We start from the raw sequence: 54,963 nt of genomic DNA, 5'->3' as shown, positions 1-54,963 counted from the left end.
CATCAGGATCTTGGGCGAATTGATCGACGATGCGGCGACGATCACCTCACGTCGTGCCTTAACGACCTGAATCTGTTTGTGAGCTTCGATCTCGACTCCGACGGCACGCTGATTCTCGATGATCACCCGGCGGGCGAAGCCTCTGATCACGCTGACATTTTGCCGCTTGAGCGCCGGCTTCAGATAGGCCGACGCAGCCGACCAGCGGCGGCCGCCGCGAATGGTTTGCTCCATCGGTCCGAAGCCTTCCTGCTTCCAGCCATTGTAGTCGTCGGTCAGTTCGAACCCGGCTTGGCGGCCGGCCTCGACAAAGGCGCCGTAGAGCGGATTCTTGCGCGGGCCACGCTGGACGTGCAGCGGGCCGCCGTGGCCGCGCCAGCCGTCCTCGCCGCCGTCACTGTCCTCCATGCGCTTGAAATAGGGCAGCACGTCGGCGAAGCCCCAGCCGGCCGCCCCCTGTTCGGCCCAGTGGTCGAAGTCGCGTGCGTGGCCCCTGACATAGACCATGCCGTTGATCGAGGACGAGCCGCCGATCACCTTGCCGCGTGGCGTCGCCAGCACGCGGCCGCCGAGATGCGGCTCCGGTTCGCTGGCAAAGCCCCAGTCGTAAAGGCTCATGTTGAGCGGGATCGACAGCGCCGACGGCATCTGGATCAGCGGCCCGATATCGGTGCCGCCGAACTCGATGACGATGACCGAATGCTTGCCGTCTTCCGACAGCCGGTAGGCCATGGCCGAGCCGGCCGAGCCGGAGCCGATGATGACGAAGTCTGCTTCAAGCATGGTTCACATGCGCCCATCGTTCATATGCGAAATAAAATCGGCGAGAGAGACATTGCCGCCGGTAGCCACAACCAGGACGGTTTTACCCGCCACATCCACCTTGCCGCCGAGCAGCGCCGCCAGCGACGCTGCGCCTGACGGCTCAAGCACCAGCTTCATCCGCTCGAAGGCGGTCTTCATCGCTCGCCTAACCGATTGGTCGTCGACGGTGATGCCGCGCACGCCAGCGGTCTTGACCGCCGCGAACGGCGCGTCGCCCGGCCGCCGCGACATCAGCCCGTCGCAGATCGATTTCGGCGCGATCGGCATGGTCTCGATGGCGCCATGCGCTAGCGATGCACCCATGCCGTTGAAGCCTTCCGGCTCGACGCCGATGATCTCGGTTGCCGGCGACAGATAGTGGAAGGCGAGCGAGATGCCGCCGATCAGTCCGCCGCCGCCGACCGAGCAGAACAGAAGGTCGGCACTGGCGTCCTTTGCCTCGAATTGTTCGAGCGCTTCGAGCCCGGCGCCGGCCTGGCCGGCAACGATCTCCGGATCGTCGAATGGATGCAGCAACGCCAGCCCTTCGGTCTCGGCAATCTCGCGGGCCTTGGCGGCTGCGACCTCTTCACGGGCGCGCTCGCCATGATCGGTCAGCACGACGCGCGCGCCATAGCCTGTGGTCGCATCGCGCTTGGCGGCCGGCGCGTCGATCGGCATGACGATGGTGACGGGAATGCCGAGCGCCTGGCCGGCAGCCGCCAACCCTTGCGCGAAATTGCCGGAGGAGTAGGCGACGACGCCTTTTATGGCCTCATCCGGCGACAGCCGCTTCAACCGCCAATAGGCCCCGCGCACCTTGAACGAGCCGGCCCATTGCAGTGATTCCGGCTTGATAAAGACGCGGGCCGCACCCGTCTCCTTGGCCAAGGCTGTCGATTCCAGCAAAGGCGTGATCTGCGTCGCCTTCGACGTCACGGCATAGGCCTGTCTGAGGTGCTCGAGGGAGGGGACAATTGTCATCATTCGCCTCGCGGAAAGCGTTTCTGTTCCTCGAGATTGTCGAGGTTCATGTGGTTGCGCATGTAGCGTTCCGACGCCTTCTGCAGCGGTTGGAACTCCCAGGGGTAATGCGTGCCGTTGCGTAGCGCCGGATAGACCACCCAGCGCCGCGCCTGGCTGGTACGCACGGCGGCGTCGAAGGCGGCCATGTCCCAGCGCGCTCGTACGGCTCCCGTGAAGGCCGCCACCAGATCGGCATGCGTCGGATCGGTGGCAAGATTGGTGAGTTCTTGCGGATCGGCTTCGAGATCGAACAGAAGCGGCGGATCGATCTCGCAATGGATGAATTTATAGCGGCCGTCGCGGATCGCCACCAACGGCGCGTTGGAGCCTTCGGCGGCATACTCCATCAGAACTGGAGCATCGCGTTTCGTGCCCTCGAGCAGCGGCAGCAGCGACTGGCCGTCGGTCCACGGCGCGATCGCCGAGATGTCGATGCCGGCGAGATCGCACAATGTCGGCGTCACGTCGAGATTGGAAACCGGCGCGTCGATCAGCCCCGCGGCAACGCCCTTGCCGGCGATCATCAGCGGCACCCGTGCCGAGCCCTCGAAAAAGTTCATCTTGAACCACAGGCCGCGCTCGCCAAGCATATCGCCATGGTCGGAGCAGAACAGGATGACCGTGTCGTCCAGCATGCGCGTACGTTCCAGCACTGACATCAACTCGCCGACCTTGTCGTCGAGATAGGAGATGTTGGCGTAGTAGCCGCGCCGCGAGCGGCGGATCTGCTCCGGCGTGATGTTGAAACTGTCGTAGTCGCTGGCGCGGTAAAGCCGCTGCGAATGCGGGTCCTGATCGGCATAGGGGATGAATCCCACCTCCGGTTCGAGCGCCGGACAATCTTCATAGAGATCCCAATATTGCCGCCGTGCGACATAGGGGTCGTGCGGGTGGGTGAAGGAAACCGTCAGGCACCAGGGCCGGCTGGCCGCATCGTCGGAGGTGCGGGCAAGGTCGTAGAGTTTTTGCACCGCGTGGAAGGCGACCTCGTCGTCATACTCCATCTGGTTGGTGATCTCGGCGACGCCGGCGCCGGTCACCGAGCCCAGATTGTGATACCACCAGTCGATGCGTTCGCCGGGCTTGCGGTAGTCCGGCGTCCAGCCGAAATCGGCGGGATAGATATCGGTGGTCAACCGCTCTTCGAAACCATGCAACTGGTCGGGGCCGACGAAATGCATCTTGCCCGACAGGCAGGTGTAATAGCCGGCGGCGCGCAGATGGTGAGCATAGGTCGGAATTGAGGAGGCGAACTCAGCGGCGTTGTCGTAGACTTGGGTGCGCGACGGCAATTGGCCGCTCATGAAGGCGGCGCGCCCCGGCGCGCAAAGCGGCGAGGGCGTATAATTGTTCCGGAAACGTGCCGCGCGCGCGGCCAGCTCCTTGAGATGCGGCGCGTGCAGGAAGTCCGCCGGTCCGTTCGGAAACAGCGTGCCGTTGAGCTGATCGACCATGACGATCAGGATGTTGGGTCGTCTTTGTGTCACTGAGGCTGTCACTGTGTCTGTCGCCCGCCGAGTTTGATTTCGAGATAATCTTCGACCAGCGCGATCGCGGTTTGAGCATCCGGCACGCCGTCCTTCAGCGCGCGCCTGATGTACAGCCCGTCGATCATCGCCGCGACCGCTTCCGCCGCGCGGTCGGCCTCGTTGCGCGGCAGTATGCCGGTCAGTCCGCTCATCAGGTTCGAGTGCAGCCGCCGCGCATAGACCCTGAGCAGCCTGCGCAGGGCCGATGATTTCTGTGCCTCGACATAAAAGGCGAGCCAGGCCGCGATGGTTTCCGGCCGGAACTGGATGTCGGAGAAGTTGACGGCGACCACCGCCGAGACGCGTTCGCGCGGCGAGCCGGTGGATTGCAGGGCGCGCCGCATGTCGATGGTCAGCTCGGCCAGTATGTGCCGCATCGTCGCCAGCAGCAGTTCGTCCTTGGCGCCGAAATAGTGGTGGGCAAGGGCCGACGACACGCCCGCCCGTCCGGCGATCTCCGACATAGTCACATCAAGCGAGCCGCGCTCGCCGATCGCCGAGATCGTCGCGTCGATGAGCGCCTTGCGGCGCAACGGTTCCATTCCGACTTTCGGCATTGGGGAGATCCAGATCAAAACCGAGATTATTTTTTATTGACGGATCAATCAATAAAAAACTCGCGCTCGGATCAACCGATCGTGTCGCTCTGGCCCATCCCTTGGACTGGAAAACGGTTCACTGTTGAACAATATTAGAGGCTGATGCCGCGCTATGACATGTTAGGCTTGCGGCGAACGGAGGTTGCCATGACCGCATGCATCGTCGGCTGGGCGCATTCGCGCTTCGGCAAGCTTGAAGCCGAGACGCTCGAGGGCCTGATCACAAAGGTCGCGGTCGACGCGCTCGACCATGCCGGCATTGGCCCGGACGAGGTCGACGAGATCGTGCTCGGCCATTTCAACGCCGGCTTCTCCCCTCAGGATTTTACCGCCAGCCTGGTGCTGCAGGCCGATGACCGGCTGCGCTTCAAGCCGGCGACGCGGGTCGAGAACGCCTGCGCCACGGGTTCGGCAGCGGTCCGCCAAGGCATCCGCGCCATCGACGCCAATGCCGCCCGCATCGTGCTGGTGGTCGGTGCCGAGCAGATGACGACGACCCCCGGCCCCGAGATCGGCAAGAACCTGCTCAAGGCTTCCTATCTGCCGGAGGAGGGCGACACGCCGGCCGGTTTCGCCGGCGTCTTCGGCAAGATCGCGCAGGCCTATTTCCAGCGTTATGGCGACCAGTCGGACGCGCTGGCGATGATCGCCGCCAAGAACCACAAGAACGGCGTCGACAATCCGTACGCGCAGATCCGCAAGGATTTCGGTTACGAATTCTGCCGCCAGGAAAGCGAGAAGAACCCCTTCGTCGCCGGTCCGCTGAAGCGCACCGATTGCTCCCTGGTTTCCGATGGCGCCGCCGCTCTTGTGCTCACCGACACCTCGACGGCGCTGAAGATGCGCCGCGCCGTCGCCTTCCGCGCCAACGAGCATGTCCAGGATTTCCTGCCGATGTCGAAGCGTGACATCCTGTCTTTCGAAGGCTGCGAGCAGGCCTGGAACCAGGCTTTGAAGAAGGCCGGCGTGACGCTCGACGACCTCTCCTTCGTCGAGACGCATGACTGCTTCACCATTGCCGAACTCATCGAATATGAGGCGATGGGCCTGGCCAAGCCGGGCGAGGGCGCCAGGCTGGCGCTGGACGGCACGACGGCAAAAGACGGCAGGCTCCCGGTCAATCCTTCGGGCGGGCTGAAGGCCAAGGGCCATCCGATCGGCGCCACCGGTGTGTCGATGCATGTGCTGACCGCCATGCAGTTGACCGGCGAAGCAGACGGCATCCAGGTGCCGGACGCAAAGCTTGGCGGCATCTTCAACATGGGTGGCGCTGCCGTCGCCAACTACGTTTCCATCGTCGACCGGATCAGGTAGAAGCGGCCCGTATATTTCGGGGTGGTGATGACAAATCCGGTTCTGGTCGAAGTCTTGCGCGGCGCGATCGTCGAGAGCGCCCATCGCGGCGCTGTCGCAATCTTCGACGGTGACGGCAAGCCTGTCCTGGAGATCGGCGATACGGCGCGGCCGGTGTTTCCTCGCTCGGCGGTCAAGGCGATCCAGGCGCTGCCGCTGGTTGAAACGGGTGCTGCCGATGCGTACGGCTTGGGCGACCGCGAACTGGCGCTGGCCTGCGCTTCGCATTCGGGCGAACCCGCGCATGTCGAACTGGCGCAGGCGATGCTGGCCAAGGCCGGGCTCGACAAGTCGGCGCTGGAATGCGGCGCGCATTGGCCGTCGAGCCACGACGCGACGATCGCACTGGCCCGCACAGGCGTCTCGCCGAACGCACTGCACAATAATTGCTCGGGCAAGCATTCCGGATTTCTCTGCACCTGCGTGCACTCAGGGATTGCCCACCAAGGCTACGTCAAGGCAGGCCATGGTTTGCAGGAGATGGTGCGCGACGCCATGCAGGCGGTGACCGGCGCTGCCCACGATGCGGATCACCGGGCAACCGATGGCTGCTCGATCCCCACCTATGCCGTGCCGCTGAAAAGTTTTGCCCTTGGCTTTGCCCGCATGGCGACGGGCAGGAGCTTTGGCCCTGAGCGCGCCAAGGCGGCCAAACGCCTGCTGTCTGCCTGTATGGCCGAGCCTTTCCTGGTCGCCGGCACCGGCAAAGTGGATGTGGCGCTGATGCAGGCCGCGCCCGGCCGCATATTCGTCAAGACGGGCGCCGAGGGTGTCTATTGCGCTGCCGTTCCGGAGCTTGGCCTCGGCATCGCGCTAAAATGTGATGACGGCGCCGGCCGCGCCGCCGAGGTGATGATTGCCACTGTGCTGGCAAAACTTCTCAGCGCCGACGGCGCACTGGCGGCGAACCTTCTGGAGCGGGCCAATCCGCCGATCGAAAGCCGCATCGGCGCCAAGGTCGGCTCGCTGCGGCCGACGACGGCGCTCAGCTGACCCTGTTTCGCTCGACCGTCAGATGCGCATAGCCGCTTACGCTTGACCGCGCGAGGTCGCCGGTCGCCGGTTCGGCCCAGCGCTGGCCGATGATGGCGCCGTTCTTGGCGCCGTCGATGACGTTGTCGGAAATGATGGCGTTTCCAGCGCCTTCTACCACAGTGACGGCGATGCCGGTTCCGGCCTGACGGATGATGTTTCCCGTCGCCACAACATTGCGCATATAAGCGCCCCAGCCGATCTGCATGCCGTAGAGCGGCGCGTTCTCGATGACATTGCCCGAGACGGTGGTGTCGGCCTCGACGCTGATACCGACGCCGAAGCCCGGCGCGTCGGCGGGGTAGGGGCCGGTGGTCGAGAGGTTGCGCACGATGTTGTTTGAGCAGACACCCATACGGCCGCCGTCGTTGAAATTGACGATCGAGATGCCGTTAGCGGCACCATCGACGATGTTGTTGCCGATGATGGCGCCTTCGAAGGAGAATTCGGAATAGAGCGCGGTTTCGCCCGACCGCGAGCAGGTGTTGCCGGTCATCTGCAGATTGCTGGAACTGTTGGCGCGGATCGCCGAGAAGGCGCAGTCCGAGACGATGTTGCCGGTGACCGAGACATTGCCGGCACGGAAGGCGTTGATGCCATTGCCGTTCTGCCCGGTGCCGCCGCCGCGCGCGCCGATCCGCTGCACGCGGTTGCCGCTGACGATCGTGCCGTCCTCGGCCTGCTGCCAGCGATGCACAAGAATGCCGCCATTGCCACAGTCGGATACGGTGTTGTCGGATATCGCCAGGCCAGCGGCCTCGACGGAGTAGATGCCGGCGTCCGCAGCCCCCGAAATCTCGGACCGCTCGATGCGGCCCGACGCATGCTCCAGCGCCAGCCCATGCTTGCCGCTGCCGGTGATCGTGCAATTGTCGATGACGAGATGGGCGACGCGGCGCAGGTCGAGCAGGCCTTGCGCATCGTCGGCCAACCCGCCGTTGGCGCCGTCGAAGACCAATGCGGTGAACTCTATATGCTCGGCCTGTTCGGCCGTCAGCAAATGGCCATTGCCGCCATAGAGGATGCGCGAGGCGCCCGGCACGCCCGAAAGCCTGACGCGGGCGGGCAGAGTCAGGTTGGACACGACATAGGTGCCCGGCGGCAGGAACACCGGCGCATTGCGCTGGCTTGCCTCGGCTAGCATCGTGGCGAAGGCCTTGCTCTGGTCGTCCGGTGCGTCCGGCTCCACGCCAAGCTCGGCGGCATTGATCGAGCCAAGCGCTGCCGTCTTCGCCAAGGCGTTGTCCAGCGAAACGCCGAGCACCGCAAAGCCGACAGTCCCCTTGAGAAGCGTTCGTCTGTTCAACATCGGCACAGATCCCTGCGATGAAATGGTTCTTCGCAGGAATTGGGCCAGCCGCATAGGTCTCCGCTCGGCGATAGTCCGGCCAATGACCGGGTCCGGCAAGTGGCTTGTACAGTCGCCGAAGCGGGCCTAAGTTTATCCGATGAGCAGGGCTTTTACCCGCGAGGAAGACAGCGAAAACGCCATTGCCGGCATCGGCGAGCGGCCGATCAGCCAACACCGCAATCTGGTGACGGAGCGCGGCCTGGCGATGATCGAGGACAATCTGGCCGATCTGCGCGACATTTTGGCGAAAGCCGAGCGAAAAGCCGATCGCGAGCGCATTGCCGTCGTCTCGCGCGACCTGCGCTACTGGACAGCGCGCCGCGAAAGCGCCGAGCTTTCCGTGCCGGAACCGGGCAGCGACCAGGTGCGCTTCGGCATGGGTGTCACGCTGGAAAGCGATGACCGCAAGAAAGTGCACTGGAAGATCGTCGGCGAGGACGAGGCCGACCCCTCAAAGGGCAGCATCTCACACGTCTCGCCAATGGCCGTGGCGCTGTTCGGCAAGAAGGTCGGCGACGTCGCAAGCGTCAACGGCAAGGAATGGGAAATCGTCAAGCTGTCGGACGCCTGACGCCAGCTCACCCTATTTGCACAGCCAGCTTTCGCAACCCGGGCTCATACTTGTCCATGACATCGCGAGCAGCACGCATTTGCCGTTCGACGTCGTCACACGGCACCGGCCTTAGGATGATGCCGTCGTCGGTTTCGATGATCTGGAGTTCATCGCCCACTTGCAGGCTCAAGCTGTCGAGCGTTTCCCGCGGCAGGATTACAACGCCCGATCCGTCCTCAAGTCCGTGAATGATGGTGTTCATAGCTATACCATAGGTTGCGCCCGATACTGTAACGCAACTTTGATAAGCAGTGCAACTGTTTTCCATCAGCTCGCCAGCAGCCGGTCCAGCAACCGATCCGCAGCCTCCGGAATAACCGTGCCTGGCGGGAAGATCTCCGCGGCGCCAGCTTCCAGCACCGCGTCATAGTCCTGCGGCGGGATGACGCCGCCGGCGACGATCAGTATGTCGGCGTGGCCGAGTTTCTTCAGCGCATCACGCAATTCGGGGATCAGTGTCAGGTGCCCCGCCGCCAGGGACGAGGCGCCGATGATATGGACGTCCTGCGCCACCGCCAGCCTGGCGATCTCCTCGGGTGTCTGGAACATCGCGCCGACCGTCACGTCGAAGCCGAGATCGGCGAAGGCCGTGGCGATCACCTTCTGGCCACGGTCGTGGCCGTCCTGTCCCATCTTTGCGACCAGGATGCGCGGCTTGCCGCCGGACTTCTTCTCGAAAGCTTCGAGCTTCTCCAGCAATCGGTCGACCGTCAGATTGTCGCCGAGCGCATTGCGATAAACGCCGGAGATCGTTTGCACCGAGGCGACGTGACGGCCAAAGACTTTTTCGAGCGCCAGCGAGATCTCGCCGACCGTGGCATTGGCGCGCGCGGCGCGGATGGCAAATTCCAGCAGGTTTTCGTTACCCTGCGCAGCGCGGGTCAGCGCATCGAGCGCGCTCTCGACCGCGCCGACATTGCGCGTGCCTTTCAGGTTCTGCAGCTTCGACAATTGCCGGGCCTTGACCTCGGCATTGTCGATCTTCAGCACGTCGACGTCGATGTCGTTCTCGGGGCGATGCGCGTTTACGCCAACCAGTATCTGCTCGCCGGAATCGATACGCGCCTGCGTGCGCGCCGCCGCTTCCTCGATGCGAAGTTTTGGAATGCCCTGTTCGGTTGCTGCCGCCATGCCGCCAAGCGCCTCGACCTCTTCGATATGGGCGAGCGCACGCGCCGCCAGATCGTGCGTCAGCCGTTCGATATAGGCCGAGCCGCCCCACGGATCGATGATGCGGGTGGTGCCGGATTCCTTCTGCAGGATCAACTGCGTGTTGCGGGCGATGCGCGCCGAGTGGTCGGTCGGCAGCGCCATCGCCTCGTCGAAGGAGTTGGTGTGCAGCGACTGGGTATGTCCCTGCGTCGCCGCCATCGCCTCGATCATGGTGCGGGTGATGTTGTTGTAGGGGTCCTGCGCCGTCAGCGACCAGCCGGAGGTCTGGCAATGGGTGCGCAGCGACAGCGAGCGTTCGTCGTTCGGTGCAAAATTCTTCTGCATCAGGGTCGCCCACAACAGGCGCGCCGCGCGGAGCTTGGCGATCTCCATGAAGAAGTTCATGCCGATCGCCCAGAAGAAGGAAAGCCGCGGGGCGAAACGGTCGATGTCGAGCCCGGCGGCGACGCCGGCGCGGGCATATTCGATGCCGTCGGCGATGGTGTAGGCGAGCTCCAGGTCCGCGGTCGCGCCGGCCTCCTGCATGTGATAGCCGGAGATCGAGATCGAATTGAACTTCGGCATGTGCTGGGAGGTATAGGAGAAGATGTCCGACACGATCCGCATCGAGGGCTTCGGCGGATAGATGTAGGTGTTGCGGACCATGAACTCCTTCAGAATGTCGTTCTGAATGGTGCCGGCGAGATCCTTCTGAGCAACGCCCTGTTCTTCGGCCGCGACGATATAGAGCGCCATGATCGGCAGCACCGCGCCGTTCATGGTCATCGACACCGTCATCTCGCCCAGCGGAATGCCGTCGAACAATTGCCGCATGTCGAGGATGGAATCGATGGCCACGCCCGCCATGCCGACATCGCCGGCAACGCGCGGATGGTCGCTGTCATAGCCGCGATGGGTGGGCAGATCGAAAGCGACCGAAAGGCCCTTTTGGCCGGCGGCGAGATTGCGCCGGTAGAAGGCGTTGGATTCCTCGGCCGTCGAGAAGCCGGCATATTGCCGGATCGTCCACGGCTGCTGGACATACATGGTCGGGTAGGGACCGCGCACGAAGGGCGGCATTCCCGGATAGGTGTCGAGATGCGGCAGCCCCTTGAGATCGCCCTGGCTGTAGAGATGCTTGACGGCAATACCTTCCGGCGTCAGCCGCTGGCCCTTGACCTCGACCGGCGCGCGCCGTGGCGCCGACCAGCCAATGTGGCTGAAATCCGGGATCACTGTGCGGCTCCGATTGCCTGGTCGATGCGGACCGGAAACAGCGCCTCGCACACCGCCACGCCCTCTGTGAAAGGCGGCCGCCGCTCAGCCGCCAGCGTCTCGACCGGGGCATCGTTTTTCAGCGGGTAAAGCGTGGTGCCGATGATTGCCCGTTCACCCGACCGGTAGGCCTCGGCGCGGCGCTCGGATGCTGCCTTGACGCGCTTCTGGATATGCCCTTGCTGCAGGCTTGCCAGAACGCCGCCTTCCGCTTCGATCCGCTGGAACTCTTCCCACGCCGCTTCGCACAGGCCCAGGGTCAGCGCCTCGACTGCGCCCGACCCAAATGCTGGGTCGGCGACATGGTCGATATGGCTTTCATTGGCCATGATCAACTGCGCATTGCGGGCGATGCGGCGGGCAAAGCCGGCCGGCAGCCCGAGGGCGATGGTGTGTGGCAGGATGGAGATCGAGTCCGCGCCGCCTGCTGCCGCTGCAAAGCTGGCGATGGTGGTGCGCAGGATGTTGGTTTCGGGATCCGCCGCCGTCATCATGCGGAACGACGTCTCGGCATGGATGTTGGCTGTCGATGCCGGGATGGAACAGGTTTCCTGGATGCGCGCCCACAGCCTGCGCAAGGCCCGGACCTTGGCCATCGACAGGAACTGGTCCTGGTCGACGCTCAGCGCAAAGCCGATATGGGGAGCGGCATAGACAAGCGGCTGGCGCGCATCCTCGAACATCCTGAGGTATGACACGGCGGAAGCGAGCATGGTGCCGAGTTCCTGCGCTTCCGTGGCGCCGGCATTGTGGAACACCCGCCCGTCGGCCTCCAGCAGCACACCCGGCACGCCCAGCGAGAAGAAATGCGCCAGCGATTGCGGCATCGATGCCTGCAACGCCTCGATCGACATGCGCAGCCGGCCGGTTCCGGCAAAGATTGCCGCCGGGTCGATGCCGAAGGAGAGGTTCAGCTTTGCCGGGTCGGAGCGGCGCTTGCTCAGGAACGCCACCAGCCAGTCGGCGACGGCACGGCTCCAGGGATGGGCGTCGATGCGGATCTGCGTGCGGTTGAGCGGTACGCCATCCAGCACCGTTTCCAGCGCCTGCGCCGTCCTTGGCAGGCCATAGCCGAACGCATTCGGAGCACCCTCGAAGACAAGCGACAATCCCGTCGCGCCTTGTGCCACATCGTCCAGGGCCTGCGCCTTGGCGCGGCCGATATCGGGATCGTCAATGCGCTGGCTGACGATCCAGGGCAATTTGGGGTTGGCGCGCACAAGCGGCTCGGCGCCGGCGGCGCGATCGTAGAGCGGTTCGATGCGAATCTGATCGTCGGTATGCGAGACCAGTTTTTCCTCGAAGGAGGCGCCGGCGAGCGCCTTTTCGGCCAAGGCCAGCCAACGCTGGCGCTCGACGTCAGCGGGTTCGATGCTCCTGGTCAAGGCTCCGGCGCCCATCCATGTTCCTCGTTTTTATGCGGCCGCACCAGCGTCAGCCGTCCAGTCTACGGTTCCCTGCCAGATATCGCAATGCAATGCGCTTGCGCGGTTGGGATTCGCTTCCCTGACATAGGGCAGCCTGCGTGGACGAACCATGGAACGATTGCCAAACAGCGGCAAAATCCGCAAGTTCCAAAAACCGATTTGGAGGATTGGTTCAATTTAGACGATTGGCCCAATCTGGATGAATAGCCAACTGGATGGATAGCCCAATTGGAGAATAGCATTGTCGCTGCGCAATGGCCTGACTATACCCTGCGGCACGGCCACAGGCTTTTAACACATCAGTTTGCGGAGACATGGTCATATGGCTGACGACACCAGCATTTTCCTCGGCGCCAGCCGCAAGCCCGACGACAGCTATCAGCGCGCCGAACAGCTCTTGCTGCAATATGGGAACCGCCATGGCCTGATCACCGGCGCCACCGGCACCGGCAAGACAGTCAGCCTGCAGATCCTGGCCGAGGGGTTTTCCAATGCCGGCGTGCCTGTGTTCTGCGCCGATATCAAGGGCGACCTGTCCGGCATTGCCATGATGGGCAAGGCGCAGGATTTCCTGGTCAAGCGGGCCGAGCAGGTCAAGCTCGACCCTTACGACTTCCAGGAATTCCCGGTCATCTTCTGGGACCTGTTCGGCGAGCAGGGCCATCCGATCCGCGCCACCGTCTCGGAAATGGGGCCGCTGCTTCTGTCGCGGCTGATGAACCTCTCCGAAGCGCAGGAAGGCATCATGAACATCGCCTTCCGCATCGCCGATGAGGATGGCCTGCTGCTGCTCGACATGAAGGATCTGCAAGCACTGCTGGCCAACATCGCAGCGCGCGCCGACGAGATCAGCTCGCGCTACGGCAATGTCACCAAGCCGTCGGTCGGCGCAATCCAGCGCACGCTTCTGGTGCTGGAACAGCAGGGCGCGGCGCATTTCTTCGGCGAACCGGCTTTGCGCATCGCCGACATCATGCGCACCACCCGCGACGGCCGCGGCGCCATCAGCGTGCTCGCTGCCGACAGATTGATGATGAACCCCAGGCTCTACGCCACCTTCCTGCTCTGGCTGATGTCGGAGCTGTTCGAGGAATTGCCCGAGGTCGGCGATCCCGAAAGGCCGAAGCTGGTGTTCTTCTTCGACGAGGCGCATCTGCTTTTCGACGAGGCGCCGAAGGTGCTGATCGACCGCGTCGAGCAGGTGGTTCGCTTGATCCGTTCGAAAGGCGTCGGTGTCTATTTCGTCACGCAGAACCCTTTGGACATCCCTGAAAAGGTTCTCGCCCAGCTCGGCAACCGTGTGCAGCACGCGCTGCGCGCCTATACGCCGCGTGAGCAGCAGGCGGTCAAGACCGCCGCCGACACCTTCCGGCCCAATCCCGATTTCGACTGCGCCACTGCCATCACCCAGCTCGGCACCGGCGAGGCGCTGGTCTCGACGCTGGAGGTCAAGGGCGTGCCGTCCATGGTGCAGCGGACATTGATCCGGCCGCCATCGTCTAGGCTTGGCCCGATCACAGCGGACGAGCGCCGCAAGCTGATCGACCAGAGCCCGGTCGCCGGCCAGTACGACCAGACCATCGACCGCGAATCGGCCTTCGAGATGCTGCAGAAGAAAGCCAGGGATGCGCAGGACGAGCAGGCGCAGCAGGCCGACAGCGGGCGCTCGCGCTGGACCATTCCGGGCTTCGGCAATGACGATCCGCCGCCGCAGCAATCAGGCGGTCGCCGCGCCCCGGCGCCGCGCCCGTCCAACCGCCAGACGGTGGCCGAAGCCGCGATCAAAGCGGTGGTGCGCTCGGTCGGCTCGTCGGTCGGCCGCGCGATCGTGCGCGGGATTCTGGGCAGCCTGTCCAGGGGGCGGTGAAAAGTGTCAGCCAGCCCGCCTCGGACATGATCAGCGGCCAAAATATCGCTATCGACGGCGGTTGGTGAGGGGTGGCCGGCCTCCTGGAACTGCGCGACGACCGCGCCCGTCTGGTCCTGGCGCCGCAAAAGGGCGCGGCGATCGCCCGCTTCGACGCACTGGTCTGCGGCGCAACGGTGCCGCTGCTCCGCCCCGACGATGGCACCGGCGCCTCCGGCTGCCAGCTTCTGGTTCCCTGGTCGAACCGCATCTCGGGCGGCGGTTTCGCCTTCGACGGCCGCTTCCATGCGGTCGAGCCGAATGTGCCGGGGGAGGCCTTTCCAATCCATGGCGACGGCTTCCAGAGGGAGTGGCGGATTGCCAGCCATAGCGCCACCGAGGCTGAACTGGTCCTCGACGCCGGTGAAATCGGCCCCTACCGATATACGGCGCGGGTCGCCTATGCGCTGCATGACGGAGCCCTGCATGCCACGCTCACCGTGGAGAATCGCACCGGCATTCGCCTGCCTTACGGACTCGGTTTTCATCCCTGGTTCCCGCGCAGCGCCGGAACGACGCTCGAGGCGAAGGCGGCGCGGGTCTGGCTGGAGGACAAGCATCATCTGCCGGTCGGCCTGGCGCCGGTGGCCGATTACCCCGCGTGGAATTTCTCGAACGCCTCCCTGCTGCCGCGAAGCTGGGTCAACAACGCCTTCGACGGCTGGGACCGCCGCGCCAGGATCACCCGGCCCGAGGACAGGATCGCCATCTCGCTCACGGCCTCGCCGCCGCTCGACGTCTTTATCCTCTATTCGCCGTCGATTGATGCGGATTTCTTCTGCTTCGAGCCGGTGTCGCATACCGTCGATGCGCATCACGGCGAAGGGCTGACCCCGCTTGAGCACGGCGCTACGCTGAGTGCAAACATGCGCCTCGATTGGCATTCCACCACTTCGCTCTGATGCGTCATGTGCACACCCACTCGCGGATCTTGCATTTCTGTCCGCTCCGCTCGCACGCCTGCAGTGTCAGGTCTTCGGCATCCCGGCGTGTTTGCGCCGTCTCGGCGCCCCAACTGGTCAGCCGCCCTTCCGGCTTCTCGCCTACGGCGAGGGCGCCGCAATGCTTGTAGGGAAAGCCGGTATTGTCGTCGTCGTCCCAATGGCGATGATTGCGGAATACGCTGACCACGGCGCAGCTGCCGCCGCCGGCGTTCTGGCAATGCTTCAGCGCGATGTCCATCGCCTCCTGCCGCTTGTCGGCGCCCCAAAAGAAGCCGTGCTTCTCGTCGGGGCTCGAATAGGCGATCGCCGCCCAGATGCCTCTCTCCTCCTGGGCCGGCGGCTCGGGCACGTCCGCCGCCGGGGCGAGGTCCGCCGCGCCCAGCCGCCCGGCGCAAAGCAACAGCATGCCGACCGCCGCAATGGCGGAATTAACCCTCATTGTACGCCTCCTTGTTTTCCTGCTGCCGAGGCCACGGAAATGACGACGCAGCTGTTGCCGGTTGGCAGCAGCATCGCGTTGCCCCCTCCATTGGCCAGTTCGTAGACGCTGATTTGTCCAAGATTGTTGGCGAGCTTGCTGTCTTTCGGAAGCAGGGCCGGAACATCGGCGCAATTGGCCGCGAATGGCGCCACCCTGACCATCGTACCTTCGCAAACGGATGCGGTGGGTGCCGCGAACACCAGGCCTGCCGCCGGGCCGCTGTAGCCCTGTGTGGCGTAGTTCATGCCGACCAGGGCTTCCACGAGGTGTTTGTCGGGGGCCTCGTTGTTCCAGATCGACTGGACGCTGTACGTCGTGCCGGTCGTCAGCATCTGCCCAAGGGCTGGGAAAATGTTGGAACAAGACTGCAATCCTGCCTCTTTGGCGTGTTGCAGAAATGGCGTTTCGGCCAGGGCCGGATTGGGCTGGTTGGTCTCCGCGACCGCCGGCTGCGGCAATAGATTGCGGACCAGGTCGTAGCGCATGGCCGCGAAGCCGGCCGTGGCGACGACGGCAATGGCGAGCAACGAGAAGACAGCGGTCTTCGCCCGGCTTCGTTGCGGTCTGCTCCGGTCTTCGATGCCGACCCGGACAGCATCCTTTCCCTGGTTGCGGGACATTATGCGGTCATGGATCGATTGCTGGTTCATCGCGATTGCCTCGTCAATTGATCGCCGCAACGGCCGCGGCCAAGCCCTTGAGGGTCGCGGTTACGTTGATCGTCCTGCCATCCGTGGTCGGGAAGGAGATGACGGATGCCGCGGCCTTCGAAATCTGTTCGCGCATGATCGGACCAACCGGCAGCATGCCGACGCAGACGGCCTGATTGCATCCGTCGAGTTGAATTTTTATCGGCTCCTTGCGCCCCTCGAATGTCAGCGAGACAGGAGCGTCGCTCTTGGCGATCGGCGGGGCGCGCAAGATCATGTAGGGGTTGCCTTCCTTGGTGGCGGCAAGCGACCAGCTGAACGCAACCTGTCCTGCCTGGTCCTCGATGATCTGGGTGACATTGCAGACCTTTTGGCGCGCCTTCAGGTTCTCGTCGCAGATCAGCGTCCAGTTCTCGAACGGACGGGTGGTCCGTTGATATTCGCCAAGCTTCGCATCCGCAGGGATCGCTACGTCGGAAGGTTTTACCCTGTAGCCGGAAGGGATCGCTTCCTGCCCGGCCGCTAACGGGCCGGACAGGAGCATTGACGTCATGGACGTCGCGACAGCAAGGACTGCCTGCCTGATCATGGCCGGGCTCTAGTTCAGCGTAAGGCTGACGCCCGCGCCGACGCCCCAGTGCCCGCCTGCCGTCGTGCCGGACAGGTTCGCTCGAACACGTCCTTCCTCGCTGGTGTAGCCGGCGCCGAAGGCCAGGGCGCCTTCACCGCGCCAATAGCCTCCGCCGGCGGCCACGCTCAGCTTGCCGGGACGATCGTCGTAGCGCAGCGAGCCGGCCGCCAGGCCGATTGCCGCAGCCTGGCGCGCCTCGCCCCTGACCTCTCCCATGTCCATGTTGAGCTGGCTGAGTTTGGAGTCCGCATACGCATTGGCTTGCTGCAGCGTGGTGGCCGCCACCTGGTTGGTGTAGTTCTTCGAATTGTCCAGGTTCAATGCTAACCCGCTGTTGAACTGCTGAACATTGACCGCATCGGTGTTGGCAACGCCCGGCCCGACATTGTGGATGACCACCGGCGTGTTGGGATCGCCGCCGGCAAGCGTTATCGAGTTGGACTTGTTCCCGTTCCCGTCCTTGTCGTACTGGACGGCGAACTGGTTGAGGTCGCCGACGCTACCCTGCATGGCTTCGACCGCCTGATTGGTGGCGAAGAGCTGGCTGCCGTTGATGGCGTCGGTGGAGGTGCCGCTGATCCGGCCCGCCGCGACATTGGTGACGGTGCGCTCGTTGCCGACGGTGCCGACGCTGACCGTGCTCGTCGGAGCTGTTCCGGCGAAGGTATAGGCAACGCCGTTGATCGTGGTGCCGGTGGTGGCGACCGCCGCCGCCGTCGTCGAGCCCGCGCCGAGCGCGACGCTGCCCGGCTCGTTGGCCTTTGCGCCGGCGCCGAGCGCCACGGCCTGCGCTCCGTTGGTGGTCGCGTTGGTGCCGAGCGCGATGCTGTCGGCCTGGTTGACCGTCGAATTCTGGCCGATCGCGATGCCTCCCGGCGCCGTCTGCTGCACGATGGCGCCATTGCCGATGCCGATGCCGTTGTCGCCATTGACGGTGGTGCGCGGACCGACCGCAACCGAATCGACGCCGACCGCAAGCGAATCCGCGGCCGTCGAATTGGCGTGGAAGTACAGGCTCCCCGTCACCGCGAACGAGCTCAGCGCGCCCTTCAACTGGCGAAGCGTGACCGCGTCCTGGTCCTGCGTGCCGTCGGCCACGTTGATGATCTGGCGATAGGAGGTGGAGGTGCCGACCGAGACGGCGCCGAGCAGGCTCATGTCCGCGGTGTTGTAGGGAATGAGGCCGGTGCCGGAGAGGATCGATCCCGATACGGGTGCGACCGCCCGATCCGAAACCGAGCCGGCGCCGAGCGCCACGCCGCCGATGACGCTGGCCTGGGTGTCGCGGCCGAGCGCCAGCGCATTGTCGGCGCTCGCGGTCGCCTGGTAGCCGAGGGCGGACGAGCCGATCCCTTGCGCGAAGGAGTCGGCGACGGCGAGCGTCCGGTCGTTGGTGCGCACATAGCGTATGCCGTCGCCATTGGCGTCGGTGTAGGCCAGCGAGGTGTCGCCGGTAATGTTGCTGATCGAATTGCCGAGATTGGTTATGTCAGCCGTGTTGGCGGCAATGTCGGTCGTGTTCTGCGTCACCTGCTGGTTGGTCGCAAACAGCTGCGAACCATTGACCGCATCGGTCGAGGAGCCGCTCAACTGCCCGGCCGCGACGTTCTGGATCTGGCGTTCGGCGCCCACCGAGCCGACCGAGAATGCACCCGCGGGCGTTGCGCCGGCGAAGGTGTAGGCAACGCCGCCGATCGTGGTGCCGCCGACAGCCGTCGTCACGGTCGACACCGCATTCGCGCCGATCGCCACGTCGCCGGCATTGTTGGCGACCGCGTTCGGGCCGATGGCAACGGAATCCGTCCCCAGCGCCTGCGAATCCGCCAGCGTCGAATTGGCGTGGAAATACTTGATGCCGCCGCCCGTGCTGATGCTGTTGATCGTGTTGCCGAGATTGGTGATGTCGGCGGTGTTGGCGGCGATGTCGGTCGTATTCTGCGTCACCTGCTGGTTGGTGGCGAAGAGCTGCGAGCCGTTGATCGCGTCGGTCGACGAATTGCTGAGCCGGCCCGCCGCGACATTGGTGATGGTGCGTTCCGCTCCGACCGCGCCGACGCTGACGGTGCTTGCCGGCGTCGTGCCGGCGAAGTTGTAGGCGACGCCGCCGATCGTCGTGCCGGCGGTGCCGACCGCCGCGGCGGTTACCGAGCCCGAGCCGAGCGCCACGTCGCCGGCGTTGCTGGCGTTGGCGAGGGCGCCCAGCGCGATTGCATTCTGGGCGCCGGCATTCGCTCCTACGCCGAGAGCGGTCGCCTGAAAGGCGGTTGCAAACGCGTTCTGGCCGATCGCGGTGCTGGACGTGGCGGTGGCGTTGGCGTTGGCGCCGACTGCGGTGCTGTATTGGCCCGAAGCCTTGGATATGTAGCCCATCGCCGTTGCGTCAAGCGCCGATGCGACGGCGCCGCTGCCGAAGGCCGAGGCGTTGGCATTGGAGGCGCTCGAATTGACACCCGCCGCGATGGCGTTCGTCCCCGTCGCGGTGGAGACCGGTCCGATGGCGACGGAGTCCGTCCCCGTTGCCGACGAATCCGCCGCCGTCGAGTTGGCATGGAAATACTTGATGCCGCCGCCGGTGCTGATGCTGTTGATCGTGTTGCCGAGATTGGTGATGTCGGCGGTGTTGGCGGCGATGGCCGTCGTGTTCTGCGTCACCTGCTGGTTGGTCGCAAACAGCTGCGAGCCGTTGATGGCGTCGGTCGACGAGTTGCTGAGCCGGCCCGCCGCGACATTGGTGATGGTCCGCTCCGCGCCGAGCGTGCCGACGCTGACGGTGCTCGTCGGCGTCGTGCCGGCGAAGCTGTAGGCCGTGCCGCCGATCGTCGTGCCGCTGGTGCCGACCGCCGTCGCGGTGACCGAGCCCGAGCCGAGCGCCACATCGCCGGAGCTTGCCGTCGCCGTCGCGCCATTGCCCAGCGCGACATTGCCTGCAAGGCCGGCTGCACCCGCCGTCGAGCCATTGCCCAGCGCCACGGAGCCTTGCCCGACGGCCTTGTTGTTGTTGCCGATGGCGACCGCGCCGGCGGCCTGGTTGGCCGCGGTGGCGGTTGCCGTGCCGTCGCTGTTGGCGATGTTGTTGGCGCCGCCGGTGAAGGCGCCGGTGCCGCTGGCATAGCTCGGATCGCCGATGGCCACCGCGCCGTTACCGAAAGCGGTGTTGCCGGCGCCGATGGCGACAGCCTTGCCGCCCGTCGCCGTTGCATTCGTGCCCACTGCAACAGCGTCGGCGGAATTGGCGACCGCCGCATTTCCGATCGCCACGGCGTTGGTGGCGCTGGCCTTGGAGCCAATGCCGAGCGCGGTGCTGGCAATCCCGCTGGCGGCGGCGCTGACACCGGCGGCAAGAGAATTGTCTCCCGTCGCATTCGCGCCGGAACCGAACGAGGAGGCGTTTGCGCCGCTGGCAACGGCGGTGTTGCCAATAGCGGTGCTGGCGGAGCCACTCGCAACCGAGGTAGCGCCCATCGCCGTGGCGAAAGCGCCCGAAGACAGCGAATTGGTGCCGATGGCGATGCTGTTGGGCAGGGCAGTGTTGGCCTGAACGCCTGCCTGCGCGCCGACGCCGAATGCGATGGACTGGTTGCCCCAGGCACTGGCGGTGTTGCCCATCGCCGTAGCGCCCGTTCCGGTCGCTTTGGTCAGTACGCCGATTGAGACCGTGTTTTGCTGAGATGCCAGCACATCCGTACCAAGGGCGATGGCGCCCTGCGACAGCGCGCCTGTTCCCACGACGGTGCGCCCGCCAATGTTGATGGAGTTGATGCTGGTCGCGGTCGCCTGGAATCCGATGGCGACGGCATTCTGGTTGCTTGCTACGGCGCTATTACCTTGGGCAATCGAATCCACGCCGGATGCCGTTGCCCCGAACCCGAGCGCGGTGGCGCGCAATCCGGTCGCCCGGGTAACAGGGCCGATCGCCGTCGAGTTGACTCCGTCGGCACGCGCATTATTGCCAAAAGCGGCCGCGCTTGTGGTTGCAACCGAATTGACCCCAATAGCGCTTGCTGCGTCCCCGTTGGCCTTGGCGTTCCCGCCCACGGCGAGGGCGTTGACGCCGGTTGCGCCTGCGAAGACACCTATGCCTATGGAATTGAGGCCATTGACACCCATCGCATAACCGATGGCGATCGTGCCGTCGCCCGTTGCACTGTTGGAACTGCCCAACGCCACGCTGTTGTTGCCATTCGTCGCGGTGCCGTTACCGATGGCGACGGCGTTGCCGCCGGTCGCCGAACCACCGCCAGCCTGGTATTGTGCCTGGGCCGGTGTGGCGATGCCGATCGCGGCGATTGCGGCCAAGCCTCCGATCATGCTGGCCGGGCTCACGCCGCAGGCCAATGCCGAACGCACGCTGGTGCCGACGCCCAACGTCCCCAACCCCAAACCCTTGCGGCGCATTCCAAGCGTACGATGCGCCATGCGCAGGAACGCCATCAGGCGGCGACGAACCGAGCGACTGTCGGCCGCACCCGCGATCCAGTTTCCGACAAATCCAGGAAGAAATTCGATCCTTTCTTGCCCCTCGACGCGTCTGGTCATGCTAGTTTTTCCTCGCAATTGCCGAGGCGCCCTGATGTGCCGCACCATTCGCCTCGGTGGCCAAAAAATCTTCGAAATTGCGCGTCTTCTCCCGCAACGAGAGACCAACCTTCGCGCCTTGTTTTTCAATCAGCTGATAGGCGCTCGCGACCCAAGGCTGCGTCGGTTCTGGAACCGTATGCAGCGCAGCCTCCGTCCGTTCCGGCGGCAGGCTTACCGCCACCAGCGCGCGGCAGAGATCGAAATGAAATCCCGGATCGCCTTCACCACAAGCCGGAGAGGTCAGTCCAAGCACGAAACAGGCCAGGAGATGGTCGAGTTCCGCAGCGCTGATCCGGCTGGCGTATTGGCGTTGCAGTGCAGCCCAGGCCGCTTCGGCCTTAGGCGCGAAGACCTCGATTTCCGCGAATTGAATGTCCATGGGACAATCCGACATGCTGTATCATCTGGTTGCTCCCCCGCCCCAAATGACTTCCATCGCGACCATGAGCACATTCGCGGTGCAGGTATTTTGGAATAATCCGGAATCTTTGTAGGAAAATCCGGTATTTGGTCCCTGCGCGACGACTGTGACTGCTCTGCCACACAACCTTCGACTATACTGAAGATCAATCGAGGTATCGCCGCGGACAATCATGCGCGCCGCAACAAGCGTTAACGTTGCAGCTTCACCTGCCTGGGGGTTCTGTTCCGGTATCTGGACATGGTGACTGTCAAGTGGCTCTGGTCCGAGAATCCACTGAGATGAGCGACTTCCGCAATCGACAGGTCGCTCTCGATGAGAAGTTTTTCGGCGAAATCGAGACGCAGCCGCAGCAGGTATTTGTGCGGCGGCTCGCCAAAGGTCTTGGTGAATGCCAGGATGAAATGGCTCGGCGAAAGGCCACAGAGTGCGGCCAGCTCGGCCACCGCGATCTTGCTGGAAAAATTTACCTCCAGGAATTCGCGCACCCGCCGGGCGCTGCGGTTCGACAGACCGCCCTTTGGGGCTTGTGGCAACTTTCGCGCTCCTGCGTAGTTCCGAAGCAAATGGACGCCGAACATGGTGACCAACGAATCCACATAGAACTCGTTTGGAGTTTCCCGATCCGTCAGTTCCGCCTTCAGCAACTGCGCGAGTTGCAGCGCTTGGAAGTCAACGGTCCCGAACGGCGGCGGTTGAAGCTCGGCATGGCCGGTGTCGAATTCACGCGTTGCCAGCTCGAAGAGACTCTCGGGGGTGAGCGCCACGATTACGCTCTCCGTAGTGGATGACCGGGTCACCTTGCCGCCGAGATCGGCTGGGACGATCATGATCATGCCGACGTCGCCGTCGTATACTTTGTCGCTGCCCAGCGATGCCGCAATCCCTGGTGAGGGTGTAAGCAGAACCGAAGCGAAATGTTCCGCCGCTTTGAATGTGTGTGATCCCGGCCCATGAACGACATGAGCCGCGCCGCCTCGAAACGTGACCAGGTAGCGCCCCGCGCTTTCCGGCATTCCGTCGAAGATGCGACGATCCGCGCGCCGCCGCTCTGTCCCGGCGCTTTCCTGGACGTTGCCTCTATGTTGCATCTTCGTCTCTGCCACTGCTGCGCCGATCAATCCAATCCTGTGCTGTATCGAGGCGCCCAGAATTGACGTTTGCTCCTGGGCGTTCCTTCGAATCCTACAGATGCTGCCTTATATTGCAAAGAAGAATTTGAGCTCAAATGAAAATTTTACCAGGATTTTGACTATAAATTTACAGGTTTGAATTTTGGCCAAGACTACCTGACTATTTTCCGATCTTATCTTACCATTTTTGCCTAGTTATTGTGCATAGTGTGCCGTCACAATCCAGAGTTGTATTCCGAATATAGATCGCGCGGCCATTGACAGAGCTGGTCGACTATCTGTGATTGCCACGGACGATCCAGCAGCAGTTATCGCCCGAACCATGGCTTCTTTCCCTTGTGCTTCTTCATGGCGGTGGCCAAATGGCCTTGATCCGAAAATCCCCGAGGTAAGCGACTTCGGCGATGGCGACCCTCCGGGAGCGATCCAGGGCTGCGGACAGAGCATATCCCGCTCCCCCGCATGGTTGCTCTTCTGGGATTGGCATTTTCGGGGATTGTGTCGAGGGCGTGCCGATCGACCCGATCGGCGCCTGCGCTGCGTTCCTGAACCTCGCCCGCATTTTTCACTCAGCCTTGCCTCAGCCGCTTTGCCAGCGCATCGAAATTCCGTGCCGTGCAAACAGCCAACCCGGAAATCCGGACGGTAATTTGTATCCCCCATAGTCCTGCCCAAAGGCAGCGTAGCGCATCCCGCGGATAGAAAAAACATTGTAAGTGAAGAAAAAAGTTCGCGCGAGAAAAACATGGCCTGGCTTGGCCGGCGCTACCGAACTATCCGGCTCACGCAGGCCTGCTAAAGATCGCCTCGGCGTTTCTCGTACAGATCCCAGGACAGCTCGACCATGGCCAGAAGAACGTCTTCCTGGCTCCACCCGGCGGCAACCGCCGCCTCGACAATTCCGCGGACGAGCGGCAGCAATTGGCGCTCGCATTCGGCCGACAGGTTGGCCTCGGCGCCGTCGGCAGGCGGACTATCGAAATCAAATCCCACCATCGGCGTTCCCCCGCCATCAATGATCTAATGAAATGTATGTCTCTGCAATCATACTCCCGTCTAATATACATCAATCGGAAACGAAACACAGCAGCGTCGAGATTGACAGGGCATGGCCGCCCCGATTGCAGCGGCTCCATGGTTTGTCTGGACGTCTTTTTTGGCCTCCTGTTGCCGGCATTGCATATCTTGGATGCGAACCCCAGGCATTCGCGTGAAGCTATCGGGATCCTGGCGAGCTTTGCCGCATGGAGCGGAACCTGCCGCTTCATGGCATCGATGAAGTCGATCAGGTCACCGGGCCGAGCAGGACCGAGCCATCCGGCACCCCGCCATCGATCGGGATGGCTCTGCGGTTTGCGCTCGCCGCCATCGGCTGGCCGATGTCGGACGTCACGATGACCGGGCTCTTCGACGGCACGCGGTCGTAGAGGTCGATGATGTCCTGATTTATCAGGCGCACGCAGCCTGACGAGACGGATTTGCCGATCGAGTTCCATTCCGGCGAGCCATGCAGGCGGTAGAGCGTGTCGACGTTGTCGTGGAACAGGTAGAGCGCGCGGGCGCCGAGCGGGTTCTTGAGGCCGCCGGGCATGCCGCCGTTCTTGGCGCTGTATTCTTCCAGTTCAGGCTGGCGGGCAACCATCTCATCGGGCGGCGTCCATTTCGGCCATTTCTGCTTCCACTGGACGACGGCGTCTCCCGACCATTCGAAGCCGGCGCGGCCGAGGCCGACGCCGTAACGGATCGCCTGGCCGCCTTCGCGCACCAGATACAGGAAATGGTTGGTCGTATCGACGATGATGGTGCCCGGCCGCTGGCCGGTCGGATCGGGAACGATCTGGCGCAGGAACTGCGGGTCCATCTTCTTGATCGGGATGGCCGGGAGCTCGAACCCGCTGTCGGAAATCGGGCCGTACATCGTCGCATAGTCGCCGAGCGGCGGCTCGTCATAGGTCGGCGGTGGCGGTTCGACCGGCGCCGGCGCCGGTCCGGTGGTGGTGCAGGCGGAGACCGCAATCGAAGCGGCGCCAAGGGCTGCAGCATTCAGAAAGCCGCGACGGCTCAGGCGATAGGGGTCGATTTCGGTCTTCAACATGGTTGCCTTTTTTAAGTCTCGAATCGCAAGAAAGCGTGAATGCCTTCAAGCGGCGCAGTGGTCGGCCTCCCCCAATGCCTGACGCGATAGGCGGTTCCGATTCTGGCCTGAGGGTGGACAAACAAAGGCGAAGCTGTGACCGCTCTGCCACTGTTGCTCGAAGGCAACAGAGGGATCAGCCGCCGGTCAGCAGGCCTTCAAGCGACGGCAGGATCAGCGCCGGCGGGAAATCCCGGTATTCCTCGGGCTGGTTGGCGCGGTTGATCCATACGGTGCGAAAGCCGAATTTAGTGGCGCCGGCGACGTCCCAGCGGTTGGACGACTGGAATGAGACGGCGCCCGGATAGAGTCGCCAGCCCGTCGCCACCATGTCGTAGGTCGACGGGTCGGTCTTGAAGCGCCTGACGGCGTCGACCGAAAAGGTATCGTCCAGCACCTGGTCGAGGGCGGCCGACTTGACCGCCGCTTCCAGCATCTCGGGCGAGCCGTTGGACAGGATTGCGAGCTTGGCGCCGGATGCTTTCAGCGCCTTGAGCACGGCCGGCACTTCCGGATAGCAGTCGAGCCGCCAATAGGCTTCGAGCAGCTTGGCCTTCAGTCCCTTGTCGGCGGAGGGAACCTTGAGCAGGGCGAAATCGAGCGCCTGTTCGGTGAGCTGCCAGAAATCGGCATAGCCGCCCATCAGCGTGCGCACCCAGGAATATTCCAGCTGCTTGGCGCGCCAGATTTCCGAAAGCAGCGGGCCGTCGGGGCCGATCTCGCCGTTATGACGGCGCACGGCTGCGTGCACGTCGAACAACGTGCCATAGGCGTCGAAAACGTAAGCCGCGTAATGCATGGCGACAGTTTTGAGGGCAGGCGGCGCAAGGTGCAAGCATCGATTGTAGTCTTGATCGCTTTCTTGGGGCGCTCTGGCCTCAACAAAAACCGCTCCATGCCGGTTGACGGCGCCGGTCAAAGCATCTTCCAATGCTTGGCACAGGCAGCTTTGAAGCGGAACCGAACAATGACACTGGCGACTGCGGCGCTATCGGCGACATGGACCTTCGTCGACGGCGACTGGTACGAAGGCAACGTCGCCATTCTGGGTCCGCGCAGCCACGCCATGTGGCTCGGCACCAGCGTCTTCGACGGCGCCCGCTGGTTCGAAGGCGTCGCCCCCGATCTTGAGCTGCATGCCGCTAGGGTGAACGCATCGGCGACCGCGCTCGGCCTCGCGCCGTCGATGAGCGCCGATGAGATTGTTGGACTGACCTGGGCCGGGCTGAAGAAGTTCGACGGCAAGACAGCGGTCTACATCAGGCCGATGTACTGGGCCGAGCATGGCGGCTACATGGGCGTGCCGGCCGATCCGGCCTCGACCCGTTTCTGCCTCTGCCTCTACGAATCGCCGATGATCTCGCCGACCGGCTTTTCGATCACCGTGTCGCCGTTCCGGCGGCCGACCATCGAGACCATGCCGACCAATGCCAAGGCCGGCTGCCTCTATCCCAACAATGGCCGCGCCATCCTCGAAGCGAAGGGACGCGGCTTCGACAATGCGCTGGTGCTGGACATGCTGGGCAATGTCGCCGAGACCGGAACCTCGAACATCTTCCTGGTCAAGGACAGCCACGTGTTGACGCCGGCGCCCAACGGCACCTTCCTGTCCGGCATCACCCGCTCGCGCACCATGACGCTGCTTGGCGATTACGGCTTCAAGACCACGGAGAAGATGCTGTCGGTGCGCGACTTTCTCGAAGCCGACGAGATCTTTTCGACCGGAAATCATTCCAAGGTCGTGCCGATCACCCGCATCGAGGACCGCGATCTGCAGCCCGGGCCGGTGGCCAAGAAAGCGCGCGACCTTTATTGGGAATGGGCGCATTCGACTTCCGCCGGTTGAGCCGCTAAAAGGCAATTGGCGCTTCATTCCGGAGTTGTTCCAGATCAATGCAGCCCTATCTTAATCCGGTATCCGCACCGGATTTTTCCATGAGGAGTATGACCGATGGCTTTTGAATTGCCCGCCTTGCCCTACGACTACGAGGCCTTGCAGCCTTACATGTCGAAGGAGACGCTGGAGTATCACCACGACAAGCACCACAAGGCCTATGTCGACAACGGCAACAAGCTGGCCGCCGAAGCGGGCCTTGGCGATCTGTCGGTCGAAGAGGTGGTCAAGCAGTCGTTCGGCAAGAATGCCGGCCTCTTCAACAACGCAGCCCAGCACTACAACCACATCCATTTCTGGAAGTGGATGAAGAAGGGCGGCGGCGGCAACAAGCTTCCGGGCGCCCTGCAGAAAGCTTTCGACGCCGACCTCGGCGGCTACGACAAGTTCAAGGCCGACTTCATCGCCGCCGGCACCACGCAGTTCGGCTCGGGCTGGGCCTGGGTCTCGGTCAAGGACGGCAAGCTGGCGATATCCAAGACGCCGAACGGCGAGAACCCGCTCGTCCATGGCGCATCGCCGATCCTCGGCGTCGATGTCTGGGAACATTCCTATTACATCGACTACCGCAACGCGCGGCCGAAATATCTCGAGGCCTTCGTCGACAGCCTCATTAACTGGGACCATGTCCTTGAAATGTACGAAAAGGCGAAAGCCTGATCGACCCAGAGAAGCCCCGGTACTCCGGGGCTTCTCTTTCTCAGCTGAAGCAGCAGGCACACAAAATTCGGCAGAATCCGGCCGGCGGACAGGGAATAATCCCGGCCCGCCCTCCGTTAACGTTAGGTCGCGACCCCTCATCATCCTGGAGCCAATTGAATGAGAAAGCTTGTTATCGCCATCTCTATGCTCAGCCTCGCCGCCTCGGCGGCTTTTGCCGACCCGATCCTCGACCGACAGGGACTGATGAAGGAACGCGGCAAGATTGTCGGCGGCCTGTCGAAAATCGCCAAGGGCGAGGCAGACTTCGATGCCGCCGCCGTGCTGACGGCGCTGCAGGCGCTGCAAGTCAATGCCGAGAAGTTCGATGTCGACGCGCTGTTCCCGGCCGGCAGCGACAGCGGTGATACCACCGCCTCGCCCAAAATCTGGGAAGACATGGCGGGCTTCAAATCGACCGAGGACAAGTACCTCGCCGACGTCAAGGCCGCAGTCGCCGCCGCACCCGCCGATGTCGATGCGCTGAAGGCGCAGATCGATACGCTCGGCAGTGATTGCGGCACCTGCCACAAGACCTATCGGGTGAAGAAGAGCTGATCCCGGGCAATGCCCTTGTGGAAAAAATTTGTCGGCGCCGCCCTTGTCCTGGGCGTCGTCGGTGCCGGCGCCGGCTGGTTCCTGTCGGCGCCGGTCAAGCTCGACACTGGCACCCTGGCGCAGCTCGGCCCCGGCGACGCCGCCAGGGGGAAGCGCATTTTCAATGCCGGCGGCTGCACCTCCTGTCACGCCAAGCCGGGCTCGCAAGGCGACGGCCGTTTGCAACTGGTCGGCGGCCTCGAGCTCAAGACGCCGTTCGGCACCTTCGTGCCGCCCAACATCTCGCAGGATCCCAAGGACGGCATCGGCGCCTGGACGGTCGAGGACCTTGCCAACGCCATGCTGAAGGGCGTGTCGCCGTCGGGCGAGCATTTCTATCCGGCCTTTCCCTACGCGTCCTACGCCCGCATGAAGCCGGCTGATATTGCCGATCTCTATGCGTTCCTGAAGACGCTGCCGGCGGTGGCCGGCAAGGCGCCGGACAATTCGCTGAGTTTCCCCTTCAACATCCGTCGCGGCCTCGGCCTGTGGAAGCGGCTCTATCTCAGCAAGGAGCCGGTGATTGCCTTTGCCGATGGCACGCCTGATCCGGTACTGGCCGGCCGCTATCTGGTCGAGGGACCCGGCCATTGCGGCGAATGCCACACGCCGCGCGACGTCACCGGCGGCATCAGGAAGAGCCAGTGGCTGGCTGGCGCGGCGGCCGCCGAAGGCAGCGGCATCGTGCCGAACATCACATCGGGCGAGGGCGGGCTCGGTGACTGGTCGGAAGCCGACATCGCCAACTATCTCGAAACCGGTTTTACCCCCGATTTCGACTCGGTAGGCGGCGCCATGGTCGACGTGCAGCGCAACATGGCCGAACTGCCGCCGGGAGATCGCGCGGCAATAGCCGCCTATCTCAAGGCGGTGCCGCCGCATCCCAACGGCTACCCGGTGCGCAGCAAGCCGGCCAAGTGATCCCGGCTACAGGTGGCGATCTACAGGTGGCGATCGCCGAGGAAGTCGAAGCCCGTCTCGAAGAAATGGCTGTAATTGCAGGTCAGTTCCTCGCCGGGTGCGATGTCGCGCAAGGCATAGGTTTCCTCGGGCGAGGAGACATCGCAATTCGGTTCGTCGTCATGGTTCATGTAGCGGGCGTCGTCGGCTTCGAAGACGATGTAGTTCGGATCCCGGCGGTCTGGATAGGAATAACGGTCGAGATAGTTCTTCACCGGGCCGCTCTCGCCTTCATAGGTCTCGACGTCGATGATCCGGTCGAATCTGGGGTCGAGCTTCCAGACCAGCGTGCCCTTGGCAATGTGGTTCCTGGCGAAAACCCCGATGCCCTGGATCGGTGATTTCTCGAGATAGGTGTCGACGAGCAACATAGTGGCCCCTTTGCGTATGTCATGGTCTGGAAGGTGGCGCGCATTGGGTAGCGCGCAGCCATTGCAAATGCGAGTGAAAATGAGCAGCCTGGAATTCAAAAAGTGACGACCGGCGCGCCTCGACGGGCGCGCCTTTCGCATCGACATCAGCGCTGCTGCAAGGCCAGACGGACGCCTAACGCGCAGTAGATGCCGCCAACCACCTTGCCTTGCCATTTCACCACCGACGGATTGCGGCGCAGGAACGTGCCGAGCCGGCCCGCACTCACGGCAAAGACGACTGTGCTGAAAAGGCCGAGCAGAACAAAGATTATGCCCAGCGTCATCAGCTGGAGCATCACCGATCCGTTTTCAGGCCGCACGAACTGGGGCAGGAAGGCGAGGAAGAAAAGCGCCGTCTTTGGATTAAGCACTTCGGTCAGGACAGCTTGACGAAACGCCTTGCTGGCGGAGATCGCGAGTGCGCCGGCAGTAGGGTCGGCCGGTATTCTCTCGATGATTGCGCGGATGCCGAGGTAAACGAGATACGCCGCGCCGATGTATTTTACGACGCTGAACAGCGTTGCCGAAGTGGCGATGATCGCCGAAATGCCGACCATCGCCATGATGGTATGGAACACATCGCCAGCCGCGACGCCCGCGCCCGTCGCGACGCCAACCCTGGTTCCGGAACTCGTCGCTCGCGCGACCGTCAAAAGCGTGGCTGGGCCTGGAATAAACACAAAGCCAAGCACAACCGCTATGTAAGCCGTCAAGGTGGATAGATCGATCATTGCGACGCCTCCGTTGCATTCTCAGCCTTGCCCGTCACCTCAGGTTCGGGCTTGCCCGTAACCTCGGGTTCGGGCTTGGCCGTAACCTTGAGCGCGAAGGAGTAGGTATAGGCGATCTCCTCCAGCCTTGAAAAGCGGCCGGAGGCGCCGGCATGGCCGGAATCCATGTTGATCTTGAACAGCACCGGATTGTCGCCGGTCTTGCGCTCGCGCAGCCGCGCCACCCATTTGGCCGGCTCCCAATAGGTGACGCGCGGATCGGTGAAGCCGGCCAGCGCCAGTATCGGCGGGTAGTCGTGATCGGCGACATTGTCATAGGGTGAGTAGGCGGCGATCGTTTGGTAATCTTCCGCCGACGCGATCGGGTTGCCCCATTCCGGCCACTCCGGCGGCGTCAGCGGCAAGCTTGCGTCGAGCATCGTGGTCAGCACGTCGACAAAGGGAACCTCGGCAACGATGGCGCCGAAACTATGCGGCGCCATGTTGGCGATCGCACCCATCAACATGCCGCCGGCCGAGCCGCCTTGCGCGACGATGCGGTCGTGTTGGGTGTAACGCTCGGCGACGAGATGCTGCGCGACGGCGATGAAATCGGTGAACGTGTTCATCTTGTGCGCCCGCTTGCCGTCGTCATACCAGCCATAGCCCTTGTCCTTGCCGCCGCGGACATGGGCGATGGCAAAGACAAAGCCACGGTCGACCAGCGAGAACCAGTTGGTGTTGAACGCCGCCGGAATGGCAATGCCGTAAGAGCCGTAGCCGTAAAGCAGGCACGGTGCGGAGCCATCGAGCGGCGTGTCGCGGTGGTGCAGCAGCGAGACCGGCACCAGTTCGCCATCGGCGGCCGGCGCCATCAGCCGGCGCGTGACATAATGATCCGGATTGTGACCGGACGGCACTTCCTGGGTCTTCAGCAGCACACGCTCGCGGCTGCGCATATTGTAGTCGAAGACCTGCGCCGGGGTCGTCATCGACGAATAGGTGAAGCGCATGATCTCGGTGTCGTATTCATAGGACCCCGACAGGCCGAGCGAGAACGCCTCTTCGTCGAACGAGATCAGATGCTCCTCGCCGCTGCGGCGATCGCGAACGACGATGCGCGGCAGCCCTTCCTTGCGCTCGAGCCTGACCATATGATCCCTGAAGCCGACCACCGACAGGATCAGCCGGCCTGGCTCGTGCGCCACCAGCTCTTCCCAATTGGCGCGAACCGGGTCATTAGCCGGCGCCGTCATGATCTTGAAGTCCTTGGCGCCGTCGGCATTGGTGAGGACGAAGAAGATGTCGCCGCCTTCTTCCAGATCATATTGCAGGCCGGTCTCGCGCTTTGCCACCAGCTTTGGCTCGGCGAAAGGCTCATCGGCGCGCATCAGGTGATATTCCGAGGTTTCGTGATCGTTGATCCCGATCATGATCCATTCGTTGGAGCGCGTGCCGCCGACATCCATGAAGAAGCCGGGATCGGTTTCCTCATAAATCAGCCGGTCATTAAGGGGGCTGCCGCCGAGCGCGTGGAACAGCACCTTGGACGGGCGATGATTGTCGTCGAGCCTTGTGTAGAAGAAGCCGTCATCGGCGGCATTCCAGACGCCGCCACCACTGGTGGCCTCGATCTGGTCGCTCAGTTCCTTGCCGCTGGTGAGATCGCGCACGCGAAGTGTGAAGAATTCAGAGCCCTTGTCGTCGAACGCCCACAACAGCTTGCGGTGATCGGCCGAATGGTCGACGCCGCCGAGGCGGAAATAGGGCTTGCCCTCGGCTTCCGCGTCGCCATCGAGCAGGATCTGCTCATCGCCGCCATCGCGCGGCATGCGGAAATAGCGGGGCTGTTCGCCGCCAAGCTTGAAGGATGAGCCGTAAGCATAGGGGCCATCCTTCATCGGCACCGTCGAATCATCTTCCTTGATGCGCCCCTTCATCTCGCCGAACAGCTGCTTCCGAAGCTCTAGCGTATCGGCCATAAGCACTGCTTGATAGGCGTTTTCGGCTTCGAGATGGGCGCGGATGCGGCCCTCAAGCAGGGAAGGGTCCCTGAACATCGCCTGCCAGTTCTCGGCCCTCAGCCAGGCATAGTCATCTGTGCGGGTAATGCCGTGATGCGTGTCGAAGACGGGGTGTTTCTCGGGGCTCGGCGGGCTGGCGGTCGGAAAAGCTGAGGTCTTGGTCATTGCGTCTCACTGAAGAAATTACTTGAATGGCAAATGAACACGCCGATCAGCGCGGGTTCAAGGGCCGGGATGTATTGGTTGCGGCGGGCTCGGGAGATGAGCCAAAAGGAGAGGATGATGAATTTCCATATCAACACCGCTGCGGCTCTCGCCGTCGTCGCTTCGACCGTTCTGGCTTTCACCGGCCAGTCTCATGCAACCGCGTTCGCCGCTTGGCAAGTGGCTGGCGTGCCGTTCGGCGACACGCTCAACGTTCGCAAATATCCGTCCGGCACCTCGCAGAAGCAGGCCGCCTATCCCAACGGGACGATCCTGCAGATGACCGGCAAGTGCACCGGCGGCTTGAATCTTCTGGAGATCGCCGGCCAGCCGCACTGGAAACAGAAACAGGCAATTCGCTATCAATGGTGTCAAGTTTGGCACGACCCGGCGCAAAATGGTGCTTTTGTTAGTGGCTGGATCTATGGAAAATACCTCACGCCGTATTGAATCCGGTCAGACCAAATATCTTCTTCGGCGGGTTTCGCCAACGCTTTGCAACTTGCGGTTTGGTACGAATCCGACAATCAGCTGCCCAAACCTTGAAGCATAGACCAAGCATCGCTGCCCACTTTATGAGTCCCTGCTGATTTAGCGATGGCGTGACCTTACGTCATGCTAGTCCTGGTCCGACCAGAAAATATCGCGAAGTTACAGAGTGCACGAAAGATTGAAGCTGAAGAGCGACTATTCGATGAATATCGTTGAATATAGCGCAAGATGCGAATTGACTTACTTTGTCTGTGGGCTCATTAAGATGCCCGGACGCGAATCCATGAAGCTCTTCCCGCGTGAAATTCGCGCCATGCCCGATCTTCCAAAAAGGGCGCAAACAGAAACATCCTTCGTTGGGGCCTAAACCATGGATATCGTCGAAACACCTTCCAGAAATAGCGATGCGCTGATCGAGCTGACCGCCGATGTGGTGGCAGCCTATGTCAGCAACAATCCCGTGCCGGTCGGCGAACTGCCGAACCTTATCGCTGATGTCCATGCCGCTCTCGGGCGCGTGGGCGGAGCAGGCGAACAGCCTCCGGCCGACAAGCAGAAGCCTGCGGTAAACCCGAAGCGCTCTGTTCATGACGATTACATCGTCTGCCTTGAAGATGGCAAGAAGTTCAAGTCGCTGAAGCGCCACCTGATGACCCATTACGGTCTGACGCCCGATGAATACCGCGAGAAGTGGAATCTCGACGCCAGCTATCCGATGGTTGCCCCCAACTATGCCGCTGCCCGTTCGCAGCTGGCCAAGAAGATGGGCCTCGGCCGCAAGCGCAAGGGGCGGTAACACCGCTCCAATGGACAAGATCAACGGCGCCCCTTACGGCGCCGTTTTTGTTTCTAGAACAATTCCAGGAAAACTGCCGAGCGCTTTCTCTTGGGAATTGCGTCGAAAGAAGAGAAGATAGAGCAATCAAGCAGTCTGCTTGAGAGCCATCTCGGCGTCGCGCTTGACGCGCTTGACCATCGAGCGCAGGCCATTGGCCCGCTGCGGCGACAGATGTTCGTCGAGGCCAAGCGACCTCAGCGTCGCCTCTGCGTCCGTTTCAAGGATCTGGCTGGCAGTCCGTCCCGAAAACAGCGCCAGCATGATGGCGACCAAACCGCGTACGATATGAGCGTCTGAATCGCCTGTGAAGGTGATGACCGGATCGGCGCCCGGCGCTCGGTTCGTGGTCAGCCAGACCTGGCTGACGCAGCCCGGCACCTTGTTGGCGGCGTTGCGTTCGGCGTCGGGAAATGGCGGCAGCGCTTCGCCGAGCTCGATGACATAGCGATAGCGGTCTTCCCACTCGTCGAGCAGGGAGAAGTCGTCGCGGATCGTCTGGATCGTCGTGGCCATTGCTCGGGATATAGTCATCCGCGGCTGCGGCGTCACGGAAAAAGAAGAAAAGCACAGCAGGCATCGAGAGGTCCGACCGGCCTGCGGTGTCGCTGTAGATACAGCTGAAACGGTGTTTAGTTCTTCGCCACCAGCTTGGCAGGTATGTTGACTGTCGCCGGCAGCACGATGTCCTTGGCGACGCTGCCGGTGGCCAGCGATGTATCGGGCGAGGTCTCGGCGCTCTTGTCGTCCAGCATGGCGGCGGCGATCTTGGCGGTTTCCTTGGCCCGGGCGCTGATCGTATGCATCGCCGACTTGCCGGTTTCGCAGACGTCCGGCTTACGCTCGCAAATGCCGGCGATGTCGCCGACCGCTTCGCGCGCCGCAAAAAGCGCCTGGAACGGCCCGACGCTCTCGCGGCCATCCTCGTCGGGGCCGACGGTCAGCGGCAGCGCCAGCAACACCAGCGAAAACCAGAACGCCATTCTTATCAAAAAGCCCATCGATCTGCCCTCTCGTCCAATGACCGGATCATGCGTCCATGCGCAATGACCTCTTTATATCAGCGACAATGGCACATGAGGCGCAAAGGACGGCTTTCTTGCTCAGTGAAAATTTTCCTCAAATTTTAGGCAAATTCGAAGCGAGGCGTTTTGCAGTGCATTAGCCTCAAATGCCGACAATTTTCTTAACCTTGCAGTAACCATCTAAGCGATTGTTGCGCATGGATATCTTCAGAAGAGCAGGCATGCCGGCTCAGGGTTTCGCAGCCACGGGCACGCCCTTTGCACATAACGCTCCGTTTACTATGGCTGCAAATGGCGGTGCATTCCGGTGCCGGCGCTCCAATTTTTGCCGCAGCGCGCTCGTTGTTCCGGTCAGCCTTATTCATTCCTTAAACGCTGGATGCGAGTTTCAAACAAGCAAAAGCGACCTGCAAAGCAGGGGCAGTCACGACCGGGTGCGAGTGCGTTGAGTTTGACAACTGCCAGATATATTGAACTGCCTGGCGCGCTGGCGGCCGGTTGCGAACGCATGGTCCATCCGGCCATCATCGGCCAGGGCGATCGCCTGCGCCAGCGCCGGTTCATCGGCATCATGCTTGCCGCTCCGTTCTTCGCCGCCGGTGCGGCGGTGACACTGGTCACCTCGGGCATGGGCGCCGCCGTCACCGTCGCAACCATTTTCGCCGCCTTCGGTCTTTGCTGGTTCGCCGCCTTGCTGGTGGCGGCGTCGGGCAAGATGACGCTGGCAGCCCAGGTTGCCCTTGCCGCCGGCGGTCTTGCCCTTGCCGGCGCCGTCGCGGCAGCAGGCGGCCTGGCGTCGCCGGTTGCGCTGCTGGCCCTGGCACTGCCATTCGAGGCCTGGTGGATCGGCGGTTCAAAGCGCGCGGCACTTTGGGGCGGCCTCTCAACCTTGGCCGCAATGCTGCTGCAGCCCTTTGTCGGCTCTGTCGTCCCGCTCGGAGGGGCGCAAGTCGCGGCGTGGCACTGGCTGCTGCCGCTCGCCTGGGGCCTGACGCTGGTTCCCCGGCTCGCGGCCCTCGGCGATGCCGCACGCGCGCAGCCCGCGCTCCTTCCAAACGACCGCCTTGAAGACATGATCGACGCCGTTGTCCTGCATGTCGCCCGGCATGGCGAGGTCCTGGATGCCTCGGCCAAGGCGCGCACCATCCTGAAGCTGCCGCCGGAACTGCTTTTCGGCGCCGGGCTGTTCGACCGCATCCACCTGTCCGATCGCGTCGCTTATCTCAGCGCGCTTGCCGACATGCGCGATGGCGCCCTGGCGCGCCGGCTCGATCTTCGGGTAAGGCTGCCGCAGGACGGCAGCGCCTCGACGGCCGACAATTACCGGCCATTTCAGCTCGAACTGATGCGCGCCGAAGAGCAGCAGGAGACCTTCACTCTGCTGCTGCGCGAGAACGACGAAACTGCCGAATTGCGCGACGAGCTTGCTGCCGCCAATGAGGCCGCAGCGTCGGCCGAGGTGGCAAAGGGCCGCTTCCTGGCGGTCGTCAGCCATGAGCTTCGGACGCCGCTCAACGCCATCATCGGTTTTTCCGACATGCTGCTGCATGAGATGTTCGGCGGCTTCAAGGACCCGCGCCAGAAGGAGTATGTCAGCCTGGTGAAGGAGTCGGGCCAGCATCTGCTTGCCGTCGTCACCTCCATCCTTGATGTCTCGAGGATCGAGGCCGGCGCCTACGCGACCGAGCCCGAACCGTTCCGATTCATCGAAGCGGTCGAGATGTGCCAGTCGATGATGCAGCTGCAGGCGAATGCCAAGAACATCGGTCTCCAGGCGCAGATTGCGCCGGACGCCGGGGAGATCAATGCCGACCGTCGTGCCGTGCAGCAGATCCTGATCAACCTCGTCTCCAATGCGGTCAAGTTCACGCCCGATGGCGGCAATGTCGTCGTCGGCGCCAAGCGGATCGGCTCGCGGCTGCATTTCTGGGTCGGGGACACCGGCATCGGCATCGCCGAGGAAGATTTTGTCAATCTCGGCAAGCCGTTCATGCAGATCCAGAACGACTATACGCGCCGCTTCGAGGGCACCGGGCTCGGCCTGTCGCTGGTCAAGGGCCTGGTGGCGCTGCACGACGGCACGATGTCGATCGAAAGCATGCCGGGCGAGGGGACGACGGTCACGATCAGCCTGCCGGTGAACGGGCCGAAGAGGAGCGCGACCGACAGGAACGGCGTGCTGCCGATGCCTGCGACCAGGACGAAAGGCGACGCGAAAGGGGACAGGAATGGCTCGCTCCGCAAAACAGCCTAAGGCGGTCAAGCGCCGCAGCGGCGCGTTCGAGGCCGGCGCGATTGCGCTCGGCGGCGCGATCTCGCGCAATCCGGTCCTGGTCGGCGGGTCGACCGCCTTCCTGGTGACGCTGTTCTACGTTTCCGCCAACGCGCTGTGGTACCAGCCGTTTCCGCATGCCGGCGCCTTCTTCGCCACCCGCAGCATCGAGGGTTTTCCGCACCCCGGCGCGGACGAACCCGAAACCACCATCAACATCCTGCGGCCCGGCCCGGCACCGGTCAAAAGCGACCCGACCGTCGAGCAGGTCCAGGGCATCCTGAAGGATCTCGATTTCTACACGGGAACGGTCGACGGCATTTCCGGGCCGAATACCCAAAAGGCGATCCAGGCCTACCAGCAGAAAGTTGGCCTGCCGGCCTCCGGCGAGATCGACGCCGTGCTGCTCGACCAGCTCGGCGCCAAGCAGACCACAGCTGGCATCCCGCATCCGCTGCCGCGGCCCGTGGATATGGCCGCCGCTCGAGTTGCCGCGCCCGAGGCCGCGCCTGCGCCCATCCCGGTTTCCGCGCCGGTATCCGCCCAAGCGCCCGATGCCCGCATCGTCAAGATCCAGGCCGGCCTGAAGGCATTCGGCAATGACGACATGCAACTCGACGGCGTCGTCGGCGCCCGCACCAAGGCGGCGATCAAGGAATTCCAGTCGCTGTTCGGCCTGCCGGAAACGGGCGAGCCCGACGAGGTCGTCTACGTCAAGATGCGCGAGATCGGCCTGACCAATTGAGTGGTCAAGACGACCGCTCGCGGATAGCCGAAAATCCGGCTAAGACGCCGCGCATGTCCTCCGGAGCCTCGTCATGCGCGTAACCACCGAGTTTTGGGTGTCGGCCCTGCTGCGCCGTGTCTTCGGCGCCGGCGGCTTTGCGGCCGTCGTCAAGCGCGGCGCGACCGAGGCCGGCGCTGTCTTCGTGCTCTCCCGCGGCAGGCTGGGCGACGTCTCCCTGTTCGGCCCGGCGCCGCAGACGAGCTACGATTCGGACAAACCGGATGATCGCTTTTTCACGCTGCTCGGCGCCGGCGACGATGCCGCCGCGCTTGACGCCAGGCTTGAGCGGGAGAAAAAATTCGATCCCGACATCTGGGTGGTCGAGATCGAGGTCGGAACGGTTTCCGTCGAGGAGCTTCTCTCCGTCAAGACGCCTTGAGGCTGGCCCCTAAGCTGGCTTTGTCGACGTCCGGCGCTTGGTCGCCATTCGCGGCGACAGGGGTGTTGCCGCGCACCGCTCGCGACAATGTTTCGGCCTTCCAGCCGCGCACCTTGTCGAGCGCCGCCTCGTGGTGCAGCAGCCGGTAGCGGTCGAGGAAGATGCGGATCGCCTGCGGGTGCGGAAACTCCCGGGGGTAAACCGCGACCACGATCAGGAATGCCCTGTCCTCACTGAGGTCGAGCGCCCGCAGCGCGGCGAGCAACGAGACATAGCTCGAATGGTCGGTCAGCGACCGCGCCGTGGAGAAGTCGATGTCGAGCGCGTCGGCAAGCGCGGTCTGAAAGAAGGCGGCGTTGCCGGTCAGCGCCGTCTCGCGCAGCTTGCTGTAAGTTGCTGAGCCGACGAAGGGATTGACCGATGTCGCCTCGCCCTCGGCGAGCATCATCGAGCGCAGGCGGCGCCTGGCGGTTTCGGCGGCGCTGCCGGGCAGTTTTGGTGCGCTGGGAGCGGCAGCAGTGGCTTCGGCACCGTTGCCCGCCACGTCGGCGATCGGCTCGGGCTGCCGCACGCGCACCAGGGTCGGCTTTTCCAGCGCCTTGATCAACTGCGCGATGGTCGGGTTCAAATCCTTGCGGCGGGCAATGGCGCGCGCATGCGGCAGGCCGTGGCGGCCGATCAACGCGATCAGGTCGATGTCGCCCAGCGCCCGCGAACGGACCAGCAAGGGGGCGCAGACATCGACCGGCTCCTCGCAAAGCCGCCGCACCAGGGCGGCCGGCGCATATTCGCATTCGGACAGGGCGGCGGCGACATAGCGGCGCGATTCGACCGGCACACTGTCGAACAGCGGCAGCGTCAGATCCTCGAGCTGGGCGATCTCGCGGCGCGATGGGCGGGTCAGCGAGCAGAACGCCGACACGGCGGCGCGAAACAGCCTTTCGGCTTTTCCCGATTCCGTCCGTATGGCGATTTGCCTGAAATCCGAAGCTGACACGGAAGATACGCCCGATACTCGACACAACCCGGACCATGCTCAACCGCAACTGTGTCGGTTTCGCGCACGGCCTGGAACAAAGATCAAATTAGCCGCGATCCGTTAGCGCTCCGTTAACCCTCTGCCGGCCTTAATCACATTTGGAGGCGTTGCATTGTGCTCCGGGGCAACCGAGAGGAATACGCGAACCATGGGCATGGTACTGTCTTTCGTGCCGCGATCGGCACCAGTCAATCGAGCAGTTCAGGACACCGGTACGCCGGCGGCGGTGATCATTTTTCCCGGCGTCCGCTACGAGCATCCGCCATTGGCGGGCCAGGCGCGACCGGCGGACAAGCCGGGCACACCACGGACGCCTGTTTCGCACCACTGAGTTTGCTGGTCGTCGGGCTGAGGTCAGTAGTCCTGCAGTTCGCAGGAGCTCTGGTCCAGGAACTGCGACACTACCGGCTTCCAGCTGTCGTCAGGCACGAAGGCGCGGATGACGAAGATGCCTTCCTCGATCGGCGCCTCGACGAAGATCGCCCCTTGCAGGTCTTCGGGAAGCTCCCTGCGCACGTCGATCATCTGTGCCGGCGTCAGCACCACGGTGTCCAGCTTGTTGCCGGTCGCCGTGCGGTCGTTGAATGAATAGAAATTGTGGCCGTTGCGGTCATAGACCGACACCGACCAGAACGGCACGCTGCCCGGCGCCTTGATCCGCACCATGCCTTCGGCAAGGTCGAAGCGGCAGGCGGCGGCGTAAAACAGCGGATCTACCGACTTCACCACCGGCCCGCCGCCCGCCTCGGCGTCCAGCCTGGTCATCTTGTAGAGGTCGGACGCCATCGCCAGCCGTGACCAGGCGTCGCGCTCGGTAAATTCCGGCACCAGCAAAAGCACCACGATGTGGACGATGCCGGCGCCGACCAGGCCGAGCAGGATGGCGTGCAGCAACCTACGCATTGCAGCCAGCCTTGACGATCCGGGGCAGCGACACGTCGGAAAGGCCGGTGCTTGAGGCAATCGGCGTGTCGTAGAAGGTGAGCACGAAATACATCCGGCCAAAACCTTCGATCAGAAGCCAATTGCCGGGGGCCGGACGGTTGCCGACGGCAATGATCACCGAATTGTCGGGCTGACGCAGCACCTGGTAGGATTGCAGCGCCGCCAACCTTGGCTTGCCGGTGTCGACCACGCCGAGCGATTGATCCGCGGCATAGAGCGTCCAGAACCGGGCGGTGGGGAAACTGCCCTCGATCCTGTAGTCGCATTGCCGCTGAAGCTCATCGCCGGCCGCATCGCGCTCGGCGATGAAGGACAAGCCCTCGGCCTTGCCGAGCGCCAGCACGCCTTCACGCGCCACGCGCGCCTTGGAATAGGGGTCGGCATCTTGCGTGCCGATCTCGGGAAAGGCGGTCCATTCGCCGATGCTGATCGCGCCGACGCCGCTCTGCGCCTGCAGCGCATACCAGACGCTGCCGCCGCCGAGGCCGATGGCTATGGCAAGCGAAAGCAGCGTGAAAAAGGCGGTCTTGAGCATGAAGAACCGGGACGAGTGAATTATCGTTCGGGGATATAGCGGGGCAGGCCGCAGAGCAAGCAGCGCTGTGGAATCAAAGCGCCGACAGGGTCTCCGGTGTCTGCGGCGAGCCGAGCACGGGCGCGGCCTGGAACACCTTGGTCATCTCGCGCAGCGTCTGTGTCGTGCGGCTGGACAGCACCGCCGGGCGCTCGGCCGCGGCATCCGCTGCTGCCTGATCGGCATTTTTCTTCTCCGCTTCCTCGGCCTTGGCCGCGATCTCTTCGTCGACGAAGGGTTTGTCTAGGCCGGGGATCGGCTTCAGGTCGATATTCTGGTGCGCATAGACCATCAGCCGCTGCCACACCATCGCCGGCAGCGTGCCGCCGGTCATGTTGCGGGTCGGGGTGAAGTCGTCATTGCCGAGCCAGACGGCAGCCGTGTAATTGCCGGTGAAGCCGACGAACCAGGCGTCGCGGTAGGATTGCGTCGTCCCCGTCTTGCCAGCGACGACGATGTTGGGCAGCTGCGCGCGCCGCGCGGTGCCGATCGCCGGCACCGCAGCCAGCATGGTGTTCATGTATTTCAAAGCCTGTTCCGACAGAACCCGATGCGGCGCCGGCGCATCCTTGGCAAAGTCGTAGACGACATCGCCGGTGCGGGTGACGAGCTGGGTGATGCCGTGCCGCGAGCCGGCGAAGCCGTTCTGCGCGAACACGCTGTAGCCCGTCGCCTGGTCCATGACCGTCATGCCCGATGTCCCGAGCACCATGGTCTTGTGCGACTCCAGCGGCGATTCCACACCGAATGATTCGGCCATCGCCTTGATCGGACCGATGCCGAGATAGTCCTTGGCCAGCCGTACCGGCACGGTGTTGATCGATTTGGCGATCGCCGTGATCAGCGTCACATTGCCGGCCGAGCCGCCATTGTAATTGTGCGGTGACCAGCCGCCCCAGCTGATCGGCCCGCCTGAGACGACGGAGTCCGGGGTGAACCCGTGCTCCATGGCGGTGGCGTAGACGTAAGGTTTGAACGAGGAGCCGGTCTGGCGCAGCGCCTTGGTGGCGCGGTTGAACTGGCTTGCGCCATAGTCGCGGCCGCCGACAATGGCGCGCACCGCGCCATTGGTCTCGATCACTACAACGGCGCCCTCGGTGACGTTGTATTCCTTGCCGAACTGGCGGAGATGGAATTCGACGGATTCCTCCGCCGCTTTCTGGATGTTGGCGTCGAAAGTGGTGTGTGCGACCAGCGAATGCTGGCCGGGCTTGGCGATCTTCTTGACCTCATCGAAGGCCCAGTCGAGGTAATAGTCCGGGCTCTTCTGCTCGCCGCGGTCGACGATCTCGGCTGGATGCAGCCTTGCCTGCAGCACCTGGCCTTCGGTCATGAAACCGGAATCGACGAGGTTCGACAGCACCACATTGGCGCGAGCACGGGCGGCGGGCAGGTTGATGTGCGGGGCGTATTTGGTCGGCGCCTTGAACAGGCCGGCCAGCATCGCCGCCTCGGCGAGGTTCAGATCCTTGACGCTCTTGCCGAAATAGAAATCCGCCGCCGCCTCGATGCCGAACGTGCCGCCGCCCATATAGGCGCGGTCGAGATAGAGCTGCAGGATCTCCTTCTTCGACAGATTGGCCTCCAGCCACAGCGACAGGAAGGCTTCCTTGATCTTGCGCTGGAAGGTACGCTCATTCGACAGGAACAGGTTCTTGGCCAGCTGCTGGGTGATGCTGGAGCCGCCCTGGACGACGGAATTAGCCCGCACATTCTCGAAGATGGCGCGCGACAGGCCGAGCACGTCGATGCCGTAGTGCTCGAAGAAGCGTCGGTCCTCGGTCGCCAGCACCGCTTTGATGACATGGTCCGGCATCTCGTCGACAGGCACGGAATCCCGCTGGATGATGCCGCGCTGGCCAATCTCATTGCCGTAGCGGTCAAGGAAGGTGACGGCGAAATCGCCCTGACTGCGCCAGTCGCCGGTGGTGATCTGGAAGGCCGGCATCGCGAGTGCGAGCAGCACGACGACGCCGCCGGCGCCCATCGTAAAACCTTCGCTCAGCACCTCGATGATGCCGCGTCGCCAGCCGGTGACTCGGAAGCGCCGCGAAAAAATGGTCGCCGATTCCCAGAACTGGCCGGCCTTGAAGCCGATTTCGTAGAGCGAGGAATCGATCCAGGCGTCCACCGCCAGCAGTGCGGCGGCGATCGGACCTCTTCGTCTTGGACGTCGTTCTAAAGGACTGGCCATTCCCGAAACTCACCCAACCCACCTGAGAACCGCAAGCGGGCAATTTCAGGGCGGGCATACCCGGCGAAGACTATTCTTCCATTTCAGCCCGGCTCACAAGGGCAGCCAGGCCACACCGCACGGTTTGTTGAGCGCCGCCCGGATCGTGACGCTGGAGGTCGACGCCGTCGATGCCGACGCCAGTGGCTTCGAGCCAGTCTGGCACAAGGGCCGGCGCGTCGGCTTCGTCGCCTCGCCGGCTATGGCTACACAATAGGCAAAAGCGTCGCGCTGACGTTGCTGGGCGACGAATTCGCCGGGGAGGGGACCGCGCTTTGGGTGCACATTGTCGGCGTCGAGCGGCCGGCGCGAATTATTCCGGCCTCGCCATACGACCCCGAGGGCAGGCGATGCGGCATGAGGAGTTTTGGCCATGGTCGATGACATCATAAGGGAGACCAGGCGCGAGCGCCGGCGCGGGCACACCGGTGAGGCCGGCAGCGGGTCAAGCCGCCACCCGAACTATCGCTCGCTCAAAAACCCGTTCCTGCCCCAGCCGGTGTTTTCGGACGACCAGGTCGCGGCCATCCACGGCACGGCGTTGCGCGTGCTGGAAGAGCTCGGCATCAAGGTGCTGCTGCCGGAGGCACGGGCGATCTACGCCAAAGCCGGTGCGCTGGTCGACGAGGACAGCCAGATGGTGCGGATCGGCCGCGATATTGTCACTGCGGCAATCGCCTCGGCGCCAAAATCCATCCGGGCGCTGGCGGGCGACCGTAGCCGCGATCTCATGCTGGAGCTCGGCTCGATGACGTTCCTCGCCGGAGCCGGGGCGCCCAACGTCACCGATCTCGAACGCGGACGGCGTCCGGGCACGCTCGCCGCTTTCGAAGAACTGACCAAGCTTGTTCAGAATTTCGACGTGCTGCATATGCTCGGCCCCTGGATCGAGCCTCAGGATGTCGACAACCGTTTGCGCCACTATGCCGTCAACCGTGCGCAGCTGACCCTGTCGGACAAGTTCCCCTTCGTCTTCGCGCGCGGCACGCCGCAGGTCGAGGATGGGTTCGAGATGATCAGGCTGGCGCGCGGGCTCTCGCAGGACGAGTTCCTGGCCGGCGTCCATTGCTACACCGTGATCAACACCAATTCGCCGCGCCAGCTCGATATCCCGATGGCGAAGGGGATCATCGACTTCGCCAAGGCCGGCCAGGTGTCCATCATCACGCCCTTCTGCCTGGCCGGCGCCATGGCGCCGATCACCGTCGCCGGCGCATTGACGCTGCAGCATGCCGAGGCGCTGGCTGGTCTCGCGCTGGCGCAGATGGTGCGGCCGGGCGCACCGGTGGTTTACGGATCCTTCTCCTCCAATGTGGACATGAAGTCCGGCGCACCGGCCTTCGGCACGCCCGAGCACGTCAAGGCAACGCTGGGCGCCGGCCAGCTGGCGCGCTTCACCGGCCTGCCTTGGCGGTCCGGCGGCGGCAGTGCGGCCAACATTTCCGATGTGCAGGCGGCGCACGAGACGCAGTTCGCGCTGTGGGGCTCGGTGCTTGCCGGCGCCACCGTCTGCATCCATGCCGCGGGCTGGCTGGAGGGTGGCCTCAGCGTCTCCTACGAGAAGCTGATCACCGATATCGAGGCATTGCAGACGGTTGCCGAACTCTGCGCTACGACCCCCGGCGACGAGGATTCGATCGGCTTCGAGGCGATCGCTGAAGTCCAGCCGGGCGGGCATTTCTTCTCCGCCGGCCACACCATGACGCGCTACCGCACCGCCTTCTACGAGCCGCTGGTCGCCGACTGGTCGAATTTCGGCAGCTGGACGCAGTCCGGTTCGAAGTCGGCCACCGAGCGAGCCACCGGCATCTGGAAGCGGACGCTGGCCGACTTCCAGCCGCCGGCGTCGGCCGTTGCCACATCCGATGTGCTCGACGAGTTCATTGCCCGCCGCACCGAAGAGGGCGGAGCGTTGCCGGTGTCGTGAGGTTGGCAGCCGTCACGTCGGCCGCTTGTCGCCGGTCTTCGACGGCTCGCGGCGAATCGGCCCGGCATCGGCCTGCCTGTGCTTGTCGGCGGCAATCCGGCGGATGCGATCGAAGCGGCTCTCCTCCGCCGGCTTGGTCGCGGATACAGCGTTTGGCTTCGGGGCAAATGTGATCATCTGTCGATCTCCCTGTCGTTGATGACTGGTCTTGACTGACTGACGGAAATTCCTGGCTCGCCGGGGAAATGTCCCCGGCAGCCTGTTCTGATTTATGCCCGCCCAGATTCCCAGCGGGCAATTTTCGGGCGATGGTCAGTAGCCGCCCATGCCGCCACCGCCGCCCGCAGGCGCCGCATCCTTGGCCGGGATGTCGGTGATCATCGCTTCGGCGGTGATCAGAAGCGCTGCAATCGAGCCGGCATCCTGCAACGCGGTGCGCACCACTTTCGCCGGGTCGACGATGCCGGCCTTGATCATGTCGACATAGACCTCGTTCTGGGCATCAAAGCCCTGATTCTGGTCCTTGCTGTCGGACAGCTTGCCGACGACGATCGAGCCTTCGACGCCGGAATTCTCGGCGATCTGGCGGATCGGCGCTTCCAGCGCCCTGAGCACGATCGAAATGCCGGCGGTCACATCGTCATTGGCGCCGGTCAGGCCGGCCAGAGCCGATCTTGCGCGCAGAAGCGCCACGCCACCGCCGGGCACGATGCCTTCTTCCACCGCCGCGCGCGTCGCATTCAGCGCGTCGTCGATGCGGTCCTTCTTTTCCTTCACTTCAGACTCGGTGACGCCGCCGACGCGGATGACGGCAACGCCGCCGGCGAGCTTGGCCAGCCGCTCCTGCAGCTTCTCCTTATCGTAATCGGACGTGGTCTCCTCGATCTGGCCCTTGATCTGCGCGATGCGCGCCTGGATGGTCGCCTTGGTGCCGGCGCCGTCGATGATCGTGGTGGTGTCCTTCTCGATCAGTACGCGCTTGGCGCGGCCAAGCATCTCGATGGTGACGTTTTCGAGCTTGATGCCGAGATCCTCGGAAATCATCTGGCCCGATGTCAGCACGGCGATGTCTTCCAGCATCGCCTTGCGGCGATCGCCGAAGCCCGGCGCCTTGACGGCCGCGACCTTGAGGCCGCCGCGCAGCTTGTTGACGACCAGCGTCGCCAGTGCTTCGCCTTCGACGTCTTCCGAGATGATCAGCAACGGCCTGCCGCTCTGCACCACTGCTTCGAGGATCGGCAGCATCGCCTGCAGATTGCCGAGCTTCTTCTCGTGGATGAGCACGTAAGGCTCTTCCAGTTCGACGCGCATCTTGTCGGCATTGGTGACGAAATAGGGTGAGAGATAGCCGCGGTCGAACTGCATGCCTTCGACGACATCGAGTTCGGTGTCGGCGGTCTTGGCCTCCTCGACGGTGATGACGCCGTCATTGCCGACCTTGTCCATCGCCTTGGCGATCATGGCGCCGACGCTGGCATCGCCATTGGCGGCGATGGTGCCGACCTGCGCGATCTCGGCCGACGACTTGACCTTCTTGGCCTTCGCCTTGATGTCCTTGACCACGGCGGCGACAGCCTGGTCGATGCCACGCTTGAGGTCCATCGGGTTCATGCCCGCGGCAACCAGCTTGGCGCCTTCGCGCAGGATCGATGCGGCCAGCACCGTGGCGGTGGTGGTGCCGTCACCGGCGAGGTCGTTGGTCTTCGAAGCCACTTCGCGCACCATCTGCGCGCCCATGTTCTCGAACTTGTCAGCAAGCTCGATTTCCTTGGCCACCGTCACACCGTCCTTGGTGATGCGCGGCGCGCCATAGGCCTTGTCGATGATGACGTTGCGGCCCTTGGGGCCGAGCGTGACCTTCACCGCATTGGTGAGGATCTCGACGCCGCGCAGCATGCGGTCGCGCGCGTCGGTGGCGAATTTGATTTCCTTGGCAGACATTTTTTTCAATCCCGTTGGTGTGGTGAAGCAAGCGGCTCGCCGGAGCCTGGCAAAGCCAGGCCGGTCAGGCGGCCTTCTTGGCTTTGACGCTCTTCTCGGTGACGACCGTCCCGCTCTTGCCGATAGCGGCCGTCTCGCTCTTGTCGATGACGCCCATAATGTCGGCTTCCTTCATGATCAGCAGGTCCTCGCCGTCGATCTTGACCTCGGTGCCCGACCATTTGCCGAACAGGATGAAGTCGCCGGCCTTGACGTCGAGCGGAACAAGCGCGCCGTTTTCGTCGCGTGCGCCCGGCCCAACGGCGATGACTTCGCCTTCCTGCGGCTTTTCCTTGGCATTGTCGGGAATGATGATGCCGCCCTTGGATTTGACATCGCCTTCGGCGCGCCGGATGACGACGCGGTCGTGGAGTGGCCGAAACTTCATGAGAACTTCTTTCTGGGGCCGGCATAGGCGACCGCGCCGTTCTTATAGGCGTATTGGCACTCGATAGATAGGAGTGCCAAAAATTATTCGTGGCCAAAATTAAATATTAAAAAGTATTATGATGTCTGCCGGATTCGAAACGTCGCGAGGCGCCTAGATATTTCGAAAAATTGAATTTCGAGGCCAAAGCGACTATTTATATCGTAAGTTCGATTTCACCATTTCAGGCACGAGGAGATTTAGGCGATGGCCGAAGGCAATCAGAGCATCATGGAAAAAGCTGAAGCCCGCTTCATGGACAAGCAGAAGAAGACGGCCGAGCGCAACAAGGCAACCTCCGACTACATGTCCGAAGCGAGGGCCAGGGAGATCAAGACGGCAAGGCTCAGGGAATTGCGCCTGGCCAAGGAAGAGGCCGACCGCGTCGCGGAAGCCTTGAACCCGACACCGAAGAAGAAGCGGGCTACCGTCAAGAAAGCCGCCGCCGCGCCGAAGGGGGGCACGTCATGAGCCTGACATTCCCCAATCCAAGCCGCTTCTATGACGAGGCCGGCAAGCGCATCCGCTTTGTCGGCCATGACGGCATGTTCCAGATTTCCTTCTCTGTCGCCGCCGATGCCCTCTCGAAGGCGCCATCAGGGACGGCGACCGCGGAAGCCACCTATCTGGCGGCCTTCGATACCGCGTCCAGCTCCATCCATGACATTGCCAGCAAGGCCTACGCCCGCACCCGCAAGAGCATTTATGTGCTCACAGCCGCAGATTTCGGCTAGCGCGCGTTCGTCTTGCATCAGAGCGGCTGAGATCAGCGTGCGTCAGGACTTGCGGTCGGCTTTTGCCCGCCGCTTGACGTCCCGGCTGTTCAGGCGGTCGGCCATCGCTTCCGCATCGCGCAAATTCATGGCCACCATCACCTGTTGCTTAAGCTCGACAGGCTGGCCGGTGAAGATGTCGAAGATAGTCCAGCTCTCGGGCTCGTACATGCGCAACGCGTAGCGGTTTGTCATATCGGCATCAGGCCCTTGACATGAAAAATGCCGCCGCCAGGATCAGGATTGTCCAGGCCACCACCGACAGCTTCAAGGCCAGGCCGCCATGCATTGAAAGTATCTCGCGCATGCGCAGGGCCACGGTGCTCTTCGACAGGGCGGGTGCTGCCGCAATCGCGACCGGGGGCTTGACGCCAAGCTTTCCAAAAGCCGGCAGCAGCGGTGGCGTTCGCATGAAATGACCTCGAATTGCCGGAGAAAACAGGGCTCCTCATAACACCCTTCTTGAAACTCCCCGCATGCCAAATAGAACCCGGTCCGTGAAAGGGCCATGCCGCCCGATTCGCCGCCTTCCATCAGGCGGATCGTCATCTGGCGAAATCCGTGCAACGCGGTTAGGTTGCGCGCGAAACTGAGGTTGTTCAAAGCGTGACAGGCGAACGGAGACGACGATGACGGCGCCCGGCGATTTGCTGCAAGCCTTGTTCATGAGATTGAAGAGCGATGCCTCGCTGACGGCGCTGCTCGGCGGCGCCGGGTTGCGCGAGCAGGCGGCCGACAGTGCCGCCTTCCCTTATGTGACCTATGGCAGGACCAGCGCATTCGATCTGGACACCGGCGCCGACAATGATGACGACCAGCTCATCACGCTGCATGTCTGGTCGAAGGCGCAAGGCGAGGCCGAGACGCGTCTGATCATGGACAGCATCCGGGCGCGCCTTGACGGCGCCGCTTTCGCCACCGGCTCGCGCGACCAGACCCGCCTGTCCCTGGAGTTCGCCGAGGCCCGCTACGACGAGGACCTGGCGCTCTACCACGGGGTGCTGCGGATACGCGCTCTCACCGAGCAAAGTGATTGAAGCAACCTAGATTTGCGCCTGAATCTCGGCCTTGTCGATGACTGACCACACCTCGCGGATGCGACCCTCTCCGAATTCGTAGAAAACATTCTCAGCGAACGACACGCGCTTGCCGTTCACCGGCAGGCCGAACAGCACGCCCTTGGGATGACAGTCGAAATGCAGGCGCGCCGCCACGCGCGGCGGCTGGCAGACCAGCAGTTCGATGTTGAAGCGGAGGTCGGGAATCGCCTCGAAATCGCCTTCGAGCATACGGCGATAACCCGACAGGCCGAGCATTTCGCCATTGTGCTGCACCTCGTCGCCGACAAAGTCTCCAAGTTTCGCCCAGTCCTGGGCATTCAGGCAAGCGATATAGCCCCGGTAAAGGTCGGCAAGGTCTCTATCCGTCATGGCGCCCTCCGATGATTTGGCGTTTCCCGCGCTATTTAGGGCGGCCTTCAGAATGGTCTCGCCTTGACCTGTTCCCAATCTGGCTGCGAATTGAGAACCTGCGCGCAAAAACCATAGCCGCGCAGCCGGTTTTCCGGTTATGAATCCATTGCCCGGTCTGAGGGACTGGGCGGTAGGATCGCATTCATTCGTTGCGCGCGCAGGGGGTATTGCGGGGATGGATTTTCACCCGTTCACCGTTCATTTCACGTTCAGCACAGTTGCGTTACAACGCCGACCATGAAAACGCTTCGCTCTCATGTCAGAACCGCGATACTGGCGCTCACAGCGGCCGGCCTGTTGGCGTCGCAAGCGACGCCGGCAGCCGCGGCGGATTGCTACGCGATCGGCCAGCAGGTTGCCGAGCAGAATGGCGGCACGCTGGCCAAGGCTTCGCAGACGACGCGTGGCGGCCAGGAGGTCTGCGTCATCGTCGTGCTTGTGCCGGGCAAGGACGGCCAGCGTCCGCGCCGTTCCGAGATCGTCGTCCCGGCGAACTGATCCAATCTTCCCTCTTGCAGGGCTCGTTTCCCAGACCACCGGAATCGGCCTATAGCTGACACATCAACAGGCCTGACCGATCATGCGCGTACTCGTCGTAGAAGATGACAAGGATCTCAACCGGCAGCTGGCCGACGCGCTGGTCGATGCCGGCTATGTCGTCGACCGCTCCTATGACGGCGAGGAGGGGCATTTCCTCGGCGACACGGAGCCCTACGATGCCGTCGTGCTCGACATCGGCCTGCCGCAGATGGACGGCATCAGCGTCGTCGAGCGCTGGCGCCGCAACGGCCGCAAGATGCCGGTGCTGATCCTGACAGCGCGCGACCGCTGGAGCGACAAGGTGTCGGGCATCGATGCCGGCGCCGACGACTATGTCACCAAGCCGTTCCACATCGAGGAGGTGCTGGCCAGGGTGAGGGCGCTGATCCGCCGCGCCGCCGGCCATGCCTCGTCCGAGCTCACTTGCGGGCCGCTGCGCCTCGACACCAAGGCCTCCAAGGCCGATGTCAACGGCGTGCCGCTGAAGCTGACCTCGCATGAGTTCCGCCTGCTGGCCTATCTGATGCACCATATGGGCGAGGTGGTGTCGCGCACCGAGCTGGTCGAGCATCTTTACGACCAGGATTTCGACCGCGATTCCAACACCATCGAGGTCTTTGTCGGCCGGCTGCGCAAGAAGATGGGCATCGACATGATCGAAACCGTGCGCGGCATGGGCTATCGCATGCGTGAGCCGGAGGCGTAAGGCGGAACCGCTCCCCATACCAGCAAGGAAGCCTTTTTCGGCGCGGCTCTGGCCGCGCTCGCTGGCCTTCCGCGTCATCGGCTTTTCCACGATCTGGGCGATCCTCACCCTGATCGTCATCTTCACTCTGATCACCACGCTCTACCGCCAGGCCAGCGAGCGCGGCTTCGACAGCCTGCTGTCGGCGCATCTGTTCAATCTGATCGGCTCGGTCGGCGTTTCCGAATCCGGCCAGCTCACCGGTGCTCCCGACCTTGGCGACCTGCGCTTCTCGGAGCCGAATTCGGGCTGGTACTGGTCGGTGGAGCCGGCTTCCGAAGGTGTGCACGGCAACCTTCATTCGTCCTCGATGACCACGACGATCCCGTCGCCGACCGTCGCCGAGGTGCCGTTCAATTCGAGCTTCCAGCGCAGCTACTCCACCGACGGTATCGGCGACGAGCAGCTCGAAGTGTTCGAGAGCGAATTCGTGCTCGATGCCAAGAACCGCGCCGCGCGCTTCCGCGTGATGGGCAACAAGACCGAGCTCGAACAGGAGATCGCCACCTTCCAGGGCCGATTGCTGACCTATCTCAGCCTGTTCGGCGTCGGCATGATCGCCATCAATGCGATTGCTATCCTGCTCGGCCTCCAGCCCTTGCGCCGGGTTCGCAACGCGCTTGCCCAGGTGCGCGAAGGCACGGCGCAGCGGCTCGATGGCCGGTTTCCCGCCGAGATCGAGCCGCTCGCCAACGAGACCAATGCGCTGATCGAAAACAACAAGCGCATCGTCGAGCGCTCGCGTACGCAGGTCGGCAACCTTGCCCATTCGCTGAAGACGCCGCTCGCCGTGCTGATCAATGAGGGCCGGGCTCTCGGCGGCGCCAAGGGCCAGCTCATCGCCGACCAGGCGGCGTCGATGCAGAAACAGGTCGACCACTACCTGCAGCGGGCACGGGTCGCGGCGCAGCGCGACAGCGTCGTCTACCGCACGCCGGTGACGCCGCTGGTGCAGCGCATGGTGCGCGTGCTGCAAAAACTCAAGCCTGATGTCAGCCTGTCGCTTGTGTTGCCGGCGGCCGACATCGTCTTCGCCGGCGAGCGCGAGGATCTGGAGGAACTGCTCGGCAACCTTCTCGACAATGCGATGAAATGGGCGAAGAGCACTGTTGCCGTATCCGTCACGCCGGCCGCAGCCGGCCTGTTCGAGCTATCGATCGAGGATGACGGTCCCGGCATCCCCGAGGACAAGGCCCGCGATGTCTTGAAACGCGGCCGGCGCCTCGACGAGACAAAGCCGGGAACCGGGCTCGGACTTGCCATCGTTGCCGACCTCGTCAACGAGTATGGCGGGGCGCTGGCGTTGGAACGCTCCACGATGGGCGGGCTGAAGGCGGTTGTGCGCTTGCGGAGCTTGCAATGATGTACTGCCCAGGGCCAATCGACACGGCCGAATGCCTGTGTTATGGCGGCCCCTCGATTGCACAAAGGCCGTTAAAAACGGCCAAATTTCCGACAAATGTCAATAGTATGACGTCCTGACGCCCCCGATGACGCGGCCCCCAGCGCATCCCGTTCAAGAAAACCGGTTGTTGGCATGAAGATTCGCGTTGCGCTCGTTTCCGCACTGCTCGCTCTTTCCGGCTGCGGAACGCTGGGCAAGGGCAGTGGCCCGGATATCTCCATCACCACCCCCCCCGCGTCGCCTCCTTCAGGGGCCAAAGTCGCGACGACGATCATCTCGGCCATGGCCGGCGGGCTCGTCGGCGGATCGATCGGCAGCGGCCTGAACAGCACCGAGAAGCGCAAGGCGCTCGAGGCGGAATACAAGGCGCTCGAATATACGGCGAGCGGCCAGAAGGTGACGTGGAAGAGCGACAGTTCGGCTCATTCCGGCGAAGTCGTCGCGGCCCAGCCCTACCGCGTCGGCTCGCAGGATTGCCGCCAGTACACCCATACGGTGTTTACCGGCACGGCCGGCCAGACCGCGCGGGGCACCGCATGCCGCAACGCCGACGGCAGCTGGACGCCGCTGACCTGAACATTGGGCCGGGGTCGGAATCCCGTCAAAGCGTCGCAGCACCCTCATGTTGTGAGAGCAGGGCTCTCGCTCTATTGGAAGAACCATGCTGTTCTGGGTCATAGCCGCAATCCTCACGCTAGGCGCAAGCCTGACGGTGCTGCTGCCGCTGACCAGTGGCGGCAAGGACGCTCCGACCAGCAGCGACCACGACCTCGAAGTCTATCGCGACCAACTGGCCGAGCTTGAGCGTGACGCCGCGCGCGGGCTGATCCAGCCGGCGGAAGCCGAGGAGGCGCGCGCCGAAATCGCCCGCCGCATCCTTCGCCTGGGAGATGTTGGTCAAGCCAATGTCGGTCAAGCCGATGCGCCTGGCACGCGGCAGCCGTCAAAGGCGGCAAGGCTGGTGGCAACGGCTGCGGTACTGGCGGTCCCTCTGCTCAGCTGGGGCCTTTACAGCCAGCTCGGCTCGCCGGATCTGCCGTCGCAGCCGCTTGCCGAACGGCTGGCCAAGAATCCGGCCGATAGTTCGGTCGACGAGTTGGTGACGCGCGCCGAGGCCCATCTTGCCGCCAACCCTGGCGACGGACGCGGCTGGGACGTGCTCGCCCCGATCTATCTGCGCCTGCAGCGCTTTCCCGATGCCGTGACCGCCTATCGCAATGCCATCCGCCTCGATGGCGACACGGCCGCCCGCGAGGCCGGCCTCGGCGAAGCGATTGCCAATGCGGCCGGCGGCATCGTTTCGGCCGATGCGCAATCCGCTTTCGAACAGGCGCTAAAACTCGACCCGGGAAACGCGAAAGCCTCGTTCTATTTGGCGATGGCGCTGGCCCAGGAAGGCCGCATACCCGAGGCAACCACGGCTTGGCAGAAAATGCTCGATTTCCTGCCGCAGGATTCGCCATGGCGCGGAGCTGTCCAACAGGCACTGGCCGAGGCCGCCAACCGCAGCGTCGCGTCAGGAGAGCCCGCCAAAGGCCCCGATGCCGCAGCCGTCGATGCCTCGTCGATGGCGCCGCAGGACAGGCAGGCCATGATCGAAACCATGGTCGCCGGCCTCGACGAAAAACTGCGGCAAAATCCGCGCGACGCGGAAGGATGGATGCGGCTCATTCGTTCCTATGTTGTGCTGGGCAAGGCTGACCAGGCGCGCGACGCGCTGCATCGCGGTATCGCCGTGTTTGGCGCCGACAGTGAGGAAGCGAAGAAATTCACCGCCTTTGCCGCCTCGCTCGGCCTGACGGCGACGGAGTAGGACATGACGCGCAAGCAGAAGCGATTGTCGGTGATTGTCGGAGGTCTTGCCTTCCTCGGCGCCGCCACCGGGCTGACCTTCTATGCGTTGGGCCAGAAGGCCTCCTATTTCTATATGCCCGCCGATCTGACCACCGCCAGCTTGCAGCCGGGACAGCGCATCAGGCTCGGCGGCCTCGTCGAAAAGGGCACGGTCGTGCGCGGGCAGGGCGCGACGGTTGCGTTCTCGGTCACCGACACGCACAAATCGGTCAAGGTCAGCTATACCGGCATCCTGCCCGATCTGTTCCGCGAGGAGCAGGGCGTCATCACCGAAGGCAGCTTTGGCGCCGACGGCGTTTTCGTCGCCGACAGCGTGCTGGCCAAGCATGACGAGCGCTACATGCCCAAGGAAGTCGCTGACGGGCTGAAGGCCAAGGGCGTGTGGCAAGAGAGCAAGAGCCAGTAATGGTTGAGACCGGACACTTCGCGCTCGTCCTCGCCTTTGTGCTGTCGCTGGTGCAGACGCTGGTGCCGCTGATCGGCGCCCGTACCGGCAACCAGAGGCTGATGGCTGTCGGCGGTCCCGTCACGGTCACAGGCTTCGCGCTCACGGCGCTATCGTTCGCAGCACTCGCCGGCGCCTATGCAAGTTCCGATTTCTCGGTGGCGAGCGTGTGGGAAAACTCGCATTCGCTGCAGCCGCTGATCTACAAGATCACCGGAACCTGGGGCAATCACGAAGGCTCGATGCTGCTCTGGGTGCTGATCCTGACCTTCTT

General features: G+C 63.4%; 59 protein-coding genes (2 of these 59 running past the window's edge). 27 read left to right on the top strand and 32 right to left on the bottom strand.

The window, feature by feature from the left end; translation table 11 throughout:
• The 4 genes in view from betA to betI are tightly spaced (at most 8 nt apart) and all read right to left on the bottom strand, a layout consistent with a single transcriptional unit that may run on beyond the window.
• Positions 1 to 783 carry the 5' end (the start) of a choline dehydrogenase gene (gene betA, locus NKI10_RS17390; RefSeq protein ID WP_023709829.1) on the bottom strand. It extends 870 nt beyond the left edge of the window, so the window shows 783 of its 1,653 coding nt (coding positions 1-783); the start codon lies at positions 781 to 783; the stop codon falls past the left edge of the window.
• Positions 784 to 786: 3 nt separating this feature from the next.
• Positions 787 to 1,791: a threonine/serine dehydratase family protein gene (locus NKI10_RS17385; RefSeq protein ID WP_352861103.1), complete on the bottom strand. Its 1,005-nt coding sequence runs from the start codon at positions 1,789 to 1,791 to the stop codon at positions 787 to 789.
• The gene (betC, locus tag NKI10_RS17380; protein WP_023687209.1) at positions 1,788 to 3,317 is read right to left on the bottom strand and encodes a choline-sulfatase; all 1,530 of its coding nucleotides are present in this window, start codon (positions 3,315 to 3,317) and stop codon (positions 1,788 to 1,790) included. Before betC ends, NKI10_RS17385 begins: the two co-directional genes overlap by 4 nt.
• Positions 3,318 to 3,325: 8 nt before the next feature.
• A complete protein-coding gene (betI, locus tag NKI10_RS17375) occupies positions 3,326 to 3,916 on the bottom strand; it encodes a choline-binding transcriptional repressor BetI (protein WP_352788077.1) in 591 nt (196 codons plus the stop codon).
• 189 nt (positions 3,917 to 4,105) lie between these two features.
• On the opposite strand from betI, the gene NKI10_RS17370 reads away from it, so the two are divergent.
• Positions 4,106 to 5,272 (top strand): acetyl-CoA acetyltransferase, encoded by a 1,167-nt coding sequence (locus tag NKI10_RS17370; RefSeq protein ID WP_352861100.1) that lies wholly within the window; start codon positions 4,106 to 4,108, stop codon positions 5,270 to 5,272.
• A gap of 27 nt (positions 5,273 to 5,299) precedes the next feature.
• Positions 5,300 to 6,304: an asparaginase gene (locus NKI10_RS17365; protein ID WP_352535162.1), complete on the top strand. Its 1,005-nt coding sequence runs from the start codon at positions 5,300 to 5,302 to the stop codon at positions 6,302 to 6,304.
• Here NKI10_RS17365 and NKI10_RS17360 read toward each other — a convergent pair.
• Entirely contained in the window at positions 6,297 to 7,652 is a 1,356-nt protein-coding gene (locus tag NKI10_RS17360) for a TIGR03808 family TAT-translocated repetitive protein (RefSeq protein ID WP_352861097.1), read from the bottom strand. The two genes, NKI10_RS17365 and NKI10_RS17360, sit on opposite strands and share 8 nt — an antisense overlap.
• A 139-nt stretch (positions 7,653 to 7,791) precedes the next feature.
• Between NKI10_RS17360 and greA the strand changes: the two genes are divergently transcribed.
• Entirely contained in the window at positions 7,792 to 8,265 is a 474-nt protein-coding gene (gene greA, locus NKI10_RS17355; protein WP_023698161.1) for a transcription elongation factor GreA, read from the top strand.
• 7 nt (positions 8,266 to 8,272) lie between these two features.
• On the opposite strand, the gene NKI10_RS17350 is transcribed toward greA, so the two are convergent.
• The 3 genes from NKI10_RS17350 to NKI10_RS17340 all read right to left on the bottom strand — a co-directional run bounded on the left by NKI10_RS17350 (position 8,273) and on the right by NKI10_RS17340 (position 12,134).
• Entirely contained in the window at positions 8,273 to 8,509 is a 237-nt protein-coding gene (locus NKI10_RS17350) for an AbrB/MazE/SpoVT family DNA-binding domain-containing protein (RefSeq protein ID WP_352861095.1), read from the bottom strand.
• 65 nt (positions 8,510 to 8,574) lie between these two features.
• The gene (scpA, locus tag NKI10_RS17345; RefSeq protein WP_352657389.1) at positions 8,575 to 10,695 is read right to left on the bottom strand and encodes a methylmalonyl-CoA mutase; all 2,121 of its coding nucleotides are present in this window, start codon (positions 10,693 to 10,695) and stop codon (positions 8,575 to 8,577) included.
• Positions 10,692 to 12,134, bottom strand: coding sequence for a methylmalonyl-CoA mutase subunit beta (locus NKI10_RS17340; protein ID WP_023684564.1), 1,443 nt, complete (start codon positions 12,132 to 12,134; stop codon positions 10,692 to 10,694). Before NKI10_RS17340 ends, scpA begins: the two co-directional genes overlap by 4 nt.
• A 349-nt stretch (positions 12,135 to 12,483) precedes the next feature.
• On the opposite strand from NKI10_RS17340, the gene NKI10_RS17335 reads away from it, so the two are divergent.
• Together NKI10_RS17335 and NKI10_RS17330 are read left to right on the top strand one after the other, a co-directional pair.
• A complete protein-coding gene (locus NKI10_RS17335) occupies positions 12,484 to 14,028 on the top strand; it encodes a helicase HerA-like C-terminal domain-containing protein (protein WP_352861093.1) in 1,545 nt (514 codons plus the stop codon).
• Positions 14,029 to 14,099: 71 nt separating this feature from the next.
• On the top strand, positions 14,100 to 14,969 hold the full coding sequence (locus NKI10_RS17330) for an aldose 1-epimerase (protein WP_352861091.1): 870 nt from the start codon (positions 14,100 to 14,102) through the stop codon (positions 14,967 to 14,969).
• Positions 14,970 to 14,973: 4 nt separating this feature from the next.
• On the opposite strand, the gene NKI10_RS17325 is transcribed toward NKI10_RS17330, so the two are convergent.
• From NKI10_RS17325 to NKI10_RS17285, 9 genes are all read right to left on the bottom strand, one after another.
• Positions 14,974 to 15,450 (bottom strand): DUF4189 domain-containing protein, encoded by a 477-nt coding sequence (locus NKI10_RS17325; RefSeq protein WP_352861089.1) that lies wholly within the window; start codon positions 15,448 to 15,450, stop codon positions 14,974 to 14,976.
• A complete protein-coding gene (locus NKI10_RS17320) occupies positions 15,447 to 16,142 on the bottom strand; it encodes a hypothetical protein (RefSeq protein ID WP_023816470.1) in 696 nt (231 codons plus the stop codon). The genes NKI10_RS17325 and NKI10_RS17320 overlap by 4 nt, the downstream gene beginning before the upstream one ends.
• A gap of 13 nt (positions 16,143 to 16,155) precedes the next feature.
• Complete coding sequence (locus NKI10_RS17315) at positions 16,156 to 16,731, bottom strand: invasion associated locus B family protein (protein ID WP_502897546.1); 576 nt, start codon at positions 16,729 to 16,731, stop codon at positions 16,156 to 16,158.
• Positions 16,732 to 16,740: 9 nt separating this feature from the next.
• Entirely contained in the window at positions 16,741 to 21,309 is a 4,569-nt protein-coding gene (locus NKI10_RS17310) for a YadA-like family protein (RefSeq protein ID WP_352861085.1), read from the bottom strand.
• A 1-nt stretch (position 21,310) separates the two neighbouring features.
• Positions 21,311 to 21,730 carry a hypothetical protein gene (locus tag NKI10_RS17305; protein ID WP_023684558.1) on the bottom strand — a complete coding sequence of 140 codons (420 nt, stop codon included), beginning with the start codon at positions 21,728 to 21,730 and terminating at the stop codon, positions 21,311 to 21,313.
• Between the two features lie 233 nt (positions 21,731 to 21,963).
• Positions 21,964 to 22,893, bottom strand: coding sequence for a helix-turn-helix domain-containing protein (locus tag NKI10_RS17300; protein WP_352861083.1), 930 nt, complete (start codon positions 22,891 to 22,893; stop codon positions 21,964 to 21,966).
• An 807-nt stretch (positions 22,894 to 23,700) separates the two neighbouring features.
• Positions 23,701 to 23,901 (bottom strand): hypothetical protein, encoded by a 201-nt coding sequence (locus NKI10_RS17295; protein ID WP_023684556.1) that lies wholly within the window; start codon positions 23,899 to 23,901, stop codon positions 23,701 to 23,703.
• A gap of 289 nt (positions 23,902 to 24,190) precedes the next feature.
• Positions 24,191 to 25,000 carry a L,D-transpeptidase gene (locus NKI10_RS17290; RefSeq protein WP_023692792.1) on the bottom strand — a complete coding sequence of 270 codons (810 nt, stop codon included), beginning with the start codon at positions 24,998 to 25,000 and terminating at the stop codon, positions 24,191 to 24,193.
• 175 nt (positions 25,001 to 25,175) lie between these two features.
• Positions 25,176 to 25,838 carry a haloacid dehalogenase type II gene (locus tag NKI10_RS17285; protein ID WP_352861081.1) on the bottom strand — a complete coding sequence of 221 codons (663 nt, stop codon included), beginning with the start codon at positions 25,836 to 25,838 and terminating at the stop codon, positions 25,176 to 25,178.
• A gap of 168 nt (positions 25,839 to 26,006) precedes the next feature.
• On the opposite strand from NKI10_RS17285, the gene NKI10_RS17280 reads away from it, so the two are divergent.
• From NKI10_RS17280 to NKI10_RS17265, 4 genes are all read left to right on the top strand, one after another.
• Positions 26,007 to 26,885: a branched-chain amino acid aminotransferase gene (locus NKI10_RS17280; protein ID WP_023742668.1), complete on the top strand. Its 879-nt coding sequence runs from the start codon at positions 26,007 to 26,009 to the stop codon at positions 26,883 to 26,885.
• Positions 26,886 to 26,990: 105 nt separating this feature from the next.
• Entirely contained in the window at positions 26,991 to 27,593 is a 603-nt protein-coding gene (locus NKI10_RS17275) for a superoxide dismutase (RefSeq protein WP_352861079.1), read from the top strand.
• 159 nt (positions 27,594 to 27,752) lie between these two features.
• Positions 27,753 to 28,190 carry a c-type cytochrome gene (locus NKI10_RS17270; RefSeq protein WP_023687226.1) on the top strand — a complete coding sequence of 146 codons (438 nt, stop codon included), beginning with the start codon at positions 27,753 to 27,755 and terminating at the stop codon, positions 28,188 to 28,190.
• A gap of 9 nt (positions 28,191 to 28,199) precedes the next feature.
• Complete coding sequence (locus tag NKI10_RS17265) at positions 28,200 to 29,150, top strand: cytochrome c (RefSeq protein ID WP_352861076.1); 951 nt, start codon at positions 28,200 to 28,202, stop codon at positions 29,148 to 29,150.
• A 20-nt stretch (positions 29,151 to 29,170) separates the two neighbouring features.
• On the opposite strand, the gene NKI10_RS17260 is transcribed toward NKI10_RS17265, so the two are convergent.
• The 3 genes from NKI10_RS17260 to NKI10_RS17250 form a co-directional block, all read right to left on the bottom strand.
• A complete protein-coding gene (locus NKI10_RS17260; RefSeq protein ID WP_023673684.1) occupies positions 29,171 to 29,560 on the bottom strand; it encodes an SET domain-containing protein in 390 nt (129 codons plus the stop codon).
• A gap of 146 nt (positions 29,561 to 29,706) precedes the next feature.
• Positions 29,707 to 30,333, bottom strand: coding sequence for a LysE family translocator (locus tag NKI10_RS17255; RefSeq protein ID WP_023692796.1), 627 nt, complete (start codon positions 30,331 to 30,333; stop codon positions 29,707 to 29,709).
• Positions 30,330 to 32,501: a S9 family peptidase gene (locus tag NKI10_RS17250; RefSeq protein WP_352861074.1), complete on the bottom strand. Its 2,172-nt coding sequence runs from the start codon at positions 32,499 to 32,501 to the stop codon at positions 30,330 to 30,332. Before NKI10_RS17250 ends, NKI10_RS17255 begins: the two co-directional genes overlap by 4 nt.
• Positions 32,502 to 32,615: 114 nt before the next feature.
• On the opposite strand from NKI10_RS17250, the gene NKI10_RS17245 reads away from it, so the two are divergent.
• On the top strand, positions 32,616 to 32,990 hold the full coding sequence (locus NKI10_RS17245) for an SH3 domain-containing protein (protein ID WP_352861164.1): 375 nt from the start codon (positions 32,616 to 32,618) through the stop codon (positions 32,988 to 32,990).
• Between the two features lie 412 nt (positions 32,991 to 33,402).
• Positions 33,403 to 33,828 carry a Ros/MucR family transcriptional regulator gene (locus NKI10_RS17240; RefSeq protein WP_352584849.1) on the top strand — a complete coding sequence of 142 codons (426 nt, stop codon included), beginning with the start codon at positions 33,403 to 33,405 and terminating at the stop codon, positions 33,826 to 33,828.
• Between the two features lie 126 nt (positions 33,829 to 33,954).
• On the opposite strand, the gene NKI10_RS17235 is transcribed toward NKI10_RS17240, so the two are convergent.
• Entirely contained in the window at positions 33,955 to 34,383 is a 429-nt protein-coding gene (locus NKI10_RS17235) for a SufE family protein (RefSeq protein ID WP_023692799.1), read from the bottom strand.
• A gap of 116 nt (positions 34,384 to 34,499) precedes the next feature.
• A complete protein-coding gene (locus NKI10_RS17230; protein WP_023684546.1) occupies positions 34,500 to 34,868 on the bottom strand; it encodes a DUF5330 domain-containing protein in 369 nt (122 codons plus the stop codon).
• A 532-nt stretch (positions 34,869 to 35,400) separates the two neighbouring features.
• Here NKI10_RS17230 and NKI10_RS17225 point away from each other — a divergent pair.
• From NKI10_RS17225 to NKI10_RS17215, 3 genes are all read left to right on the top strand, one after another.
• On the top strand, positions 35,401 to 37,146 hold the full coding sequence (locus tag NKI10_RS17225; protein WP_352861162.1) for a sensor histidine kinase: 1,746 nt from the start codon (positions 35,401 to 35,403) through the stop codon (positions 37,144 to 37,146).
• Positions 37,121 to 37,909 (top strand): peptidoglycan-binding domain-containing protein, encoded by a 789-nt coding sequence (locus NKI10_RS17220; RefSeq protein WP_023727647.1) that lies wholly within the window; start codon positions 37,121 to 37,123, stop codon positions 37,907 to 37,909. Before NKI10_RS17225 ends, NKI10_RS17220 begins: the two co-directional genes overlap by 26 nt.
• A gap of 73 nt (positions 37,910 to 37,982) precedes the next feature.
• Positions 37,983 to 38,330 carry a DUF1491 family protein gene (locus tag NKI10_RS17215; RefSeq protein WP_352861071.1) on the top strand — a complete coding sequence of 116 codons (348 nt, stop codon included), beginning with the start codon at positions 37,983 to 37,985 and terminating at the stop codon, positions 38,328 to 38,330.
• On the opposite strand, the gene NKI10_RS17210 is transcribed toward NKI10_RS17215, so the two are convergent.
• The 4 genes from NKI10_RS17210 to NKI10_RS17195 all read right to left on the bottom strand — a co-directional run bounded on the left by NKI10_RS17210 (position 38,317) and on the right by NKI10_RS17195 (position 43,082).
• A complete protein-coding gene (locus tag NKI10_RS17210; RefSeq protein WP_352861069.1) occupies positions 38,317 to 39,327 on the bottom strand; it encodes a hypothetical protein in 1,011 nt (336 codons plus the stop codon). The two genes, NKI10_RS17215 and NKI10_RS17210, sit on opposite strands and share 14 nt — an antisense overlap.
• Positions 39,328 to 39,723: 396 nt before the next feature.
• Positions 39,724 to 40,272, bottom strand: coding sequence for a DUF1254 domain-containing protein (locus tag NKI10_RS17205; RefSeq protein WP_023747494.1), 549 nt, complete (start codon positions 40,270 to 40,272; stop codon positions 39,724 to 39,726).
• Entirely contained in the window at positions 40,265 to 40,849 is a 585-nt protein-coding gene (locus NKI10_RS17200; protein WP_023747493.1) for a DUF1214 domain-containing protein, read from the bottom strand. Before NKI10_RS17200 ends, NKI10_RS17205 begins: the two co-directional genes overlap by 8 nt.
• 73 nt (positions 40,850 to 40,922) lie before the next feature.
• On the bottom strand, positions 40,923 to 43,082 hold the full coding sequence (locus NKI10_RS17195) for a transglycosylase domain-containing protein (protein WP_023684539.1): 2,160 nt from the start codon (positions 43,080 to 43,082) through the stop codon (positions 40,923 to 40,925).
• 127 nt (positions 43,083 to 43,209) lie between these two features.
• On the opposite strand from NKI10_RS17195, the gene NKI10_RS17190 reads away from it, so the two are divergent.
• Genes NKI10_RS17190 through NKI10_RS17180 form a run of 3 tightly spaced genes read left to right on the top strand, consistent with a single transcriptional unit; the run spans position 43,210 to position 45,048 of the window.
• Positions 43,210 to 43,338, top strand: a complete 129-nt coding sequence (locus NKI10_RS17190) for an aminomethyltransferase family protein (RefSeq protein WP_280800251.1) — start codon at positions 43,210 to 43,212, stop codon at positions 43,336 to 43,338.
• Between the two features lie 20 nt (positions 43,339 to 43,358).
• Positions 43,359 to 43,505 carry a hypothetical protein gene (locus NKI10_RS17185; protein WP_352861067.1) on the top strand — a complete coding sequence of 49 codons (147 nt, stop codon included), beginning with the start codon at positions 43,359 to 43,361 and terminating at the stop codon, positions 43,503 to 43,505.
• A complete protein-coding gene (locus NKI10_RS17180) occupies positions 43,495 to 45,048 on the top strand; it encodes a trimethylamine methyltransferase family protein (RefSeq protein ID WP_352861065.1) in 1,554 nt (517 codons plus the stop codon). Before NKI10_RS17185 ends, NKI10_RS17180 begins: the two co-directional genes overlap by 11 nt.
• Positions 45,049 to 45,060: 12 nt before the next feature.
• Here NKI10_RS17180 and NKI10_RS17175 read toward each other — a convergent pair whose 3' ends face one another.
• From NKI10_RS17175 to NKI10_RS17165, 3 genes are all read right to left on the bottom strand, one after another.
• Complete coding sequence (locus NKI10_RS17175) at positions 45,061 to 45,225, bottom strand: hypothetical protein (RefSeq protein ID WP_023687237.1); 165 nt, start codon at positions 45,223 to 45,225, stop codon at positions 45,061 to 45,063.
• Positions 45,226 to 45,360: 135 nt separating this feature from the next.
• Entirely contained in the window at positions 45,361 to 46,989 is a 1,629-nt protein-coding gene (gene groL, locus NKI10_RS17170) for a chaperonin GroEL (RefSeq protein ID WP_023692807.1), read from the bottom strand.
• 64 nt (positions 46,990 to 47,053) lie between these two features.
• Complete coding sequence (locus tag NKI10_RS17165) at positions 47,054 to 47,416, bottom strand: co-chaperone GroES (protein ID WP_023698577.1); 363 nt, start codon at positions 47,414 to 47,416, stop codon at positions 47,054 to 47,056.
• Positions 47,417 to 47,662: 246 nt separating this feature from the next.
• Here NKI10_RS17165 and NKI10_RS17160 point away from each other — a divergent pair, with 246 nt between their 5' ends.
• Entirely contained in the window at positions 47,663 to 47,926 is a 264-nt protein-coding gene (locus NKI10_RS17160; RefSeq protein ID WP_023670169.1) for a hypothetical protein, read from the top strand.
• The gene (locus NKI10_RS17155) at positions 47,923 to 48,189 is read left to right on the top strand and encodes a DUF1488 family protein (protein ID WP_023670170.1); all 267 of its coding nucleotides are present in this window, start codon (positions 47,923 to 47,925) and stop codon (positions 48,187 to 48,189) included. The genes NKI10_RS17160 and NKI10_RS17155 overlap by 4 nt, the downstream gene beginning before the upstream one ends.
• 42 nt (positions 48,190 to 48,231) lie before the next feature.
• Here NKI10_RS17155 and NKI10_RS17150 read toward each other — a convergent pair whose 3' ends face one another.
• Positions 48,232 to 48,423: a hypothetical protein gene (locus NKI10_RS17150; protein ID WP_023692809.1), complete on the bottom strand. Its 192-nt coding sequence runs from the start codon at positions 48,421 to 48,423 to the stop codon at positions 48,232 to 48,234.
• 7 nt (positions 48,424 to 48,430) lie between these two features.
• Positions 48,431 to 48,640 (bottom strand): hypothetical protein, encoded by a 210-nt coding sequence (locus NKI10_RS17145; protein ID WP_023692810.1) that lies wholly within the window; start codon positions 48,638 to 48,640, stop codon positions 48,431 to 48,433.
• Positions 48,641 to 48,857: 217 nt separating this feature from the next.
• Between NKI10_RS17145 and NKI10_RS17140 the strand changes: the two genes are divergently transcribed.
• The gene (locus tag NKI10_RS17140) at positions 48,858 to 49,265 is read left to right on the top strand and encodes a DUF3168 domain-containing protein (RefSeq protein WP_023670173.1); all 408 of its coding nucleotides are present in this window, start codon (positions 48,858 to 48,860) and stop codon (positions 49,263 to 49,265) included.
• 6 nt (positions 49,266 to 49,271) lie between these two features.
• Here NKI10_RS17140 and NKI10_RS17135 read toward each other — a convergent pair whose 3' ends face one another.
• Entirely contained in the window at positions 49,272 to 49,658 is a 387-nt protein-coding gene (locus tag NKI10_RS17135; protein WP_352861062.1) for an ester cyclase, read from the bottom strand.
• A 279-nt stretch (positions 49,659 to 49,937) separates the two neighbouring features.
• On the opposite strand from NKI10_RS17135, the gene NKI10_RS17130 reads away from it, so the two are divergent.
• The 7 genes from NKI10_RS17130 to NKI10_RS17100 form a co-directional block, all read left to right on the top strand.
• Entirely contained in the window at positions 49,938 to 50,198 is a 261-nt protein-coding gene (locus tag NKI10_RS17130) for a hypothetical protein (RefSeq protein ID WP_023670174.1), read from the top strand.
• Between the two features lie 82 nt (positions 50,199 to 50,280).
• Entirely contained in the window at positions 50,281 to 50,946 is a 666-nt protein-coding gene (locus tag NKI10_RS17125) for a response regulator transcription factor (protein ID WP_023670175.1), read from the top strand.
• A complete protein-coding gene (locus NKI10_RS17120; protein WP_023747490.1) occupies positions 50,930 to 52,348 on the top strand; it encodes an ATP-binding protein in 1,419 nt (472 codons plus the stop codon). The genes NKI10_RS17125 and NKI10_RS17120 overlap by 17 nt, the downstream gene beginning before the upstream one ends.
• A gap of 174 nt (positions 52,349 to 52,522) precedes the next feature.
• Entirely contained in the window at positions 52,523 to 52,966 is a 444-nt protein-coding gene (locus NKI10_RS17115) for an RT0821/Lpp0805 family surface protein (RefSeq protein WP_023742652.1), read from the top strand.
• Between the two features lie 85 nt (positions 52,967 to 53,051).
• The gene (gene ccmI / locus NKI10_RS17110; protein WP_023742651.1) at positions 53,052 to 54,203 is read left to right on the top strand and encodes a c-type cytochrome biogenesis protein CcmI; all 1,152 of its coding nucleotides are present in this window, start codon (positions 53,052 to 53,054) and stop codon (positions 54,201 to 54,203) included.
• A 3-nt stretch (positions 54,204 to 54,206) separates the two neighbouring features.
• Positions 54,207 to 54,650, top strand: coding sequence for a cytochrome c maturation protein CcmE (gene ccmE, locus NKI10_RS17105; protein WP_023670179.1), 444 nt, complete (start codon positions 54,207 to 54,209; stop codon positions 54,648 to 54,650).
• Positions 54,650 to 54,963 carry the start of a heme lyase CcmF/NrfE family subunit gene (locus tag NKI10_RS17100; protein ID WP_352861058.1) on the top strand. The gene runs 1,678 nt beyond the window's last position, so 314 of the gene's 1,992 nt are visible here — the first part of the coding sequence; it begins with the start codon at positions 54,650 to 54,652; the stop codon falls past the right edge of the window. Before ccmE ends, NKI10_RS17100 begins: the two co-directional genes overlap by 1 nt.

The organism is Mesorhizobium sp. M0802 (assembly GCF_040320115.1).
GTDB lineage: Bacteria > Pseudomonadota > Alphaproteobacteria > Rhizobiales > Rhizobiaceae > Mesorhizobium.
The sequence above is the reverse complement of the archived record's forward strand: the minus strand, read 5'-3'. Positions and strand labels throughout refer to the sequence as shown.

Bases quoted from the DNA above. Each gene is read 5' to 3' on its own strand.
- NKI10_RS17340 (WP_023684564.1), bottom strand. From the start codon at position 12,134: ATGGGCGCCGGAGCCTTGACCAGGAGCATCGAACCCGCTGACGTCGAG.
- NKI10_RS17135 (WP_352861062.1), bottom strand. From the start codon at position 49,658: ATGACGGATAGAGACCTTGCCGACCTTTACCGGGGCTATATCGCTTGC.
- NKI10_RS17385 (WP_352861103.1), bottom strand. From the start codon at position 1,791: ATGATGACAATTGTCCCCTCCCTCGAGCACCTCAGACAGGCCTATGCC.
- NKI10_RS17335 (WP_352861093.1), top strand. From the start codon at position 12,484: ATGGCTGACGACACCAGCATTTTCCTCGGCGCCAGCCGCAAGCCCGAC.
- NKI10_RS17280 (WP_023742668.1), top strand. From the start codon at position 26,007: ATGACACTGGCGACTGCGGCGCTATCGGCGACATGGACCTTCGTCGAC.
- NKI10_RS17255 (WP_023692796.1), bottom strand. From the start codon at position 30,333: ATGATCGATCTATCCACCTTGACGGCTTACATAGCGGTTGTGCTTGGC.
- NKI10_RS17325 (WP_352861089.1), bottom strand. From the start codon at position 15,450: ATGAGGGTTAATTCCGCCATTGCGGCGGTCGGCATGCTGTTGCTTTGC.
- NKI10_RS17180 (WP_352861065.1), top strand. From the start codon at position 43,495: ATGGTCGATGACATCATAAGGGAGACCAGGCGCGAGCGCCGGCGCGGG.
- NKI10_RS17290 (WP_023692792.1), bottom strand. From the start codon at position 25,000: ATGTTGAAGACCGAAATCGACCCCTATCGCCTGAGCCGTCGCGGCTTT.
- NKI10_RS17150 (WP_023692809.1), bottom strand. From the start codon at position 48,423: ATGACAAACCGCTACGCGTTGCGCATGTACGAGCCCGAGAGCTGGACT.
- NKI10_RS17265 (WP_352861076.1), top strand. From the start codon at position 28,200: ATGCCCTTGTGGAAAAAATTTGTCGGCGCCGCCCTTGTCCTGGGCGTC.
- NKI10_RS17315 (WP_502897546.1), bottom strand. From the start codon at position 16,731: ATGATCAGGCAGGCAGTCCTTGCTGTCGCGACGTCCATGACGTCAATG.
- NKI10_RS17235 (WP_023692799.1), bottom strand. From the start codon at position 34,383: ATGGCCACGACGATCCAGACGATCCGCGACGACTTCTCCCTGCTCGAC.
- NKI10_RS17225 (WP_352861162.1), top strand. From the start codon at position 35,401: ATGGTCCATCCGGCCATCATCGGCCAGGGCGATCGCCTGCGCCAGCGC.
- NKI10_RS17230 (WP_023684546.1), bottom strand. From the start codon at position 34,868: ATGGGCTTTTTGATAAGAATGGCGTTCTGGTTTTCGCTGGTGTTGCTG.
- NKI10_RS17295 (WP_023684556.1), bottom strand. From the start codon at position 23,901: ATGGTGGGATTTGATTTCGATAGTCCGCCTGCCGACGGCGCCGAGGCC.
- NKI10_RS17125 (WP_023670175.1), top strand. From the start codon at position 50,281: ATGCGCGTACTCGTCGTAGAAGATGACAAGGATCTCAACCGGCAGCTG.
- NKI10_RS17320 (WP_023816470.1), bottom strand. From the start codon at position 16,142: ATGAACCAGCAATCGATCCATGACCGCATAATGTCCCGCAACCAGGGA.
- NKI10_RS17200 (WP_023747493.1), bottom strand. From the start codon at position 40,849: ATGCTCAAGACCGCCTTTTTCACGCTGCTTTCGCTTGCCATAGCCATC.
- NKI10_RS17240 (WP_352584849.1), top strand. From the start codon at position 33,403: ATGGATATCGTCGAAACACCTTCCAGAAATAGCGATGCGCTGATCGAG.
- NKI10_RS17305 (WP_023684558.1), bottom strand. From the start codon at position 21,730: ATGGACATTCAATTCGCGGAAATCGAGGTCTTCGCGCCTAAGGCCGAA.
- NKI10_RS17350 (WP_352861095.1), bottom strand. From the start codon at position 8,509: ATGAACACCATCATTCACGGACTTGAGGACGGATCGGGCGTTGTAATC.
- NKI10_RS17165 (WP_023698577.1), bottom strand. From the start codon at position 47,416: ATGAAGTTTCGGCCACTCCACGACCGCGTCGTCATCCGGCGCGCCGAA.
- NKI10_RS17260 (WP_023673684.1), bottom strand. From the start codon at position 29,560: ATGTTGCTCGTCGACACCTATCTCGAGAAATCACCGATCCAGGGCATC.
- NKI10_RS17215 (WP_352861071.1), top strand. From the start codon at position 37,983: ATGCGCGTAACCACCGAGTTTTGGGTGTCGGCCCTGCTGCGCCGTGTC.
- ccmI (WP_023742651.1), top strand. From the start codon at position 53,052: ATGCTGTTCTGGGTCATAGCCGCAATCCTCACGCTAGGCGCAAGCCTG.
- NKI10_RS17250 (WP_352861074.1), bottom strand. From the start codon at position 32,501: ATGACCAAGACCTCAGCTTTTCCGACCGCCAGCCCGCCGAGCCCCGAG.
- NKI10_RS17155 (WP_023670170.1), top strand. From the start codon at position 47,923: ATGAGCCTGACATTCCCCAATCCAAGCCGCTTCTATGACGAGGCCGGC.
- NKI10_RS17195 (WP_023684539.1), bottom strand. From the start codon at position 43,082: ATGGCCAGTCCTTTAGAACGACGTCCAAGACGAAGAGGTCCGATCGCC.
- NKI10_RS17365 (WP_352535162.1), top strand. From the start codon at position 5,300: ATGACAAATCCGGTTCTGGTCGAAGTCTTGCGCGGCGCGATCGTCGAG.
- NKI10_RS17360 (WP_352861097.1), bottom strand. From the start codon at position 7,652: ATGTTGAACAGACGAACGCTTCTCAAGGGGACTGTCGGCTTTGCGGTG.
- groL (WP_023692807.1), bottom strand. From the start codon at position 46,989: ATGTCTGCCAAGGAAATCAAATTCGCCACCGACGCGCGCGACCGCATG.
- NKI10_RS17270 (WP_023687226.1), top strand. From the start codon at position 27,753: ATGAGAAAGCTTGTTATCGCCATCTCTATGCTCAGCCTCGCCGCCTCG.
- NKI10_RS17145 (WP_023692810.1), bottom strand. From the start codon at position 48,640: ATGCGAACGCCACCGCTGCTGCCGGCTTTTGGAAAGCTTGGCGTCAAG.
- NKI10_RS17285 (WP_352861081.1), bottom strand. From the start codon at position 25,838: ATGCATTACGCGGCTTACGTTTTCGACGCCTATGGCACGTTGTTCGAC.
- NKI10_RS17370 (WP_352861100.1), top strand. From the start codon at position 4,106: ATGACCGCATGCATCGTCGGCTGGGCGCATTCGCGCTTCGGCAAGCTT.
- greA (WP_023698161.1), top strand. From the start codon at position 7,792: ATGAGCAGGGCTTTTACCCGCGAGGAAGACAGCGAAAACGCCATTGCC.
- NKI10_RS17220 (WP_023727647.1), top strand. From the start codon at position 37,121: ATGGCTCGCTCCGCAAAACAGCCTAAGGCGGTCAAGCGCCGCAGCGGC.
- NKI10_RS17130 (WP_023670174.1), top strand. From the start codon at position 49,938: ATGAAAACGCTTCGCTCTCATGTCAGAACCGCGATACTGGCGCTCACA.
- NKI10_RS17245 (WP_352861164.1), top strand. From the start codon at position 32,616: ATGATGAATTTCCATATCAACACCGCTGCGGCTCTCGCCGTCGTCGCT.
- NKI10_RS17275 (WP_352861079.1), top strand. From the start codon at position 26,991: ATGGCTTTTGAATTGCCCGCCTTGCCCTACGACTACGAGGCCTTGCAG.
- NKI10_RS17205 (WP_023747494.1), bottom strand. From the start codon at position 40,272: ATGCGTAGGTTGCTGCACGCCATCCTGCTCGGCCTGGTCGGCGCCGGC.
- betI (WP_352788077.1), bottom strand. From the start codon at position 3,916: ATGCCGAAAGTCGGAATGGAACCGTTGCGCCGCAAGGCGCTCATCGAC.
- ccmE (WP_023670179.1), top strand. From the start codon at position 54,207: ATGACGCGCAAGCAGAAGCGATTGTCGGTGATTGTCGGAGGTCTTGCC.
- NKI10_RS17115 (WP_023742652.1), top strand. From the start codon at position 52,523: ATGAAGATTCGCGTTGCGCTCGTTTCCGCACTGCTCGCTCTTTCCGGC.
- NKI10_RS17175 (WP_023687237.1), bottom strand. From the start codon at position 45,225: ATGATCACATTTGCCCCGAAGCCAAACGCTGTATCCGCGACCAAGCCG.
- NKI10_RS17160 (WP_023670169.1), top strand. From the start codon at position 47,663: ATGGCCGAAGGCAATCAGAGCATCATGGAAAAAGCTGAAGCCCGCTTC.
- NKI10_RS17140 (WP_023670173.1), top strand. From the start codon at position 48,858: ATGACGGCGCCCGGCGATTTGCTGCAAGCCTTGTTCATGAGATTGAAG.
- NKI10_RS17310 (WP_352861085.1), bottom strand. From the start codon at position 21,309: ATGACCAGACGCGTCGAGGGGCAAGAAAGGATCGAATTTCTTCCTGGA.